Origin of the sequence: Variovorax sp. J31P179 (genome assembly GCF_030316985.1) — a bacterium.
GTDB classification, from domain to species: domain Bacteria; phylum Pseudomonadota; class Gammaproteobacteria; order Burkholderiales; family Burkholderiaceae_C; genus Variovorax; species Variovorax ginsengisoli_B.
The window spans coordinates 56,336-112,934 of the sequence record NZ_JASZYL010000017.1 but is presented as its reverse complement, the minus strand read 5'-3'; the positions used below and the strand labels follow the sequence as shown (position 1 = coordinate 112,934).

Annotated in this window: 52 protein-coding genes and 3 pseudogenes (1 of these 55 only partly in view); 25 read left to right on the top strand and 30 right to left on the bottom strand. The window is 66.5% G+C overall.

All coding sequences use genetic code 11. The features are described from left to right. Positions 1-686: 686 nt before the first annotated feature. From QTI17_RS30625 to QTI17_RS30585, 9 genes and pseudogenes are all read right to left on the bottom strand, one after another. Positions 687-1,562 carry a methyltransferase, TIGR04325 family gene (locus QTI17_RS30625; RefSeq protein WP_286537587.1) on the bottom strand — a complete coding sequence of 292 codons (876 nt, stop codon included), beginning with the start codon at positions 1,560-1,562 and terminating at the stop codon, positions 687-689. Positions 1,563-1,915: 353 nt separating this feature from the next. After that, complete coding sequence (locus QTI17_RS30620) at positions 1,916-2,608, bottom strand: Crp/Fnr family transcriptional regulator (protein ID WP_286537585.1); 693 nt, start codon at positions 2,606-2,608, stop codon at positions 1,916-1,918. Between the two features lie 119 nt (positions 2,609-2,727). Then, on the bottom strand, positions 2,728-3,447 hold the full coding sequence (locus QTI17_RS30615; RefSeq protein WP_286537583.1) for a Crp/Fnr family transcriptional regulator: 720 nt from the start codon (positions 3,445-3,447) through the stop codon (positions 2,728-2,730). A gap of 151 nt (positions 3,448-3,598) precedes the next feature. After that, positions 3,599-4,092: pseudogene (locus tag QTI17_RS30610) on the bottom strand (integrase core domain-containing protein); the annotation flags it as partial. 123 nt (positions 4,093-4,215) lie between these two features. After that, positions 4,216-4,500, bottom strand: a pseudogene (locus tag QTI17_RS30605) (transposase); the annotation flags it as partial. 498 nt (positions 4,501-4,998) lie between these two features. Beyond that, positions 4,999-6,007, bottom strand: a pseudogene (locus QTI17_RS30600) (phosphate acyltransferase); the annotation flags it as partial. Between the two features lie 143 nt (positions 6,008-6,150). Next, positions 6,151-7,500 carry a type II toxin-antitoxin system HipA family toxin gene (locus QTI17_RS30595; protein ID WP_286537582.1) on the bottom strand — a complete coding sequence of 450 codons (1,350 nt, stop codon included), beginning with the start codon at positions 7,498-7,500 and terminating at the stop codon, positions 6,151-6,153. A gap of 4 nt (positions 7,501-7,504) precedes the next feature. Further along, the gene (locus QTI17_RS30590; RefSeq protein ID WP_286537581.1) at positions 7,505-7,777 is read right to left on the bottom strand and encodes a helix-turn-helix domain-containing protein; all 273 of its coding nucleotides are present in this window, start codon (positions 7,775-7,777) and stop codon (positions 7,505-7,507) included. A 194-nt stretch (positions 7,778-7,971) separates the two neighbouring features. Then, positions 7,972-8,814, bottom strand: coding sequence for an MFS transporter (locus tag QTI17_RS30585; protein WP_286537580.1), 843 nt, complete (start codon positions 8,812-8,814; stop codon positions 7,972-7,974). A 774-nt stretch (positions 8,815-9,588) separates the two neighbouring features. Here QTI17_RS30585 and QTI17_RS30580 point away from each other — a divergent pair. Next, on the top strand, positions 9,589-9,987 hold the full coding sequence (locus tag QTI17_RS30580) for a hypothetical protein (protein ID WP_286537579.1): 399 nt from the start codon (positions 9,589-9,591) through the stop codon (positions 9,985-9,987). Positions 9,988-10,040: 53 nt separating this feature from the next. Here QTI17_RS30580 and QTI17_RS30575 read toward each other — a convergent pair whose 3' ends face one another. The 3 genes from QTI17_RS30575 to QTI17_RS30565 are packed head-to-tail and all read right to left on the bottom strand — an operon-like array spanning position 10,041 to position 10,692. After that, on the bottom strand, positions 10,041-10,220 hold the full coding sequence (locus QTI17_RS30575; protein ID WP_286537578.1) for a hypothetical protein: 180 nt from the start codon (positions 10,218-10,220) through the stop codon (positions 10,041-10,043). Further along, on the bottom strand, positions 10,217-10,429 hold the full coding sequence (locus tag QTI17_RS30570) for a hypothetical protein (RefSeq protein ID WP_286537577.1): 213 nt from the start codon (positions 10,427-10,429) through the stop codon (positions 10,217-10,219). The genes QTI17_RS30575 and QTI17_RS30570 overlap by 4 nt, the downstream gene beginning before the upstream one ends. Further along, the gene (locus tag QTI17_RS30565) at positions 10,396-10,692 is read right to left on the bottom strand and encodes a hypothetical protein (RefSeq protein ID WP_286537575.1); all 297 of its coding nucleotides are present in this window, start codon (positions 10,690-10,692) and stop codon (positions 10,396-10,398) included. Before QTI17_RS30565 ends, QTI17_RS30570 begins: the two co-directional genes overlap by 34 nt. Between QTI17_RS30565 and QTI17_RS30560 the strand changes: the two genes are divergently transcribed. The 7 genes from QTI17_RS30560 to QTI17_RS30530 all read left to right on the top strand — a co-directional run bounded on the left by QTI17_RS30560 (position 10,691) and on the right by QTI17_RS30530 (position 17,834). Further along, on the top strand, positions 10,691-10,921 hold the full coding sequence (locus QTI17_RS30560) for a hypothetical protein (RefSeq protein WP_286537573.1): 231 nt from the start codon (positions 10,691-10,693) through the stop codon (positions 10,919-10,921). The genes QTI17_RS30565 and QTI17_RS30560 overlap by 2 nt on opposite strands. Continuing rightward, positions 10,915-11,718, top strand: a complete 804-nt coding sequence (locus tag QTI17_RS30555) for a transporter substrate-binding domain-containing protein (RefSeq protein ID WP_286537571.1) — start codon at positions 10,915-10,917, stop codon at positions 11,716-11,718. Before QTI17_RS30560 ends, QTI17_RS30555 begins: the two co-directional genes overlap by 7 nt. A gap of 1,099 nt (positions 11,719-12,817) precedes the next feature. Next, positions 12,818-13,489, top strand: a complete 672-nt coding sequence (locus QTI17_RS30550) for a flavodoxin family protein (RefSeq protein ID WP_286537569.1) — start codon at positions 12,818-12,820, stop codon at positions 13,487-13,489. Between the two features lie 332 nt (positions 13,490-13,821). Continuing rightward, positions 13,822-14,559: a transporter gene (locus QTI17_RS30545; RefSeq protein WP_286537568.1), complete on the top strand. Its 738-nt coding sequence runs from the start codon at positions 13,822-13,824 to the stop codon at positions 14,557-14,559. 39 nt (positions 14,560-14,598) lie between these two features. Beyond that, positions 14,599-14,910: a hypothetical protein gene (locus QTI17_RS30540; protein ID WP_286537567.1), complete on the top strand. Its 312-nt coding sequence runs from the start codon at positions 14,599-14,601 to the stop codon at positions 14,908-14,910. A gap of 19 nt (positions 14,911-14,929) precedes the next feature. After that, positions 14,930-16,756, top strand: a complete 1,827-nt coding sequence (locus QTI17_RS30535; RefSeq protein ID WP_286537566.1) for an ABC transporter ATP-binding protein — start codon at positions 14,930-14,932, stop codon at positions 16,754-16,756. 16 nt (positions 16,757-16,772) lie between these two features. Continuing rightward, positions 16,773-17,834, top strand: a complete 1,062-nt coding sequence (locus tag QTI17_RS30530; RefSeq protein ID WP_286537565.1) for a phospholipase D-like domain-containing protein — start codon at positions 16,773-16,775, stop codon at positions 17,832-17,834. 62 nt (positions 17,835-17,896) lie between these two features. Here QTI17_RS30530 and QTI17_RS30525 read toward each other — a convergent pair whose 3' ends face one another. After that, positions 17,897-18,448 carry an OmpA/MotB family protein gene (locus QTI17_RS30525; protein WP_286537564.1) on the bottom strand — a complete coding sequence of 184 codons (552 nt, stop codon included), beginning with the start codon at positions 18,446-18,448 and terminating at the stop codon, positions 17,897-17,899. 264 nt (positions 18,449-18,712) lie between these two features. Here QTI17_RS30525 and QTI17_RS30520 point away from each other — a divergent pair, with 264 nt between their 5' ends. Further along, positions 18,713-19,291: a hypothetical protein gene (locus QTI17_RS30520; protein ID WP_286537563.1), complete on the top strand. Its 579-nt coding sequence runs from the start codon at positions 18,713-18,715 to the stop codon at positions 19,289-19,291. A 21-nt stretch (positions 19,292-19,312) separates the two neighbouring features. Here the strand turns inward: QTI17_RS30520 and QTI17_RS30515 are convergent, their stop codons facing one another. Both QTI17_RS30515 and QTI17_RS30510 read right to left on the bottom strand, forming a co-directional pair. Next, complete coding sequence (locus tag QTI17_RS30515; protein WP_286528635.1) at positions 19,313-19,708, bottom strand: hypothetical protein; 396 nt, start codon at positions 19,706-19,708, stop codon at positions 19,313-19,315. Between the two features lie 4 nt (positions 19,709-19,712). Further along, entirely contained in the window at positions 19,713-20,147 is a 435-nt protein-coding gene (locus QTI17_RS30510) for a YidH family protein (protein WP_286537562.1), read from the bottom strand. Positions 20,148-20,314: 167 nt separating this feature from the next. Here QTI17_RS30510 and QTI17_RS30505 point away from each other — a divergent pair, with 167 nt between their 5' ends. Then, positions 20,315-21,856 carry an arylsulfatase gene (locus tag QTI17_RS30505; protein WP_286537561.1) on the top strand — a complete coding sequence of 514 codons (1,542 nt, stop codon included), beginning with the start codon at positions 20,315-20,317 and terminating at the stop codon, positions 21,854-21,856. Between the two features lies 1 nt (position 21,857). Then, positions 21,858-22,427 carry a hypothetical protein gene (locus QTI17_RS30500; protein WP_286537558.1) on the top strand — a complete coding sequence of 190 codons (570 nt, stop codon included), beginning with the start codon at positions 21,858-21,860 and terminating at the stop codon, positions 22,425-22,427. 16 nt (positions 22,428-22,443) lie between these two features. On the opposite strand, the gene QTI17_RS30495 is transcribed toward QTI17_RS30500, so the two are convergent. From QTI17_RS30495 to QTI17_RS30440, 12 genes are all read right to left on the bottom strand, one after another. Next, positions 22,444-22,893: a hypothetical protein gene (locus QTI17_RS30495; protein ID WP_286537557.1), complete on the bottom strand. Its 450-nt coding sequence runs from the start codon at positions 22,891-22,893 to the stop codon at positions 22,444-22,446. A gap of 20 nt (positions 22,894-22,913) precedes the next feature. Continuing rightward, entirely contained in the window at positions 22,914-23,720 is an 807-nt protein-coding gene (locus tag QTI17_RS30490; RefSeq protein WP_286537556.1) for a DUF2092 domain-containing protein, read from the bottom strand. Between the two features lie 44 nt (positions 23,721-23,764). After that, positions 23,765-24,205: a hypothetical protein gene (locus QTI17_RS30485; RefSeq protein ID WP_286537555.1), complete on the bottom strand. Its 441-nt coding sequence runs from the start codon at positions 24,203-24,205 to the stop codon at positions 23,765-23,767. Next, positions 24,205-26,676 carry an arylsulfatase gene (locus QTI17_RS30480; protein ID WP_286537554.1) on the bottom strand — a complete coding sequence of 824 codons (2,472 nt, stop codon included), beginning with the start codon at positions 26,674-26,676 and terminating at the stop codon, positions 24,205-24,207. The genes QTI17_RS30485 and QTI17_RS30480 overlap by 1 nt, the downstream gene beginning before the upstream one ends. A gap of 71 nt (positions 26,677-26,747) precedes the next feature. Beyond that, complete coding sequence (locus QTI17_RS30475) at positions 26,748-27,134, bottom strand: response regulator transcription factor (RefSeq protein WP_286537553.1); 387 nt, start codon at positions 27,132-27,134, stop codon at positions 26,748-26,750. A 32-nt stretch (positions 27,135-27,166) separates the two neighbouring features. Beyond that, entirely contained in the window at positions 27,167-28,225 is a 1,059-nt protein-coding gene (locus tag QTI17_RS30470; RefSeq protein WP_286537552.1) for an HAD family hydrolase, read from the bottom strand. 125 nt (positions 28,226-28,350) lie between these two features. Continuing rightward, entirely contained in the window at positions 28,351-28,740 is a 390-nt protein-coding gene (locus QTI17_RS30465) for a hypothetical protein (protein WP_286537551.1), read from the bottom strand. Further along, the gene (locus QTI17_RS30460; protein ID WP_286537550.1) at positions 28,737-29,720 is read right to left on the bottom strand and encodes a formylglycine-generating enzyme family protein; all 984 of its coding nucleotides are present in this window, start codon (positions 29,718-29,720) and stop codon (positions 28,737-28,739) included. Before QTI17_RS30460 ends, QTI17_RS30465 begins: the two co-directional genes overlap by 4 nt. 8 nt (positions 29,721-29,728) lie before the next feature. Continuing rightward, a complete protein-coding gene (locus tag QTI17_RS30455) occupies positions 29,729-30,487 on the bottom strand; it encodes a YfaZ family protein (RefSeq protein WP_286537549.1) in 759 nt (252 codons plus the stop codon). Further along, positions 30,484-31,281 carry a DUF3313 domain-containing protein gene (locus tag QTI17_RS30450; protein ID WP_286537546.1) on the bottom strand — a complete coding sequence of 266 codons (798 nt, stop codon included), beginning with the start codon at positions 31,279-31,281 and terminating at the stop codon, positions 30,484-30,486. The genes QTI17_RS30455 and QTI17_RS30450 overlap by 4 nt, the downstream gene beginning before the upstream one ends. A gap of 29 nt (positions 31,282-31,310) precedes the next feature. After that, positions 31,311-31,907 carry a hypothetical protein gene (locus QTI17_RS30445; protein ID WP_286537544.1) on the bottom strand — a complete coding sequence of 199 codons (597 nt, stop codon included), beginning with the start codon at positions 31,905-31,907 and terminating at the stop codon, positions 31,311-31,313. A 5-nt stretch (positions 31,908-31,912) separates the two neighbouring features. Continuing rightward, positions 31,913-32,758 carry a DUF2092 domain-containing protein gene (locus QTI17_RS30440; protein ID WP_286537542.1) on the bottom strand — a complete coding sequence of 282 codons (846 nt, stop codon included), beginning with the start codon at positions 32,756-32,758 and terminating at the stop codon, positions 31,913-31,915. A 190-nt stretch (positions 32,759-32,948) separates the two neighbouring features. Here QTI17_RS30440 and QTI17_RS30435 point away from each other — a divergent pair, with 190 nt between their 5' ends. Beyond that, positions 32,949-34,412: a patatin-like phospholipase family protein gene (locus QTI17_RS30435; protein WP_286537541.1), complete on the top strand. Its 1,464-nt coding sequence runs from the start codon at positions 32,949-32,951 to the stop codon at positions 34,410-34,412. Here the strand turns inward: QTI17_RS30435 and QTI17_RS30430 are convergent. Together QTI17_RS30430 and QTI17_RS30425 are read right to left on the bottom strand one after the other, a co-directional pair. Continuing rightward, positions 34,409-35,029 (bottom strand): response regulator transcription factor, encoded by a 621-nt coding sequence (locus tag QTI17_RS30430; RefSeq protein ID WP_286537540.1) that lies wholly within the window; start codon positions 35,027-35,029, stop codon positions 34,409-34,411. The two genes, QTI17_RS30435 and QTI17_RS30430, sit on opposite strands and share 4 nt — an antisense overlap. Further along, positions 35,020-36,909: a sensor histidine kinase gene (locus tag QTI17_RS30425; RefSeq protein ID WP_286537539.1), complete on the bottom strand. Its 1,890-nt coding sequence runs from the start codon at positions 36,907-36,909 to the stop codon at positions 35,020-35,022. The genes QTI17_RS30430 and QTI17_RS30425 overlap by 10 nt, the downstream gene beginning before the upstream one ends. A gap of 225 nt (positions 36,910-37,134) precedes the next feature. Here QTI17_RS30425 and QTI17_RS30420 point away from each other — a divergent pair, with 225 nt between their 5' ends. The 5 genes from QTI17_RS30420 to QTI17_RS30400 all read left to right on the top strand — a co-directional run bounded on the left by QTI17_RS30420 (position 37,135) and on the right by QTI17_RS30400 (position 45,219). Continuing rightward, positions 37,135-38,154 carry an AraC family transcriptional regulator gene (locus tag QTI17_RS30420; protein WP_286537538.1) on the top strand — a complete coding sequence of 340 codons (1,020 nt, stop codon included), beginning with the start codon at positions 37,135-37,137 and terminating at the stop codon, positions 38,152-38,154. Between the two features lie 269 nt (positions 38,155-38,423). Beyond that, positions 38,424-40,259 carry a DUF1302 domain-containing protein gene (locus QTI17_RS30415; RefSeq protein WP_286537536.1) on the top strand — a complete coding sequence of 612 codons (1,836 nt, stop codon included), beginning with the start codon at positions 38,424-38,426 and terminating at the stop codon, positions 40,257-40,259. 34 nt (positions 40,260-40,293) lie between these two features. After that, positions 40,294-41,655: a DUF1329 domain-containing protein gene (locus QTI17_RS30410; protein WP_286537533.1), complete on the top strand. Its 1,362-nt coding sequence runs from the start codon at positions 40,294-40,296 to the stop codon at positions 41,653-41,655. A gap of 13 nt (positions 41,656-41,668) precedes the next feature. Next, entirely contained in the window at positions 41,669-42,736 is a 1,068-nt protein-coding gene (locus QTI17_RS30405; protein WP_286537532.1) for a WD40/YVTN/BNR-like repeat-containing protein, read from the top strand. Next, positions 42,736-45,219 (top strand): efflux RND transporter permease subunit, encoded by a 2,484-nt coding sequence (locus QTI17_RS30400; RefSeq protein ID WP_286537529.1) that lies wholly within the window; start codon positions 42,736-42,738, stop codon positions 45,217-45,219. The genes QTI17_RS30405 and QTI17_RS30400 overlap by 1 nt, the downstream gene beginning before the upstream one ends. On the opposite strand, the gene QTI17_RS30395 is transcribed toward QTI17_RS30400, so the two are convergent. Continuing rightward, the gene (locus tag QTI17_RS30395) at positions 45,155-46,198 is read right to left on the bottom strand and encodes an AraC family transcriptional regulator (RefSeq protein WP_286537528.1); all 1,044 of its coding nucleotides are present in this window, start codon (positions 46,196-46,198) and stop codon (positions 45,155-45,157) included. The genes QTI17_RS30400 and QTI17_RS30395 overlap by 65 nt on opposite strands. A gap of 149 nt (positions 46,199-46,347) precedes the next feature. Here QTI17_RS30395 and QTI17_RS30390 point away from each other — a divergent pair, with 149 nt between their 5' ends. The 8 genes from QTI17_RS30390 to QTI17_RS30355 form a co-directional block, all read left to right on the top strand. Beyond that, a complete protein-coding gene (locus QTI17_RS30390; RefSeq protein WP_286537527.1) occupies positions 46,348-48,654 on the top strand; it encodes an arylsulfatase in 2,307 nt (768 codons plus the stop codon). After that, positions 48,651-50,390 (top strand): GMC family oxidoreductase, encoded by a 1,740-nt coding sequence (locus QTI17_RS30385; protein ID WP_286537525.1) that lies wholly within the window; start codon positions 48,651-48,653, stop codon positions 50,388-50,390. The genes QTI17_RS30390 and QTI17_RS30385 overlap by 4 nt, the downstream gene beginning before the upstream one ends. Then, a complete protein-coding gene (locus QTI17_RS30380; protein WP_286537523.1) occupies positions 50,387-51,865 on the top strand; it encodes an aldehyde dehydrogenase family protein in 1,479 nt (492 codons plus the stop codon). The genes QTI17_RS30385 and QTI17_RS30380 overlap by 4 nt, the downstream gene beginning before the upstream one ends. Next, complete coding sequence (locus tag QTI17_RS30375) at positions 51,862-53,169, top strand: MFS transporter (protein WP_286537520.1); 1,308 nt, start codon at positions 51,862-51,864, stop codon at positions 53,167-53,169. The genes QTI17_RS30380 and QTI17_RS30375 overlap by 4 nt, the downstream gene beginning before the upstream one ends. A gap of 79 nt (positions 53,170-53,248) precedes the next feature. Continuing rightward, positions 53,249-54,034, top strand: coding sequence for an enoyl-CoA hydratase/isomerase family protein (locus QTI17_RS30370; protein WP_286537518.1), 786 nt, complete (start codon positions 53,249-53,251; stop codon positions 54,032-54,034). A gap of 29 nt (positions 54,035-54,063) precedes the next feature. Next, entirely contained in the window at positions 54,064-55,305 is a 1,242-nt protein-coding gene (locus QTI17_RS30365; protein WP_286537517.1) for a thiolase family protein, read from the top strand. Positions 55,306-55,325: 20 nt separating this feature from the next. Next, entirely contained in the window at positions 55,326-56,483 is a 1,158-nt protein-coding gene (locus tag QTI17_RS30360; RefSeq protein WP_286537516.1) for an acyl-CoA dehydrogenase family protein, read from the top strand. Between the two features lie 22 nt (positions 56,484-56,505). Beyond that, positions 56,506-56,599, top strand: the beginning of a protein-coding gene (locus tag QTI17_RS30355) for an SDR family NAD(P)-dependent oxidoreductase (protein ID WP_286537514.1). The gene runs 683 nt beyond the window's last position; the window shows 94 of its 777 coding nt (coding positions 1-94); the start codon lies at positions 56,506-56,508; the stop codon falls past the right edge of the window.

The following is a 56,599-nucleotide window of genomic DNA, read 5'->3' as shown; positions in this document are numbered from 1 at the left end:
TCGACGTGATCCAGGCGTTGTCCAAGGACGAAGGCCATCGCCAGCCCTCGGCCGGGGAGTGGCTCCGAGAGCAAGATACAGAACGCCTCTGCCCCGAGGCACCTCCGGAAAGTCCCGGTCGCGTCAACGCGCCGAGCGCGGACGAGACAGATCCATTCGCCCTCTTCCCGGGGACCGTGGTGGACGACGGGCTGCCGGAGGCTCCTGCGGAGCCAGTAAGTTGAACTGGACGGATGCGCTGCGCTCGCACTTCGCATCGGCGTGCTGTCGCACATCGGCCCGCTTCGGACACCGCCAGTGTGTCGTCATGTCAATGGGCGATACGACACCATGTCACTCTCAATCTTTGCTGCTGAAACACTCGTCAATGACTATTTGAATGGGCGGGTGCTCCCAGAAGCCGTGCACGGCGCGGTGGTGCTCACCACAGGCGAGAGGCTGATTCGCGGCCTTGTTCCGGTGCTGAACAAGGCCCTTTGCGCTGAGATCGAGAAACATGCGACTGCGACACCACCTTGGACTGCGGAGTCGGTTCTTCGTGCAGCCCATGAGCGGCAGGAGTACATGCGCGTCCCAGGCTGCATTGGAACAGGCCGAAGCCCCGCCCTTTGGCGATAGCGAGGCCGCTCAACGCGCCATGCCTGCACGGCGTGCTGCTGGACGGGTCGAACTTGGTTTCGATTCGCTCAGCGAGCTTCGGCGCTGGTCAACCGCGAGGCAATCGACAAGCGGTGACAGTCCACGAAATACAGCCCCGTGAAGCATGACAAGGAGCGCTCGGGATGGCCAGGCAGGTACAGGGAATGTTCGGGGACTAGCCACTTATCCCGCAACGAGTAGCCCAGCGCCTGGATTTCCTCGATCAATCGCCGCCGATTGAAGACGTGCAGAGGTGCGAACGAGCCTGAGCCGATATTCTGCGTCGTCACAAAATCGTCGCCTTCATACAGCGGCAGCTTGTTCAAGAGGAGATGCTTTGGCCGTTCGAAGCACCGCTTCAGGAGTTCCCGCGGTCGAGCGTCCTCCATATACTGCAGCGCGCCAGCCGCAAGCCAGATGTCACTGCTTACTGACATGACGGCGTGCGTCAACTCCTCCGCGAATGACAAGGCCGTCGCGGCACTGGTGGTCGCGAGATTCCTCCCGATAGCAGCCATCGTTGGAACCTCCACCACGCGCCACGTCAAGGCTGCGGGGAACTGGATGTGCCGGCGGTACGCATAGTAGTGCACTCCTACCGAGCCGCCGATGTCGAGCACGCTGGTCGCATCACCCTGAATGGCGCGCAGAAGCCAGAGCAGGACTGGGTAGTCATAGGTGGATATTCTTCGCGCGCGGGAGGCGAGGTACTCCGTGGCAAGAGCCGCGTTTTCAAACTCTTTGCTCGCAGGAAGCCAGGCCCTGGCCTGTTCGAAGGTCCCAAATACACCGTAGTGAAAACCTGCACCTTGGCCTGACAAGAAATGCTCGACCGTCCATTGCGGTAGTACTGGCCGGGCCAGAGGCCCGTCGAATAGTCCGCGAACAGCGCGAACAGCGCGAGCAGCGTTACGCAGTGGCATCTGGGCACCTTATGTCCCCGAGGTGGGGATATTTTGGACTGGGTGACGTCCACCGACGACTCTTGGAGCGCAGGGCAGCCGCTGCGGCCGCCTTGCAAGCGCGGTTCGAGCCCCGCAGACGCACTCATCCCTTGACCTCCATCAATTTCACCGCGTCATCCACGGGTTCGACAGGGCGAACAGCGTGATGATCTGCGCCGTTTTCTTCGCCAAGCCTTCGACGTGGTCATAGGCCTTCCCCGCGCGCAACCGGGAGCACAACCATATCGCGCACACTCCGGGCGCTCTGTGCGGCGGCGAACAAAGCGTTCAAAAAACTTGAAGCGATCGATCGCCGACGAATCGGCCTTGGTCTACTCGAGCAAGTCCGCGTAGGCTTTGCGGTCAGAAGCGTAGCAACCGCATGCTGCCGCTTCGAGGCCGATGCGATCAAGTACCGTGAGATCACCTCGCGTGTATTCGATCAAGCCACTCTTCTGGAGCACACCGGCCGCGGCAGTAATGCCGACGCGGCGCACACCCAGCATGTAGGCAAGGAATTCATGCGTCATGCGGAAGTTGTCGGAATGCGCCCGGTCGTGGCTCATCAGCAGCCAGCGCGCGAGCCGCGGCCCGATTTGATGGAAGCGAAGGCAGGTCGCCGATGTGGTCAGGTGGTTCATCAGGACGCACACGTAACGGTCCAGCACGCGCTGCAAGGCCTCGCTGGCTGCCACCTCTCTTTGGAAGGCTTGGCTGCTGATACGCCACGATGAGCCCGACCCTTGCACCACAGCGCGCAGTGGGGCTGTCATCACACCGAGGCCTACATGCGCGCCGACCATGCCCTCGCGGCCAACCATTCCGACTTCGAGGTAGGGACTGCCGTCAGTCGTCGCGACCAGCGAAATGAAGCCGTCAACGGGAAAGTAGACGTAGGGTGCCGCCTCGCCAGGCATACACAGTACATCCGCCAGGACGAGTTGCACTTCTTCGCAGCTTGAAAGGAATCTCGCGCGATCGCTGCGCGGCAGCAGCTTGATCAGGTGATTCTGGACCGTGGCCATATGGGCCTCCCATGTTGCTCGCGCCTCCGAACGACGGAGGCGAACAGGAGCAAAACGCTGGGGTCGAATACCGTTTGAGTGGATAGGGAGAGTATGCGCCCTGCGCGTCGATTTGCCGCCTATTCGACTGGATCGTCTGGAAGCAGGCGGTCGTACTCTTTCTTCACCACCGCATAGCATTCGCAAGAGCGTTTCTCCAGACCCTCGCGGTCAAGGACGGATATGCGCCCGCGGACGTAGCGAATGAGGCCTGCGGCTTGCAACTGCTGCGCTGCCTGGGTCACGCCTTCACGGCGAACCCCCAGCATGTTGGAAATCAGTTCCTGGGTCATCACAAGCTCATCACCCGTCAGACGATCAAGGCTCAATAGAAGCCAACGGCACAGCTGCTGGTCCAGGGAGTGGTGGCGATTGCAGACCGCCGTCTGCGACATCTGGGTGATCAGCGCCTGGGTATATCTGAGCAATAGGTGCAGCACGGGGCCGGCCCGATTGAACTCCACTTTCAGTGCGTCTGCGCTGAGCCGGAACCCTTTGCCGGCGCTTTGCACCACTGCACGGCTCGGGGTGGTTTCGCCTCCCATGAAAAGCGAGATCCCGACGATTCCTTCCTTGCCGACGATGGCGATCTCCGCCGAAGCGCCATTTTCCAGGACGTAGAGCAGCGAGACGATCGCCGTTGTCGGAAAGTACACGTGGCTGAGCGTCGCACCAGACTCGTACAGCACATGGCCGAGCGGCAGGTCCACACGTTCAAGTTGAGGCAGCCACCGCCGCAGTTCGGCATCGGGCAACGACGCGAGCAGACGATTTTCTCCGGCATCGGGGGCTGCGACCATCTCGGACTCCACCATTCGGCGCCGGGGATCACCAAAAAGATGCCACTACGACGACGCAACTAGTATAGATTTCGGACGCATCGTCTGTACGCTAGCGGACAGACAACCACAGTACGGATGATGTTGCCCCCGTGTTTCCGGCCCCGTCCTGTTCGCAATAAAGCGCCATGTCAGTCCCCGCGGCCTTTCTGCCGCCTGAACTCCCGAGGCGAGCGCATTTTCGACGACGAGTGCGGATGCACCTCGTTGAAGTGCTCGAAGGCCACCGGCAACTGCGCAAGCACAGTCCGCGCGTCACGCAGGTCCATGCGTGCCACGTAGTCGCGCTTGAAGGTATTCACGAAGCTCTCGGCCATGCCGTTGCTTTGCGGGCTGCGAACGGGCGTATGAGGGCCTCAGGCCCAACGAGCGTGCCACTCCAGTTCATGACCTGCAGGGACCGTATCCACCGCCCCGAAGCGGCGCTCCACGGCTTCGATGAGCATCTCGCGCACTGGCTCGCCCGGTCGCCCTTTGCCCTCCATATGCACGCCAGGCCATCACCTCCCGGTCGCAGCAGTCCTTGGTGAGGGTGGCCGTCACCGTCTGGCCCGAGTCGCACTTGATTTCCAGACCGTCGGAACACCAGCGCAGGTCGCTGCACGTTTCGGCGAACTTGCTGTCATCGATGGCCACGATGGCGTGCGTGAACAGCTTGAGTTCTCGGCACATGCCAATGAAGCGCTTGCAGACGTTGCGGAGGCCGGGACCGTTGTCGTGGCGGAAATCGGCGATGGTCTTGAAGTCCGGCGCCAGGCGGCCGGTGAGCCACATCATCTCGACGTTGCGCTGGGCCTCGCGCTCCAGGCGGCGGCTGGACTGGAGGCGGTTCAGGTAGCCGTAGATGTAGAGCTTGAGCAGCACCGCCGGTGGTACGAGGGGCGGCCCGTCGCCGCTGGCTCGACGCCTTCGAAGCCCAGTGCCTGCAGGTCCAATTCCTCGACGAAGACATCGACGACTCGCACCGGGTTGTTCCTCACCGATACAGTCGTCAAGGCATTCGGGCAGCAGCATCACCTGCTGGCGATCTTCGCCTTCGATGAATCTCTTCATGGGCCACCACCTCGTTCAGACGGGTTGGCTCAATATAGGCGACCATCAAGGGAGTTTCCACACAGCCTTATATGGACACCGCCCGGTTTGCCAAGCTGATTCTCATGTGACCGTCTCAACAGGTATCGGCTGCAGTCTTACTGGAATGGACGCCCCCTTTCCTCGGCGTCTGCCTGCTGTCAGATGGTTTGACGAACTGCGGTGCCATCATCTTCACGCGATGCCCGGACGCATCTTCATGAGCTGCCTCCGTCATGCAAGTGGGCAACATCGCATTCATGCCGGGCCTCCAGTCGGAAGTGAGGGGTGAAACCCCCACTCTGGCACGCCAGCCGTTCGGTGGCTATCCGTCGCCAAAAAGTGGGGTGTCCATGCCATCTCGGCCATCACCGGTCAGTCGCACTTCGAGCCGACGAGTCTGCTTCGAGTCTGTAAGCGGTCCTCGAGCGCGTCGAACTCTCAGGAAAGCAATTGCTCTCGAACCGGCGCGGATTCCTCTGAGCGCTCTGCATTCGCATCCGCGACCGTCAGCGCGGTCATGTTGACGATTCGCCGCACCGTTGCACTCGGCGTGAGGATGTGCACAGGCTTCGCCGCTCCGAGCAAGACCGGGCCGATCGATATGTTCCCGCCGGCAGCCGTCTTCAGGAGGTTGTAGGCGATGTTCGCGGCGTCGAAATTGGGGAACACGAGCAAGTTGGCGTCTCCAGCAAGCGAGCTGCGCGGCATCATCGCGGCGCGTTGCTTGCCATCAAGCGCCACGTCGCCGTGCATCTCGCCGTCCACCTCGAGCCAAGGTGCCTGCATCAGGAGCAACTGGAGGGTCCTGCGCATCTTGAGCGCCGTGGGCGAGTTGTTGCTGCCGAAGTTGGAATGCGACAGCAGAGCCACTTTGGGCTTCAGGCCGAACCGAAGCATCTCTCCGGCGGCCAGCGCGGTGATCTCCGTCAACTCCTCGGGCGTCAGGTCATAGTTGACGTGCGTGTCGACAAGAAACACTTGGCGGTCCGGCAGTACCAGCCCGTTCATGCAAGCGAAGATGGGGATGTCCTGCGCGGTGCTGTCCGCTCCCCCGGGGCGCTTGCCGATCACCTGGTCAATGTAGGGCAGGTGCACCTGTGTGGTTCCCCAGGTGCCACAAATCATGCCGTCGACATCGCCAGTGTGGAGCAGCATGGCGCCGATCAGCGTGAGGCGGCGACGCATTTCGATCTTGCCGGTCTGGACGGTCACGCCCCGGGCGCTCGCCCATGCGGTGATAGGTCTGCCAGAACTCCCGGTAACGACGATCCTGTTCGACGTTGACGATGTCGTAGTCGAGCTCCTCCTTCAGGCGCAGGCCGAACTTCTCGATGCGCTGCGCGATGATGGCCGGGCGGCCGATCAGCGTCGGCCGGGCGATCCCTTCATCGACCACGACCTGCGCCGCACGCAGTACGCGCTCTTCCTCTCCCTCACAGTACGCCAGCCAACGGTTGGACTCGGGTGGTCGTGACGATCACCGGCGAACCCGATCCGATCCGCATCGCCCGCGCCAGCCTGCCGTTGGAAGCCCAAGCTCTGGGCGGCGATCCACCGAAAGCGATCAGGCCCCGACCGAAGATGTGAGCGTCAGTTCGAGATCTTGCGGGAAGCTTCCTGAAGCCCGCTGAGGATTGGTTCGGCCAAGGATTCCGGAAAGTCTCTCGGCAACTGAGCTCGCACCTGCTGAATCACCTGCGGCGTGCGGTTCACCAGGTCGTCGATCACCGAACCCGAGCCGCGCCCGTCTGGGGTGGTCACCCCGTGCCGCTCACCTACAGCCAGCCAGTGTCGGCGCAGGATTTCCCGCATCTTCCAGTGCGCATTCTTGGAGCGGATCGCCATAGCCATCTTGGCCTTGAAAGGCGATAGCTTCCCCGGTCCATCGCCGAGGATGGGATAGGCCGACAAAACGTCGTACAGCGGCGTGAGCTGGTATCGGCCCCCGGGCCGCAGAAACAGGCTGAAGTTCTTAGCGTGCCCATCGGTCGCGCAGAGCATCCAGAAGAGCACTTGCGCCTGGAAAAAGGTCCGCTTGTCATCTTCGCGGGACATCGACCCATCCAGCACCTCCATGATGCTGTCAATCCCGGGGCCGCCGTCCGCTTCGTACTTTGCGTACGGCGACACGCCCTTGGCCTGGCACATATCCTCCTGAGGAAGTCGGATGAGCCGCATGTCGCCTGCGGCGCTTTTCCACCAGATGCGGTCGAAGCGCTCCACCGCCAGGACCTTCACGTCCTCGAACTCCAGCGACTCGCAAGCGGCCACCGGAACGCCGTAGGCCTTCAGGATCAAGGAACAGAGCCACTCGTTTTCGACTGAGCCGCTCATGTCGTACTTCATCCCGCCAACCAGGCCCAGTGGGAGCTTGAAGATGTGCGTTGTGGGCGTGTCCCCGTGGGGCATGCACCATCTGCCATCGAAACGCAGGAGTGCAGTTTTCTCCTGGGCGCCCGCGATCGAAATCCGGAACGTGTCGTCATCGTCGCCAAGACTTTGGAGCGCAGGCGACACGGTGTTGCGCAACACCTGCGCGACCATGCTCTCATCCAAAGGTGAGGCTTGCACTGGCCCCACGCCTGCCGGGACTTCGCCGTCCGGAAGAATCTGCAATGCGCCTACACAGTCGCGTCCAATCTCGGCGAGCAGCGGGAAGGCCTCGGTCGACCTGGTCTGGAACCGCCTCGCGATCCTGGCTCGAATGTCGTCGCTGTCGGGCAGCAAATTCTCGAAGTAGGTTCGAACCCGTTCGCCGCGATGCGGCGCACCACCCGGCATGAAGGGGAGGGACAGTGACAGGGGGCGGCCCTGCTTCGCAACGGCCCATTCTGCGTCGTACTCCAAGACGTCGCCTGTCTGAGGATGGATGCGCCAAGTACCTACGCGAGCCCCGTTCATCCAGAGGCCGAGCGCTTGGGTATGAGAACGTCGACCCATGGGCTCACCAGATCGGAGTGGAGTCGCCGGCGCCGACCGACTGGGGAGCTGCGGGTGCCTCGTCCTTGCGCAGCACCAACTCAACACCCAAGATGCTCAGCAGCTTCATCAGGCGGGCAGCGCTGACCTTCTCCGCGTTCCGCTCCAGTGCGGACATCGTCTGCTGCGTCACCCCCAGTCGAACGGCGGCCTCGGCCTGAGTCATGCCGCTCTGCTTGCGAAACGCCTGGAGGAGGCAAGGCAACTGCTCGGGCGTGCGAACGACGAAGTCAGGCATACAAGGTTTGAGCTGTTTTTTGCGTTTACAAACTATACAATGTTTTTTAGTAATACGCAATATGGTTTGTTTTTTGTGTTTACAACCTCTGCTTTGTACCGAGGCGCAAGGAGGCTCTTTCTCATTTGGAGGCCAACCTGGCGTCAGGCAGCTCCGCTTTTGCGAGGGGAAATGAGAAGACACGACATGAAACCCTAGGGATGGTCTGCAAAACTGGCCCGAGCCTTCCACGATTTGATGCCATGATTTCCAAACGCGTAGCTCCGTGCGCACTCAGGAATGACAATCGGTGGGCGGGAAGGAGGTCGGCGCCCCACGCGCCGACCTTCGCCAGCGGGCGGGGGTGCTGGCATCGGCGGCTTCGCAAGCCATGCCCCAATCGGCCGCTTCAGCGCTCTGCGATGTAGTGCTTGGGTCGTTACCGTCTCGCCTTCGCGCAAGAACACCCGTATGCGAGCTTCGGCTTCCTGATCGGCCAGCGTCGCTCGGGCGCGCTGATGAAGATACTCGGCCCACGAAGAAACGATGAAGCGCTCGATATAGCGCGACGGGTCACCGAGGTCGCGATAGACGCGCCAGAGCGTGGCGCCGTCGCGCCGCCGCGAGGCGCGCAGTTGAGTCACGGCGTTCAGGAACTCATCGGCCTCGCCTGCACGGATGCAGTAGCAGATTTCCACCGACACCGGGCCATCTCCCGGCAACGGCTGATTCTTGATCAGGAGATCGTTCCAGAGCGCGACGGGCGTGACCTCCTGCGAAGCGCCCATTCGCAACGGCAACCAGCGCGCGAGAACACACCGCCAGCCATGACGACTTGCCGCCATGCTCAGGGCGATCGCCAGCCCGGCGATGCCGGACACGGCACCCCAGAAGGCCGAGCCGATGGCAAAGGATCCCAGTGCACTGAGCGTGTGCAGCGCCACGGCGCGTGAACGGACCCAGGGCGGCGAGCTGGACTGCGTCGCGGAATTGAAAGTGGCCATCACCGCCATCCAGGCGGCGCCGCCGATGGCCAGCGCCACGAAGACGATGCACAAGTGGATCACGCCCTACCGTATCACGCCAGAGATGGTGAAGGACTATCGGAGGCCCTCGGGGATGGCGCTTGGCAAGTCTTAACGCGCGAAACCGACAACCGGCGGCGCCATCGCGTTCACGCCGGAAAGCAGTTGTTCAGTCTTCGAGGTGACCTGCGCATGCCGCGCATGAATGGGCTCGAGCTACGACAGCGCCTGCGCGTGATGGGGGGTCAGCCTACCAATCGTTTCTATCAGCGGCACCCTAGACATCTCAGCAGCCGTCCAGGCCATCAGAGACGGCGCCATGGACTTCTTGCAGAAGCCGGACCCCCAACAGCAGCTGATGGACGCCATTCACACGGCGCTGCGACGGGCGCACATCTGATGGCGGCGCCGCCATCGAGCGCCCGCATTCGGAGAAATCACATGCGCGAAAGACGGCTACTGGTCCGTTCTGAGTCACGGGCAGCAGGCGTAGCGCTCGTTCCTGACCCTACTTGCACGCGGATTTGCTGCCACGCAGCCCTCATGAAAAAGCCCGCCGAAGCGGGCAAAGACCTTCCTCTGAAAGGTCCATTGAGGAGCTCGCATCGTGAACCTCGTTCCTGACCAAAGTCTGACGCCCCAACCCGGCACCGGGAGGCTCCTCGATTCCGATGCCGGCGGTCGTCCGCGGAGCATTGCGCCGTTGACGTCGTTTGCGAAGTAATATCAACCGTGGGGCCACGAGCATTGTTGTGGTCTGACCATCTGTTGATGGTGCGGCGAATCGACCAACTCCCAAGGACATCAATGAGCAAACTTCTCGCAGTCATGATCACCGGCCTGTTCGCAGCAGGCGCCTATGCGCAAAATCCGGCAGGCGCATCGTCGGAGCAACAACCCGTGACCAACAGCAAGGCGCAAAATCGGGCCCAAGCCAAGGTGGAAAGTCGCCCGCAAGGCAACGTCAAGAAGCCGTCGGGCGACGAAGCCAGGAGTGCCGAACTCAATCCTGAGGCCAGCGGCGGCAAGGCTGCCGTGGCAGGCCAGAACAAGGCCAACTCCAAGTCCCAGGGCATGGTGAAGAAGCCGGTGGGCGACGAAGCCAAGACTGCCGAAATCAATCCTGAGGCCAGCGGCGGCAAGGCCGCGACTGCGGGGCAGGCCAGGGTCGAAGCGCGTGATGCCAAGGCGGCGGCCAAGAAGTAAGCCGCCACCCATTGACCCGATTTCGGCGTGCGCGGGGCTGATCTGAGCCTGCGTCAGATCTTCAGCCGCGCCTCGACCGCCCGCAACGGGCTGCGGGTCATCCCCGTGGTTAACATCCCTCGGTCGAAGGAGCTCGCCTTGGTCTGCCCGATCGCGCCCGCACGCACCTCGGGCGCGAGCCGCTCCAGCGCCTGTTGAATCGATTCCTTTCCGGCGCGATGGCCATCCCTCACTTCATCGCCAAGACGATCTCCACGAAGCTCAGCGTGTTCGAGTGCGCTGGCCAGCGCGTGCGATCGCGATCCGGATAGACCCCGGCACCCGCGCCGTGCAGGTGCAGGTTCTGCGGTTCTGCGGTTCTGCGTCGCCAGCAGATTACACAGATGTCCGGCGCTGCGTGGATCGGGCTCAGCAGGTAGCGCCAGCCCGCGAAGCCCGGCATGTCTCGCCCAACTTCTCGGTGGCCGCGGCCATTCGCGCGCCGAAGGCCTGCAGCGTCTGCTTCAACGCCTCATCGAGCGTGAGCATGCCCTGGCTTCTTCGTCCTTGACCACGTACTTGCCGCCGCGCATCGATGGGGCGCCGCCCCACTGTCGTGACGGCGCGTCCATCCTTGTTCTCGGGCTTGACGGGAACACCGAATCGGCTACCTTGCATCAGGACGAGCACTTCCTCCGGATTCGTCTGCTTCACCGGCACGAACATGTACGCGGAGTTGGATCCGAAAGGACAAGCCGGTGCCTTCCTGCGGTATCACAATTCGTTGCAACACATGAACCTGGATGTGAACACCATGACCCGAGATTCGGCACGCCTCGCGTCAATGTTGCTGACGTTGTTGTTCGCCGCACCTTCGTTCGCGGCCGAGGCAGCGGCGGCGCCCGCCGCTCCACTGCGCGTGGCCACCGTGTCGCCATCTCGGCCATCGTGCTGACACCGGAGCGCGAGAAGATCGTCGACTGCACGCAATCCTATTTCGACTCCGGCCTGCAGATCATGGTCCGCGCCGATGAGGAAAGTCCGGTCCTCGGGACGCTTCTGGCCATACCCTGGAATGCCATCGGGAAGCTGTTCGTTGCGGCACTCGTGCTGGTGTTCCTGTGGGCCAACGTGCTCTGGTTCATCGAGCGAAGGCGCGATCCGGAACTCGGAAGGGGCTACGCGGCGGGCGTCGGCAACGAGATTTGGAACACGACGCTGATCATGGCCACCGGCGAGCACGGCGAGCACGGCGAGCGAAGCGCTCCGGGCGCGCTCAGGCGGCTCGTGATCGCGTGCGTGTGGCTGATGGGGATTGTGCTGATCGCGCAACTGACCGCGACCGTCACCTCATCGCAGACGGTGCATCGGCTGCGATCCAGCATTGCAGGCCCGGGCGACCTGCCCGGGAAGACGATCGCGACCGTGCGCGGCACCATCGCGGCCGACTACCTCGCGCGATTGCACCTGCCAGTCGTGGAAATCACCAACACCGCTGCCGGCGTGGACCTGCTCATGCGCGGGAAGGTGCAGGCAGTCGTCTTCGATGCGCCGACACTGCAGTATTGGTCCGCCACTTGGGGCAAGGGCACGCTGCAGGTCGTCGGCCCTGTGTTCAGGCCCGACAAGTACGGCCTCGTCGTTGCGCTCAGCAGCCCGCTGCGCAAACGGATCAACGAGGCACTCATCGAGGTTGACCAGGACGGGACGTACGAGCAGTTCTACGACAAGTGGTTCGCGCCGCGCAAATAGGCGGCGTCAAGCCAGCGAACGTCGCTGATGGGCTGCGGATCTGCACCTGACGGAATTGACTGGCTCACAGCGGTCGTTGTCTGACTCGCTGAGCTAGGTGCATCTCTCCGCCGTCGTCGCTGCGATTGAACTGGAACTCGAACCGCTCGGCACGTACGTGCAAGAGACGACGGGCCGGCGCCGCTTACTTCGTTCGTGAATAGTCAGGTCAAGAGCAGGAAAAGGCGTCATGCAATGCGTGGCGCAAGCCCGGTCGCCGAGGGCTGTCAGGCGACCCCTCGAAGGAACTGCAGTGGCCCGGCTGCTACCGTTCGATCGCTAGGACGGGACCCGCCGGTGGCCACGTCTGCGAGCGGCACGGTCCGGCTGGGTAGCTAATCCCGACTAGAAAAGAAAGACCCGCCGAAAGCGCGTATCTCGATTCGGGAATGGCCCGGGGCTCAGGGCTCAGGGCTCAGGGCTCAGGGCTCAGGGCTTGGCAGCGTCTTTCTTGACTGCTTCATTCTGGGTCGTACCCGGAATCTTCTCGCCAATCTCGTTGCCGACCTTGCGCGTGCCTGATGCTGCGTCGGACCCCGCATTGTCGACCGCCTTGCCGTGGCCTTCTCGACCTTCTTGGTTTCAGTCTTGGTCGCGTCCCAGGCCTTCTCGGCGTCCTTTTCTAATTTCTTGGTTTCGCTTTGCGCAACGGCCGACACGCCAATGCACGCGGATGCCAGGGCCACTGCGGTCCCCAGCGTGCGAACGATGGACCCGATCATGTGGAAGCTCCTTGTTAAGGTGGGCTTGGCACTGTGACGCAACAATCGCCCAGCGTCAAAGATGTGTGCGGACCTTGCCAAGCCGACGTGCAAGCGGCCATGGCAGCCCGTCGCATCTTCCCATAGACCCGTCGCGACCCAGCATAGGGCTGAAGGGCAATCCAATTGCCTCAAAGGGCAAAAACCGGCCATGGACCGCCCGAGCCATAGACAGAGATTCGTGACTGTACGCATAGTAGGGGCATCACTCGGAACCCTCGAAAGCGAATCAATGATGCGCATTTTCTGCCTACCGGCGTTCGATTTTTTAGGCTTCGGGCCCACGTCGAAAGCCTGAGATGGCCGATTCGACACCCCCATCGGTCCTGATCGTCTACTACACGTACAGCCAGCAGACCTTGAGCGTGGCTGAATCCATGGCGAGTCGACTGCGCGAGCGAGGCTGCAAGGTGCAACTCGCCAAGATCGAGTTCACAGACCCGCGTTACGCCCCCCGGTTCTCGCAGTTTCCGCTGCGACATGCCTATCGCGACATTTTCGGGATGGTGCTTCCGCAGTTTCGCGGCGTGACAGGGCAGATCCGAATTCCGGACGAGGTAGGCGCAGGACCCTACGACCTGGTCTGCATCGCCTCGCCCACCTGGTGGCTGCACCCCTGCATGCCGATACGTTCGTTCCTGGAGTCGGAAGCGGGTCGCAAGCTCATCAGCGGCAAGCCTTGTGCCGCAGTCGCGGTCGCCCACCGCTATTGGCGCGACGACCTTCGGATTCTCAAGAAGCTCATCGTCAAGCAAGGCGGCGACTACATGGATGGCAGCCATTTCACCGCCGGTGGCGGCCCGGTGGACTCCATGCTGGCACTCTTGAGCTACTTGTCGACAGGGGTGACCAAGGAGCGTTACCTCGGCTTCAGGATTCCGCCAGCGACACTGCAGCCCAGCTATGTCGATCAGTCCCGGGCCTTTGCCGATCGACTCGCAGATCGTCTGGCACCCCCAAAAATTTGGTAGCGCAAAAGGGAGTGCCTGGGATGTCATGGCACGCCGGCCTATGCTTCTCTGTCGAGGGACCATCAGGGCATGCGCATGGGAAAGTTCAGCGGGTTTGGCTTGCCCTTTCGGGCAACGAAATTGCCCTTTGCCATGATTTACGAATGTCCTCGATACCGCGACCATCATCATCCAAGTCGTGCGGCGCGACTAAGTTTTTGCTCGTCCCAGCCGAGGGCGTCGGACCATTTTCAGGGCAAGCAACCATGCAATCGAGCTTTCATTCGCCAGCAGTTCGCGCCAGTGCAGCCCTTGTAGCTGCATTGTTTCTGGCGGCGCCATCGCGCGCCGAATTGAGCGCCGAGGAACTCGCCAAGCTGGCGCAGAACCCGGTCGGCAACCTGATCAGCGTGCCGTTCCAGAACAACACCAACCTCAACTACGGGCCCGAGAAGGGAACGCAGAACATCCTCAACATCCAGCCGGTGGTCCCGATCTCGGTCAACTCCGAGTGGAACGTCATCACGCGCACCATCCTGCCGGTGATCTCGATGCCTTCGCTGGGCCCGGGCATCGGCAGCCTCAGCGGGGTGGGCGACACGGTGTTCACCGCCTTCCTGTCGCCGGCCAACCCGGGCAAGTGGATCTGGGGTGCGGGCCCGGTGGTGCAGATCCCGACCAACAGCAACTCGGAGCTCGGCAACAAGAACTGGGGAATGGGGCCGGCCTTCGTCGTGCTGCACATGGACCATGGCGACCCGTGGGTCTACGGCGCACTGGTCAACAACATCTGGTCGGTCAGCAGCAGCAAGCAGGGCGGCTCGTACAACAACGGCACCTTGCAGCCCTTCGCCAACTACAACTTCCCGGGCGGCTTCTACCTGACGACGGCCCCGATCATCACGGTCGACTGGAACGCCGACAGCAGCCAGCGCTGGACCGTGCCGCTGGGCGGTGGCATCGGCAAGATCTTTCACCTGGGCAAGCTGCCGGTGAACACACAGCTCTCGGCCTACTACAACGTCGTCAAGCCCGACAACGGGCCCAACTGGCAGATCCGCCTGCAGGCGCAGTTCATGTTCCCCAAGTGATCGGCCGCTTGCCGGCCACCTTCTTCATCAGGAGTCCCCATGCTTTTCTTCCATCGCTCCCCCGTCGCAGTCCTGGCGCTGGCCGCCCTCGCCACCGGCTGCGCCAACTACCAGCCGCCGAAGCCGATCATCGGCGGGTTCCTGTCGCCACAGATCTCGCGCACCAGCTGCATCGACGCGGTCTCGCGCGAGCGCAAGGTGCCCAAGGAAGACGTGAAGCCGCTCTACGATTCGCAGACGATGGAGGAGGGCTTCTACGTCGTCACGCTCAGCATCGGCGCCGGCCAGCCGAACATCAACTGCACCGTGAACGAGAACGGCGTTGTCTCCGACGTCATCCGCGCGCGTTGAGCCGCCGCGACGCCCGCGCATGTCCACGCCGAAGCCCGCCGACACCGCTATGCGCGGCCTGGTCCTGAACCTGATCCGCCCCTACCACGCCTGGCTCGCGATCGTGCTGATCGCGATGGTGATCGAGGTGCTCATGAGCCTGGCCGCGCCCTGGCCGCTCAAGCTGGTGCTCGACGATGCGCTCGGCAATCACCATCTGCCCCGCTGGCTCGAATGGGCGCACCAGCTGGGCATCGGGCGCCACACGCTCGGCGTGGCGCTGTTCGCGGGTATCGCGACCGTAATGATCGCGGTCATCGGTGGCATCGCGACCTACATCGACAACTACTACACGACCAGCATCGGCCAGTGGGTCGCCAACGACCTCCGGCTGCGTATCTATGAGCATCTGCACCGGCTGTCGCTGGGCTTCTACGACACAGCGAAGACCGGCACGCTGATGTCGACCATCACGAGCGACGTCGCCACGGTGCAGAACTTCGCCTCGTCGTCGACGCTGGGCATCCTCGTGGACATCGTCACGATCGTCTTCATGCTGGGTCTCATGGTCTGGCTCGACTGGGACTTCACGCTGATCGCGGTTGCGGTAATGCCCTTCCTGCTGCTGTTCGTGTTCCGGTTCAAGAATGCGGTCAAGAACGTCACGCGCGACGTGCGCGCGCGCCAGAGCGAGATCGTCGCAGTGGTCCAGGAAGGCCTGGGCCAGGTCCGCGCCGTGAAGGCATTCGGCCGCCAGGATCTCGAGGTGGCGCACATGGAAGCCGCAAGCCACGCCAGCACCGAGGCCGCGCTGCGCGCGCGCAAGGTCAAGTCGCTGCTGTCGCCGGTCGTGGCGGTGGTGGTGGCGCTGTGCACCGGCATCGTGCTGTGGAAGGGCACGGCGCTGATCGTCGCCGGCACCATGACGGCCGGCGCGCTGACCGTCTACCTGGCCTACCTCAACAAGTTCTTCAAGCCCGTGAAGGACCTCGCGAGCATGGCCAGCACCATCGCGCAGACCACGGTGGCGCTCGAACGGATCCAGAAGATCCTCGGCGCCGACGACATCATCCGCGAGCGCCTGGATGCAATCGACCCGGGCCGCACCAAGGGCGAGATCAGCTTCGAGCACGTTGCCTTCGGCTACGGTGCCGACGAAGCCCCGGTGCTGCGCGACGTCTCGTTCAACATCAAGCCGGGCCAGGTGGTCGGCATCGTGGGCCCGACCGGCAGCGGCAAGTCGACCGTGGTCAGCCTGATGCCGCGCTTCTACGACCCGACCGCCGGCCGGGTCCTGATCGACGGCGTCGACATCGCCACCCACAAGCTCGCGGCCTTGCGCGCGCAGATCGGCTTCGTGCTGCAGGAGACGGTGCTGTTCCGCGGCACCATCGGCGAGAACATCGCCTACGGAAAGCCCGGCGCGACCCGCGAGGAGATCGTCGCCGCCGCCAAGCTCGCCAACGCCGACGAGTTCATCGCCCGCATGCCGCATGGCTACGATTCGCTGGTGGGCGAACGCGGCGACACGCTGTCGGGCGGCCAGCGCCAGCGCATCGGGATCGCGCGGGCGGTGATCCGCAACAGCCCGATCATGATCCTGGACGAACCCACGGCCGCCCTCGACACCGAGTCCGAGCGCCTGGTGATCGAGGGCCTGGAGCGACTGATGGAAGGCCGCACCGTGATCATGATCGCCCACCGTCTGAGCACCCTGCGCAACGCCGACAAGATCATCGTGCTGAAGGACGGCGTGGTGGTCGAGGAAGGCACCAACGAGGAACTGGTGGCGCTTGGCGGCGTCTATGCCGAGCTGCACCGCATCCAGTACGAGAACCCCGCCGTGGCTGCAGTCGCCACCGCATAACAATCCGAGGCCCGCCATGTCCCATCAACTGATCGTGCTGCCCGACGACACCGCTAAGCCCATACTCGACGCCATCAACGGCGCGAGGACGGCGCTCAACATCCGGATGTTCCTGTTCACCGACGAGACGCTGCTTGCCGCAGTAGTTGCGGCCAAGCAGCGCGGCGTCAAGGTGCGCGTGATGCTGAATCCGGCGCGCCGCAGCGGCGAGACCGAGAACGAAGCCTCGCGGCAGACCCTCGTTGCAGCCGGCATCGAGGTCCGCGACAGCAATCCGAAGTTCGACCTCACGCACCAGAAGTCGATGGTGGTCGACAATCGCGTCGGCTTCGTCGAATCGTTGAACTGGGAGCCCAAGGATCTGACGGAGACCCGCGACTACGCCGTGATCACGACGCATGCGCTCGAAACCGGCGAGATGGAAGCCTGCTTCGACGCCGACTGGGCGCACGCCGACTTTACGCCACACCCTGACTCGCGCCTGATCTGGTGCCCCGACAACGGCCGCCCCCGAGTGGCCGCCTTCATCGACGGCGCCAAGCATTCGCTGTGGGTGCAGAACGAGCGCTACCAGGACACCGTCATCATCGAACGCCTGGTGCGCGCCGCGACCCGCGGCGTCAAGATTCACATCCTCACCAAGCCGCCGCATTCGCTCAAGGCCGAGAAGCTGATCGAGGGCGTCGGCGGCCTGCGCATCCTGCAGGACGTGGGCGCCAAGGTGCACACGATGAAGCACCTCAAGCTGCACGCCAAGATGATGCTGGCCGACGGCCAGCGCGCCATCGTGGGCTCGATCAACCTGGCGCCCGGCAGCTTCGACGGGCGGCGCGAGCTGGCGATCGAGACCGACGATCCGGCCACCGTGCTGCGCCTTCGGGAAACCGCGGAGCGGGACTGGGCGTCCTCGCACAAGATCGACCTCAGCGATGCGGGCCTGCTGCACGACCTGCAGAAGCGCAACCTCGATCCGGCGCACCTCGTGCTCGACGGCAGCGCGGAGCAGGACGACACGCACAAGGAAGAGGCCAAGTCGAAGGACGAAGCCGGCGGCAAGCACAGTCACAAGAAGCACTGAGCCGCGCATCGAGGCGGTCGATCAGGCCGCTTCGATACGGTACGCCGCCACGCGGCACCGGATCAGGGCCGGTTTCCCGCCGAGATCACGATCTCGACACGACGGTTCTTGGCCTTGCCCTGCGGCGTGCTGTTGCTCGCCACCGGGCGCGCCTCGCCAAAGCCCTGCGCCGAGATGGTCGCCGCCGGCACGCCCTTGGACGTGAGATAGCGCACCACGTCGTCCGCGCGCGCCGACGACAGCTCGAGGTTGGACGGGAAGCGGCGGCGCAGCTCGGGCCCGATCGGTTCGTTGTCCGTGAAGCCCTGGACGATGATCTGCTGTCCCGGCAGGTTGGCGAGCGTCGGTGCGATCTTGCCGAGCGTCGCTTCGCCCTTGGGGCTCAAGGTGTAGCCGCCTTCTGGGAACAGGATCTCGTTGACGAGCGTGACCTTGAGCTCGTTCTGCAACTGCGTGATCTGCGCCTGGTCGGCGCTCAGTTCGCCCGACAGCTGGGTGTTGAGCGCGGCGTAGTTGTTTGCCTTCTGGACCTCGGTGTTGTAGGTGCCTTTGGTCACGCAGCCGGTCGCGAGGACGAGCGCGCAGAGCGCGAGGCTGAGCTTTCTGAGTTTCATGATGGACCCCTTGGCGTTGAGGAAAGACGCGTTGAAACCGGACGATATGTGTGCGCCCTCATCTTGAATCGCATGGGGCTCGAAGGGTATCGGGGAGAGGGGCAATCGGACTGCCCGAAAGTGCAAGGCCGTTGCCTCGAAGTGGAGGCGGACGGTCTGCTGGCCGGCGATGCATGGGCGAGCGCAGGCCGTGGGTGCAAAGTCGGCACTAAGCCATGGAAATCATCAAGTTCATCCGCTCGCTCGAAGACGCTCTAAGAGTTCATGACCTGGCTGCTGTTCTTTTCGCGCACGTTCTGGCGCGTGCTGGTGCATCCGCAGTCGGTGGCGGCGCGCGCGCTGGCCGACCTGGACGACCAGGCGGCGACGCGCTTCGCGGGCCTGGTGAGTCCGCCGCTGCTCCTGATGTTGACGATCCTGCTCGCGCACGGGGTCGAGATTGAGATCCACGACAACGTGCTCGCGCTGCTGGGTCAGTCGGGCTTGGTGCAGCGCGTGACCGCCAAGGAGACAAAACTGCTGATCTTTCGCGTGATCGGCAACAGCATCGTACCGCTAGTGATGGCCTACGGCTTCGTACGCCGGCAGGGGCTCGAGGTCGACGCGATCACCCCGCGCTCGCCGTTCTACCTGCAGTGCTTCTTTTCCGCGCCCCTGGTCGTGACCGGCCATCGCGACGACGCTGCATCGGGCGGGCAACGATGTCGCAGCCGGCGTCATGGCGGGAGTCGGCGGCGCAGTGGTACCTGGGCGTTCAGGGCGTCTGGTTCGGACGCCGGCTGGCGCTCGACCGATCGCGGGGCCTCGCCATCGCGCTCGGACTGTTCGCGGTGTCGCTGGTGATCATGGCGGTGGTCGGCGTGGTCATTTTCGGGTTGGGGCGTGGTGCAGGACCCGGTTGACGACGCTGCGGAATACCAGGTAGGGCAGTACCGCGAGCAGCAGCGCCACCAGCAGGGCCTCGAACGGATAGAACCAGTGCAGCACGATCACCTGGTAAATCGCGTCGGCCACGATGGCGACGCAGAACACCTTGCCGATGTGCGTCCAGCCCTCGCGCAGCAGGCCCGGTCGATGCACCGGATCGCGGATCAGTGCGCTGACATAGTAGGGCCGGCCCTCGCGTGCGTCCTGCCGGCCGGCGCGCCAGGCGAAGAAGATGGCGAGGCAGGGCTGCAGCACGAAGCGGAAGGCCAGCGGCACGTGGCGGCCGCTCGTGATGTCGGCCCAGGTGCGCACGAAGGGCTCGAAGATCTCCATGGCCTCAGACGAAGCGGCGCAGGATGCTGAAGAACATCAGCAGGCCCGCGGCCGACATGATCAGCGCGATCACGAGCGAGGGCTGGGCCAGGCGGAACTGCTGGCTCTGCTTGAGCGACTTGAGCCGCGCCCAGTATTCGATCGTGCCGACCACGATGCTGACCGTGCCCAGGCCGGTCAGGAAAAGCCCGACGTTGCGCGCGGCAGCATCGCTGCGCAGATGCCCGCCCTGCTGCTGGAAGGCCTCGAGCACCTTGTAGATCGTGAAGCCGAAGCTGATCATCGACAGCCCCGTGCGCACCCAGGCCATCAACGAGCGGTCGGAGGCCATCAGGGTGCGCTCGACGGCGAGGTCGGTGCGGATCTGCGCAAGCTCGTCCGAGGTCTTGGGACGCGGCGGGGCCGGGTCGGCGGGAGGGGGCGTAGGAGCGGTGTTCATGGGCGGCTTATGACTATGCATGCCGGGAGCCGCTTCGTCCATGCTTGCGGACGGCAACTCGCCTCACTTGCCCTTAAGGGCAAGCCCGTTGCCCCTTGGCCCTATTTGCAGTCCGCGCCACGCCTGTCAGGATGGGTGGTGAACAGTGGAACAAACTGGAGATACCTATGGCTGACAAGGCCCCCAACATCATCATGATCATGGCCGACGACGTCGGCATCTGGAACCTCAGCGCCTACCACCGGGGCATGATGGGCGGCACCACCCCGAACATCGACCGCCTGGCCAAGGAAGGCGCGCTGTTCACCGACTACTATGGCCAGCAGTCGTGCACCGCGGGGCGGGCCGCCTTCATCCTGGGCCAGACGCCGTTTCGCACCGGCCTGCTGAAGGTCGGCATGCCGGCTGCCAAGCAGGGGCTGCAGGACAAGGACCCGACGATTGCCGAACTGCTCAAGCCGCTCGGCTACGCGACGGCGCAGATCGGCAAGAACCACCTGGGCGATCGCAACGAATACCTGCCCACGGTGCATGGCTTCGACGAGTTCTACGGCATCCTCTACCACCTGAACGCGATGGAAGAGCCGTACGACGGCGAGTACCCGAGGATGGCGGGCTTCCACGAGCAGTTCGGCCCGCGCAACATCATCGAATCCTTCGCCACCGACGTCGACGACTCGACCGAGGAGCCGCGCTGGGGTCGCGTCGGCAGGCAGAAGATCAACGACTGCGGCCCGCTGCCGCCGCATCCGGGCATGGACCCGGCGGCCAAGTTCAGCATGGAGGACGTCGATGCCGAGCTGGTGCGCCGCTCGGTCGACTTCATCGACCGTTCGGTGAAGGCCGGCAAGCCATTCTTTCTTTGGCACAACTCCACGCGCTGCCATGTCTGGACCCACCTGTCGGACAAGTGGAAGGACAAGAGCGGCTTCGGCCTCTATGCGGACGCCATGATGGAACTCGACTGGATCGTCGGCGAACTGCTCAAGAAGCTCGACGACGAGGGCATCGCCGACAACACCATCGTGATGTTCACGAGCGACAACGGCGCCGAGATCTTCAGCTGGCCCGACGGCGGCAACCATCCGTTCCGGGGCGAGAAGGGGACTGTCTTCGAGGGCGGCTTCCGCGTGCCGATGCTGGCCAAGTGGCCGGGCGTGATCCAGCCCGGAACGATCGTCAACGACATCATGGCCGCCGAGGACTGGCTGCCGACCCTGGTCGCCGCCGCCGGCGAACCGCAGGTCAAGGAGAAGCTGCTGACCGGCTACAAGGCCGGCGAGAAGACCTTCAAGAACTACCTCGACGGCTACAACTTCATGCCCTTCTTCAAGGGCGAGGCGCCAGGGCCGCGCCAGGAGTTCTTCTACTTCAGCGACAACGCCGACCTGATGGCCGTGCGCTACAACGCCTGGAAGGTCAGCTTCAAGACCATCGAGGGCAACCTGTTCAACGGCAAGCCCGATTCGACCAACGTGCCGCTGGTGACCAACCTGCGCCAGGACCCGTGGGAGCGTTACCAGAGCGAGAGCCTCTTGTACGGCCGCTGGTGGGGCGAGAAGCTCTGGACCATGATTCCTGCGGTGGGCATCGTCGGGCGCTTCCTCGGCACCTTCAAGGACTATCCACCGAGCCAGGTTTCGGGCTCGCTCAGTGTCGAGAAAGCCTTGACGCTGCTGCAGGAAGGCAGCAAGGGCAGCGGCACCTGAGATGAAGCCCGCATCCAGCGCTGCCAAGGCGCCCTGGCAGCGGCGCGCGATCGACGAGGGGAAGGAAATCGCGGTGCTGACGGGCTACCTGTTCGTCGTCATCGCGGCTCTTAACTTCATGAAGGCCGCGGTGCTGCACGACCACGGCGTGCACGTGACTTACTGGGGCGTGGCGATCGTCAAGGCGGCGCTGCTCGCGAAGTTCATCCTGCTAGGCCGCGCGTTCAAAGTGGGCGAGCACAACCAGCGCGATCCGCTGATCTGGCCGACCCTGCACAAGGTCTTCGCCTTCCTGGTGTTCCTGATGGTGCTGACCGCGCTCGAAGAGCTGGTCGTGGGCCTGATCGAGCACCGCTCGATCGCCGAGGTCGTGGCGCGCTCCTCGGGCCACCGGCTCATGGAGATGCTGGCCAACGTTGTGCTGATGATGCTGGTGCTGATTCCGTACTTTGCGTTCCAGGTGCTGGCGGAGCACCTCGGCGAGGGGCGGCTGGTGCGGATGTTCCTCACCGACCGCCACGCTTTCGACCACCGTCGGGGCGGCGAGCCGCCGGTCGACGACGCCGCCTGAGCGGTTTTCCTTGGCGTCAGGGCGCCGGTACCACCTCGTAGTAGACGCCGCTGGAGCCGAAGTAGGGCTTGTACCAAGTCGGGCCCGACTGGTAGAAGGTGACGCCGTTCACGACCATGCTGCGTGCGCCTCCGGGCAGGGCGGCGATCTGGGTGCCGAGCGGCATGCCGCCCTGGACCACGTAGGCGGGCGGAGGCTGGACGATCACGGCCGGCTGCTGCACCACCACGGCGGGACGGCTGGCGTCCGCGATCGCGGCGCCCACCGCCATGCCCGCCACCGCACCGACCGCGGCGCCGCAGCCATAGCAGCCTGCGGGCCGGTAGTAGGGGTGGTAGCCGCCAACGGCAACCGCGCCGCCGCGCCAGCCGCCCGCGGCCGCAACCCAGGCGTTGGCGCCCGAGATCGGTAGAAGGGCACCGGCCATGATGGCGGCGCCGAGGACGAGGGTCTTGATCTGCTTCATCGCATGGCTCCTGTCGGTGTTCACTTGGCGGGACCCATCTGCTTGAACTCGAGCTTCGTAGCGCCGGGCGGGATGGCGGCGCTGAAGGTCCTGGGCGGAACCGGCGCATTGAGCTTCCAGTCCGACAACTCGACCGTGAAGGTCGGCTGGCGCTCGCCCGTGCGGTAGGAGACCACCATCAGGCGCGGCAGCTTGTCGGCCGAGCCGATCCATATCTCCCAGTCGAGCCCCGGCGCGGTGAAGGCCAGATGCTCGGTCAGGACGCCGCCGACTGTCGACTGTCCGACCCAGAAGGCGCTCGTGAAGTCCTTCGTGAGGAACGCGTAAGGATCGGCCACCAGCAGGTCGAAGAAAGGCGCGGTGGCGTCGGAGCCCGGCTGCACGGCCTGCATGAGCGTCTCGATCGCGCCGCCGTTGGCCTCTCGCTGCGAATAGAACCGCCGATCGGCGCCGATCACGGTCACGGTCTTGCCGTCGTAATAGCTGTCGCTCGGGAACAGGTCGCCGCGGGCTTCGACGAAGAGCTTGTCGGGCCGCTGCATGACCACGCGAGAGGAAGCAATCAGGCTCACGTACTGGCCGTTGGGCGCGGGCGTCGGCACGATGCCGCGGACTTTGAAGCTCAGCGTGCGGGCACCCGCGAGCGTGTCGCTCATGCGTTTGAGCAGGGCCAGCGCGCGATCGTCCTTGACGGGGGCGGCGGCCGCGGTGGCCGAGGGCCTGGCGACATCCTGCGCGAATGCCGCGCGGTCGGCGCCCAGCATCGCGGCCGCGGCGAGCAGCGCCGCGCCGGCTTGGCGGTTGAATCGAGGGAGAGGAAGTGTCATGGGAGTCGCTCCACAAAGGGAAAGCATGGGATGAGGGCGCGCGCTCAGCGCAGCTTTCCCTCGGTGCGCTGGCGCGAAAACGCCACCTCGAAGGTCTGCTTCGCCACCGCCTGGAAGTACTCGCCGACCAGCCGGTCGCTGGCCGGGTCGTAGCGCAGCGTGTAGGTCGAGCCGCCGTAGCCGCCGGCCTGCAGCTCGAAGGCGGCGCGCACGCTGCCGCCCTCCTGCGTGGCCTGGGCCTTCGCGAAGGGGAGCGGGTTCGGGTTGAAGTAGGAGGCGGTGAGCTCGCCCGTCCTGGCCACATCGCGGATCAGGATGATGTAGTTGCCGTCGCTGCGCTTCCACGCGCCCACGAGCGCCTCGAGGCCCGCCCTGGCCGGGCCCGCGCCGGGCGCCCGGCCCTGCGCGTAGCTCGGTGCTGCGAAGGCCAGCAGGCAGGCGAGCAGCAGGCCGGGACCCGCCGGCGTTCCGGGATGTCGCCGCATCAGTCGCGTGCCCTCGCCACCATTTGCTCGACCTTGCGCTGGTCGGCCGCGGTGAGCTGCGACTTGCCGAGCGTGACGACGAGCTTGTTGATCTTTCCGTTGAACGGGAAGGGCAACTGGTAGTCCTTGGCGTTGAGCTCCGTATAGAGGTCGGTGCCCACATCGAAGGTCTCGTCAGCCACTTGAAGGAACGCGATCGAATTCGGCTGCTTGCCGGTGGCCACCACCTTGCCGTCGACCTTGAGCACGCCGCTGCCGCCCTTGGCGATGCCGGGGCCGTCATAGGTGTAGTCGAACTCGATGGTGTGCTTGCCGGGCGCGAGCGCTTCCTGCCCGACCCAGCGGTAGTGCGCCAGGATCAGCATGTTGTAGTCGAAGATCGGCTTGCCATCGACAATGTACAGGCCCCATCCACCCCAGCGGCCACCCAGCGTGGCGAGCACGCCCTTGCCGCCACCCTGCGGGATGTCGACGTCGGCGGCGATGTTGTACGACTTGCCCAGGATGTTCGGCGCGTTGGCCACCGGAATGCCGGGATTGACACCGGTGTAGGTGAATACCGAGCGGCCAGCGGTCGTGCTCGGCCGCGGCTCGACGGCACGGGCAAACGAGCGGTTGTCCAGCGGCAGCACCTGGTACTTGGCTGCCTCCTGAACGAACAGCGCCTGCATCTCCTTGAGCTTCTCTGGCATCTTGGCCGCCAGGTCGTTGGCCTGCGAATAGTCTTCCTTGAGGTTGTAGAGCTCCCACTTGTAGTCGGCGATCGGGGGCAGGGGCGCGTTCAGGATCCACGGCCCGTGCGGGGGCGTCGTGTTGGCGTACCAGCCGTCGCTGTAGATCCCGCGGTTGGCGATCATCTCGAAGTACTGCGTCTTGCGCGTCGACGGCGCATTGGCGTTGGCCTTGTCGAAGGTGTAGGCCATGCTCGTGCCTTCGATCGGCTTCTGCCTGATGCCGTTGACCATCTCGGGCGCCTTGATGCCGGTGGCTTCGAGGATGGTCGGCACGATGTCAATCACGTGGTGGAACTGCGTGCGGATGCCGCCCGCATCCTTGATGCGGTTGGGCCAGGAGATCGCCAGGCCCTGGCGCGTGCCGCCGAAGTGTGAGCCGATCTGCTTGGTCCACTTGAAGGGCGTGTCGAAGGCCCACGACCACGCCACCGCCATGTGCGGATAGGTCGCGGCCGAGCCCCAGGCCTCGTAGAACTTCAGCTGCTCGGCCACCGGGAAGTCGAGGATGCCGTTGTACGAGGTCCACTGGTTCGGCGTGCCGCTCAGCGTGCCCTCGGGGCTGGTGCCGTTGTCGCCGACGATGTAGATGATCAGCGTGTTGTCGAGCTGGCCCATGTCCTCGACCTGCTGGATCACGCGCCCGATCTCGAAGTCGGTGTAGGCCGCGTAGCCCGCGTACACCTCGGCCTGGCGGGCGAAGAGCTTCTTCTGGTCGGCGCTGAGCGACTCCCACTTGGGCAGGCTGTCGGGCCAGTCGGTCAGCTTGGCATCTGCGGGAATCACACCCAGCCGCTTCTGGTTGGCGAAGATCTCTTCCCTCAGCGCGTTCCAGCCCTTGTCGAACTTGCCCTTGAAGGGCGCGACGAACTCCGGCTTGGGGTTGTGCGGCGAATGCGTGCCGCCCGGCGCGTAGTACACGAACCACGGCGACTCGGGTGCCGAGGCCTTCACACCCTGCATGTAGTTGATCGCCTCGTCCGCCATGTCGGTGATCAGGTTGTAGCCCTGCTTCCCGATCCACGGAAAGATCTGCCGGTTGTTCTGGAACAGGTAGGGCGTCCACTGGTCGGTCTCGCCGCCCTGGAAGCCGTAGAAGTAGTCGAAGCCCATGCCCGACGGCCACTGGTCGAAGGGGCCGGCCTTGCTGTACTGGAAGTCCGGCGTGTTGTGGTTCTTGCCGAACCACGAGGTGGCATAGCCGTTGCCTTTGAGCAGGGCGCCGATGGTCGCGTTGTCGGGGCCGATGATCGAGTCGTAGCCCGGGAAGCCGGTCGACAGCTCGGTGATGACGCCGAAGCCGACCGAATGGTGGTTGCGGCCGGTCAGCAGTGCGGCTCGCGTCGGCGAGCACAACGCGGTGGAGTTGAACTGGGTGTAGCGCAAGCCAGCCTTCGCGACGCGGTCCAGCGCGGGCGTGGGAACGACACCGCCGAAGGTGCCGCTGACGCCGTAGCCCTGATCGTCGGTCATGATCAGCAGCACGTTGGGAGCGCCCTTGGGAGGAACGACGCGCGGCGGCCACCAGACTTTGGAGCCGTCCAGCGTCTCCTTGATCACGCCGCCGAATGGCAACTGGGGCGCCGGAATCTGATTGCCCGGAAGCGTCACGGTGGCGCTCGGCGCGCCCAGGTCGCCGGTGATCACCTGGGCGGCGACGGGCACCGCGACCAGGGCGGCGGACAGCACGGCGGCAGCCGCCTGCACGCTGCCTACGAGGAACATTCGATCTCTTTTCATTCGACCTCCATCGATTGCGTTGAAGTTGACCAGGGGAGAAAGCGGTGATGTCTGTCGATTCGTGGGCCGGCTCATGGCATGGGCCGGCCTTGGACCGCGAGTTCGATCGCGTCCAGCAGATCCCTGCTGCGAAACGGTTTGGCCAGATAGCCCGATGCACCGCGGCGCATCGCCTCGTGGCGCAGCTCGGGCGAGTCGTGGGCGGTGACCAGGACGACCGGCGGCCAGTGCCCGCGCTTGCGCAGCGCCGCCAGCAGATCGAGTCCAGAGATGCCCGGCAGCTTGTAGTCGCTCACCACGCAGGCGGCGAAGGCCGCTCTGCCGTCGGCGAGCAGCGCCTCCGAGGAGGCATAGGCCTCGGTCTTGAAACCGGCCGCATTCAGGAGGCGCTGGATCGCCTGGCGCATGCTGTCGTCGTCTTCAACCACGAGGATCACACCGGTCAGGGACAGGGGCATGGCGGGCGATCGTGATGCGGCCGTGGTTTCGTTCATTCCCAGCTGAAGATCCGCTTCCAGTCGTTCTTCATGCTGATCACCAACCAGCCGCGCTTCTTCGCCTCGGCGCCCAGTGCATCGCTGAAGGTGCCGACCTTGGAGGTGGGGCCGTAGGCGTATTCGCGGTTCGCGTCGTCGTGATGCACCAGCACCATCAGCCGCGCGCCTTCGCCGGCCTGCACGTATTCGAGCATCTGCTGGTCGCCGACCGAGTTGCCGAAGGCCGCCACGGGTCGCCGGCCGATCATTTGATGAATCGCGATCGGCTTGCCGGTCTTGTCGTCCACGTAGAGCATCTTGTGCGTCTTCGTGAGCACGGCCTTGCCGTCCTTGGCGTATCCGAACGAGGTTTCGGCCGCCGACCCGATCACCTGCTCAGGCGGGATGCCGTACACCTTCTGGGCGTACTCGCGCACGAAGTCCTGGCCGCCGCCGGTGGCGAAGTAGGTCTTGTAGCCATTGGCGCGCATGTACTGCATCACTTCCAGCATCGGCTGAAACACGAGCTCGGTATAGGGCCGCTGGAAGCGCGGATGCTTGGCGCTCGCGAGCCAGTCGGCCACGATGGTGCGGAACTCGTCCACCGTCATGCCGCTGTGGGTGAGCGCCGCCGCCACCTTGAGCAGATCCTCGTTGGTGAGCCTGGCGATCGCGGCCTGGTTGCCGGACATGATGGTCTTGAATGGCTCCACGAGCTTGAGCCTCGGATGCTGCTCGAGCTCGATCGCGACCCGGTCGAACGCGAACATGGCCTCGGCGTAGTTCGGCTGCTCGACCCAGGTCGTGCCGTCCTGGTCGAAGGTCGCGATGCGCGCCTCGGGCTCGACGAACTTGGGGCTGGTCTTGTCCGTGGTGTCCTTGACGAAGGCCATGATCGCCTGCTTGGCGGCGCCGTCGTTCCACGAGGGCAGCGGGTCGGTCTGGGCCCGCGCGAGCGAGGGCAGCACCCACAGCGTGACCAGCGCCAGGCCGTGCATCCAGGCAACCACCCGGCGGCGCGTCGTCGCCGGCAGCGACCGTGCAGCAATGGAGGATGGACCGGAGGCTTTCATGGCTGCGCTTTCCTTTCCGATGGACGGTCGACGATCTCGGCCGATCATTGCCCGCGCGTGATTGCAATGAAATCGGGGCGAAGGGCAGATCGGTTGCCCGAAAGGGAAGCTGCAGCGCTCTGAGATCAGGGTTCGTGGCGGGCCGCGTGGACCAGCAAGGCTGCGAATGCCGCATGAAGCACCACGGCGGGCCACAACAGCCACCCAACCGGCGCGTGGGCGATGCCGAGCCAGGCCAGGTACACCGCGGCGGCCGCGTTGTAGGCCAGCATGGCCCGGGTCGGAGTGGATGCGGTGCGCGATGCGCGGCGGCTCGGCCAGCAAGCGCAGCCGAGCATCATCAATGCAATGCCGCACAGCCTGGCGATCGCGAGTGCCACGCCCTCGGATTCGGCGCCGAGCAGCAGTCGGACAACGATCGCAGGAATGAGCAGCAGCGCGACGCCGGTGGCGAATTCGACGATCGACGCGATCGCGAGGATCATGTCGAGCCGTGTACGCGGCGACTCGGTCACGCCTCGGGCTCCCGGCGCACGATGCAGCGAAAGCCCAGGTGCGAGGTCGAGGTATCGATCGGCTGCGGCATGCGCGCTGCGGGCCGGTAACGCCGGCAGTAGTTCGGCGCGCACAGGTGTGAGCCGCCCTTCATGACCTTGCGCGCAATCGGCAACTGTGGCATCTGGGGATCGAAGCTCTGTTCCTTCGCTGCGCCACGAGGGTTCACGGGGATGCAGCAGGCCTTGAGCTTCTCGTCCGGGTGGCGCGGCGCGTACCAAGTCTGGGTCCACTCCCAGACGTTGCCGATCATATCGAAGAGGCCGTAGGCGTTGGGCGCGAAGCTGCGCACCGGCGAGGTGCCGGCGAAGCCGTCCTCGGCCAGGTTCTGCCAGGGGAATTCGCCCTGGAAGGTGTTGGCCTGGTGCACGCCGCCCGGTACCAACTCGCTGCCCCAGGCATACTCGGCGCCCTCGAGCCCGCCGCGCGCGGCGAACTCCCATTCGGCCTCGGTCGCGATGTCCTTGCCGGCCCACTTCGCATAGGCCTCGACATCGCTCCAGGCCAGGTGAACCACCGGATGATCGTCCTTGTCGGCGATGCTGCTGCCGACGCCTTGCGGCTGGCGCCAGTTGGCGTCGGCCACGAACTGCCACCACTGGAAGTGGTCGCGCAGGCTCACCCGGCCGGGCGGTGGCACGAAGACCGACGAGGCGGCCTTGAGCATCTCAGGCAGCGCACCCGGGTAGTCCTTGGGATCAGGCGCGATCTCGCAGAACGTGACGTGGCCGGTGGCCTCGACAAAGGCCCTGAACTGCGCATTGGTGACCGGTGTCGCATCCATCCAGAAGCCGTCGACCGTCACGCGGTGCGCGGGCTTTTCCTCGGGGTAGTGGTGGTCCGAGCCCATGCGGAACGTGCCGCCGGGAATCCACAGCATGCCTGGATGCGGCGCAGCGGCAGCGGCCGGGATCGATGCGGGAAGGGTCTCGGTCGTCATGGGTGATCTCAGAACTTGAAGCCTGCCCCGAAGTAGAAGCCGCCCATCGCCACCTTGTCGAGCAGCGCGTCGTCGCGCCGGTAGTCGAGATAGCGGTAGCCGAACTTGAGCGAAGTGGTGGGTGAATACTGATAGCTCGCGCCCGCGATGGCCTGCCAGCTCGAGGTCGAGCCGCCTTCGCCGACGTCGAGCCAGCCCATCAGCGACCATTTGTCGCCGACCGGCACGATGGCGCGCACGCCGACGATGCCGTCGGTCGAGCCCGTGCTTTCCTCGAGTTGGCGGCCGAAGCCGCGCGGGCTCGGCGCGATGTCGACGTTGGTCTTCGCGTTCACGTAGCGCAGGCCACCGACCACGTCAACGGCGACCGGCCCCTCGACCACGCGATAGAAGCCGGCGAGGGTCGCGATGGTCTGCTCGAACTTGACGTTGTAGCCGCCCAGCAGCCCGCCCGCGAGCTGGTTGCCGACGCCGAGCTTGACGTACTGCACGTCGACCAATCCGCCCCAGGCTCCCTTGCGCGCTTCGAGCGTGCCCATGGCGCCGAAGTCCAGCGCCTCGAGGATGCCCTTGGAACTCACGTTCAGGGTGTCGCCGGGCAGTGGGCCGAGCTTGAGGTCCGACTTGATGCCCGCAAGCCAGAGGTAGGGAGCGAACTCGAACTGCCAGTCGTTGCTCGAGGCCAGGGTGGTCTGCGCCGCGGCGGGCAGGCCGGCCAGGGCGGCCGCGCAGGCGGACAGCGACTTCATGAAACGGCGTGCGCTCATTGCGTTGGCTGGGCCTTCAGTTCGGCCAGGCGACGCGCAAGGGCGGCCGACCATTTGTTGAAGGCGTCCTGGGCGTAGCTCCAGCTCGTGAAGGAGCTGACATAGCCGTTCATCCAGGCTTCGGCGGCGGTGGTGGCACCGGCATTGAGATCGGCCGCGTACTTGAGCCCGATCTGGGTGTCGGCGCATTCGGCCAGCACGTTGCCCGTGGCGCCATCGCGGAACTGCGCTTCGAGGCCGGTCTTGCCGAGGTACGGCGTCGAGCCCGGCGGCCGTCCGGTGGCCGCGCCTGAGCCCATCTCGGCCACGAAGCCGTAGGGCACCGCGGTGCCCGCCATGCTGGCCAGCGTGTTGGTCGGCACCAGCGAGGTCAGCGCCAGGCGCACGCGCAGCACGCCGGGGCCGCTCGTATCGACGATCTTCACGCTGGGAGAGAGGTTCTTGACCAGGGCGCTGTGGAAATAGTCGATCAGCGCCTTGAGGTCGCTCGGGTCGATCGGGCTCTGCTCGTTCGCGGGCGTCACATAGACCTTGATGCGTTCGATCATGACCTTGTCGTAGGTCCGCCAGTCGATGCCGGGCTGGCGCCAGCACAGGAAGCCGCCGTTGGCGGGCTGGGCCTTGAGCTTGGCCGGATCGGACAGGAAGCCGACGTTCGACACCTTGGCCACGTTGTTCTCGGAGGCCGTGATGCCGGCATTGCCCGAGCCTGGGGCGGCACAGCCGGTGGCGAGAAGCGCCATCGCCGCCGCGAGGCCGCCCAGCATCGAAGTGCGTTGGAAGCGGAAGCTCATCGAGTTCCTTGTCTGCAGGCGACGCCCGCTCATGGTGCGCCGACCACGGTGTAGTAGACGCCGTTGGCGCCGTAGAAAGGACGGAACCAGCTGTCGCCGACCTGGTAGTAGTCGACGCCATAGCGGTTGACCATCACGGCGCCGGCGGGCACGCGCGCATAGCTCACACCCATCGGGTAGACCGCGCCACGGTTCGCGGTCGCGACCGCCGCGCCGGCTGCGACGCCGACGACCGCGCCGGCCGCCACGGCCCCGGCGCAGTCGTAGCAGCCCGCGTGGTAGTAGGGCACGGCCACCGGCGCGTGATAGGGCGCGTAGCCCGCGGCGCCATAGGCGGGTGGCCGGTAGGCGCTGTAGCCGCCCGCGGTGGTGTGGACCGCGCCGTAGCCGGCCACGCCGGTGGTGGTGCCGCCCCGGGCGTTGGTGTGGGTGGTGGCGCCGTCCCAGCTGTGCGAGGTGCTGCCGCCCCAGGCGTTGGTGTGCTCGGCACCGCCCCAGCCACCCGACGAGTGGCCGCCGAAGCGGTTGGCACTGGCCCAGGCGCCGGCCTGTCCATGGAAGCCGGCGCACAGCAGCAGGCTGGCCAGCAGGGGCAGCAGGGTCCTGCGGGAAAGCGTGTCGGACATGGTGTTCACTCCTGCTTCGCCTTGGCGGCGGCTTTGCCGGACTTGCCGGTGGGCGCTGCGGGCTCGGGCGCGGCGAAGGCGATCTTCTTCGCGTTGGCCGCATTCACCGCCGCGAAGGCCTCGGCCGCGATCACCGGGTCGAGCTTCCAGTTCGACAGCTCGACCTGGTGGCGAAGCTGCAGCGGGTCGCCGCGGAACACCGCGCGCATCTTGCGCGGCAGCTTGTCGTCGGCGCCGATCCAGATTTGCATGAAGAACTGGTCGCTCGCGATCGCTACCATGTCGGTGGTGGTGCCGCCGACCACCTTCGATTGACCGATGTAGAAGGCCTTGCCGAGGCCGTCCGTCAGCGTCTGGAACGGGTCGCCGCCGACGATGTCGGCGAACGGGAAATAGATGGCCGCGTTGTCGAAGGCCTGCTTGAGCATGGCGTCGATGGTCGGTGGCGCCGGCGCCACGGCGACCAGGTTCTCGGCTGGCGCGAAGGCGGTGATGGTCTTACCGTCGTACGAGAACTCCGAGGCCGGACCGTCGCCGAGCGTCACCACCCGCAGCCGGTCGGGCCGCTGCAGCAGCACCTCGGAGGTGGTGCCGTAGGCGAGCGCGGGGCCGACGCTGCTCGGGCTCTCGTAGGTGGTGACGGCCGTGAAGGCCAGCGACTTGGCGCCCGTGAGGCTGGCGCTCATCGCCCGCAGCAGGTCCATGGCCCGGGCCTCGAGCTGCGGCGCCTGGGGCTGGGCCTTGGCGGTGCGCGCGGGCTTCGCAGTCGCCGCGGTCTGGGCGGCAGCGCCGTTCCCCAGCAAGGTGGCCACGACGAACATCAGCGCGGCAGTGAATCGGGACCGGATCATGAAAAGCTCCTTGGCGTCAGCAACGACGAGCCGGTGGCCCTGCGGGCGCCTTCGGCCAGCCATCATGGCCAGCGCGGCATGAATCGTGAATCGGGTGCAGGGGCAACTCGGTTGCCCGAAGGGGAAGCGCCGCAGCGGCACGGCGCGGTTAGAGTGGATCGCTCCCAGAAAGCGCTTTCCTGGATGGCTCATGACCGTGTCGACGAAGCTCCACCGTCGCTCGCGCCCCTTTTTGGGCGCCTGCCTTGCCTCCTGCCTGGGACTGCTGCTGGCCGGCCGTGCATCGCGGCCGGTCAACCCGCCTCTGGCGCAGGCCGACCCGAGCCGCGGCTATCGCTACGAGACCCGCCCGGCGCCGGAACGCGACAAGGAGAACCTTGTCATCCTCGCCTTTTCGGGCGGTGGCACGCGGGCCGCGGCCTTTTCCTATGGCGTTCTGGAGTTCCTGCGCCGCACCGAGGTGGTCGGACCGCGCGGCCGGAGCGGCCGGCTGATCGACCAGGTCGATGTCATCACTGGGGTGTCGGGCGGAAGCTTCACGGCGCTCGCCTACGGCCTCTACGGCGACCGGCTGTTCGACGACTACGTGCAGCGTTTCCTCAAGCGCGACGTGCAGGGCGACCTGATCGCGCGTGCGTTCAAGCCCGACTATTGGGTCGACCTCGGATCGACCGGCTGGGGACGCTCCGAACTGGCGGCCCAGCTCTACGACGAGATCCTGTTCAAGGGCGCCACCTTCGGCGACCTGGCGCGCGGCAAAGGCCCGCTGGTGCTGGCCTCGGCCACCGACCTCTCGACCGGCGCGCGGCTGGTCTTCCAGCAGAGCGTGTTCGACATCATGTGCTCGGACCTGAGCGCGGTGTCGCTGTCGCGCGCCGCGGCGGCCTCTTCCGCCGTACCGGTTGTGCTGTCGCCGGTGACGCTCGACAACTACGGCGGAACTTGCGGCTACCGACTGCCCCCCTGGGCCCGGACCTTCTATGGAGGAGTTGCGCCGCCACGCCCGGCCGCGCGCGCGATCCGCTCGATCGATGCGATGGCCGCGCTGGGCGACGGCGCTGACCGGCCCTACCTGCACCTGGTGGATGGCGGTGTCTCCGACAACGTGGGCATGCGCGGTGTGCTCGATGCGCTGGAACTGCTCGAGGCGCTGCACGAGGCCGGCATGCCGACGCCGCTCGACCATGTGCGGCGGGTGGTGGTCTTCATTGTCAACTCGCTGTCGACGCCGCCCACGGACTGGGACCGATCGGCAACGCCGCCCGGCACCATCGAGATCCTGCTGAAGGCGAGCGGCGTGCCGATCGACCACAACTCCTACGAGGCGGTCGAACTGCTGCGCGACACCGCGGCGCGCTGGCAGACGATGAGGCGCATCCGCGAGTCGCCCGCGATGGCGGCCAACAAGGACCCCGCGATCGCGCAGCTCATGCGCGTGCCCGATGCAGAGATCTATGCCATCGACGTCTCCTTCGACGCGTTGAAGGACCGCGGCGAGCGCGACTACCTCAACAGCCTGCCGACCAGCTTCTACCTGCAGGACGAGGCGGTCGACCGGCTGCGCGCCGCCGCTTCGACGCTGATCCTCGACTCGCCCGAGTTCGCGCGCCTGCTCAAGGATGCGGGCAGCACGCTGGTGCCGCACGCACCCTAGCCGGACACCGCCTGCCGGAGCCGCTCGTCGAGCCGTCCGAGTTCGGCCGCGGAGTCGGCACCGAGCTTCTGCATGAGCTGTGAGCGCTGCGTTTTCACCGTGCGTTCGCTGGTGTCGAGCTCGTCCGCGATCTGCTTGTTGAGCTTGCCCGCGACGATGCGGTCGAAGACCTCGCGCTCGCGCGGCGTGAGCGTCGCGAACAACGCCTCGAGTCGCTGCTGCTCCGCCCGCACGCTGCGCAGCGCGTCATCGCGCGCGAGCGCCCGGCCGATGGCGGCGAGCAGCGCTTCACCCTGCACCGGCTTCTGCAGGAAATCGACTGCGCCGCCCTTCATGGCCCGCACGCTCGACGGGATGTCGGAGCGGCCGCTCAGGAAGACCACCGGCAGCAGACAGCCGTGCTCCTGCAACACGTCCTGCAACTCGAGGCCCGAAGGGCCGGGCAGGTTGACGTCGAGCAGCAGGCAGCCCGGGCGATCGGGCACCGGATGCAGCAGGAACTCGCCGGTGTCGGCATAGCCGCAGCCGTCGAAGCCAGCCGCGTCGAGCAACCGCAGAAGCGCCAGGCGCAGCGAAGCGTCGTCGTCGACGACATGGATCAGGGGTTTCATGTCCATCGGTATTCCTTCGGTGCCGTGCCGTTGGGGCCGAGCAACGGCACATCCATGTGAAAGACGGTACCCTTGCCCGGCCAGCTGTCGACCCGAAGTCGACCGGCGTGCGCATCGACGATCGAGCGCGAGATCGACAGGCCCAGGCCCATGCCGCTGCGCTTGGTGCTGAAGAAGGAATCGAAGAGCCTCGGCAGGTGCGTCGCCTCGATCCCATGGCCGCGGTCGCTCACGCTGACGGTGACGTGGTCGGCGTGGCGCACTGTCGACACCACGATCTTGCGCCGGTCCTCGGGCAGGTCGCCCACCGCATCCATGGCGTTGAGCACCAGATTGATCAGCACCTGCTGGATCTGGATCGGATCGCCGAGGATTCGCAGCGGGCTTGGCCCGGCGCGGACCACGAGGTCGATCGAGCGCCGGTGCGCCTCGGCGTCGAGCATCGCGCACCCCTGCGCGACAGCCTCGTTGAGCTCGATCGGGTGGCGCGCGACCACCTGCCGGGCGAGCAGCGATCTCAGCCGCGCGATAACGTCGCTCGCGCGCAGGTCGTCGCGCCGGATGTCGGCGAGGATGTTGCCGATGTCGTCCGGCTTCTGCCGGCCGGACTTGATCATCAGTTCGGCGGCTTCGGTGTTGGCGAGGATGGCGGCCAGCGGCTGGTTGATCTCGTGCGCGATCGAGGCAGTCAACTCGCCCGCGATCGCGAGCCGCGAGGCGTGCGCGAGTTCGCTGCCTCTTTGCACCAGCGTCATCTCGGCCTTGAGGCGGCGGCGATGCTCGACCATCAGCGCCGCGATCAACCCGGCCTGCAGCAGGATCACCGTGCCGCCGACCACCGCGGTCCGGCGATAGGCCGCCCAGAAGGTGGGCTGGCGGAACTCGACGATGGCGTCTGAGGGGATGTCGGCATCGGCGATGCCCCAGCGGCGTGTCTGGCGCTGGTCGACGCTCAAGGTGTTGCGGGTGCGCTCGGGCAACTCGAGCGCGGCGGGCGAGGTGCCGTCGAGCAGCGCGTTGACGATGTCCCCGGCCTGTCGGCCCATGGCATCGAAGCGCGGCATCACGCCGCCGACCACGCCGGTGCCCAGGAAGGTGCTGAAAGTGCCGTACACGGGGACCGCCGATGCCTGCGCGATCAGTTCGGCCGCATCGCGGGGCGTGAAGCGCTGCTGGTCGCCGCTCTGGTAGAAGCCCGCCGTGAACACGAGCGAGTGCTTGTCGAGTTCGCCCAGGCGCTTGCTCAGTCCATCGATCGGCAGGCCAGCGAGGAACTCCGCTTTCACCTTGGGCCCGAGGTCGGTGGCCTTGGCGCGAAACAGCGCCTCCCAGCTCAGGTCACGCGGCGTGCTGCCGGTGACGAAGACCAGCCGCTCGGTCCCAGGATGCCAGCGCAGCGCCTGTTCGAGGCTGCCCGTGATCTCGTAGCCGACCGGAACCCCGACCACATCGAGGGGCAACGCAGGCAGCGGCGTCGGGAATGTGGCGAACACGGCGGCATGGACCACGGGAACGCCCGGAAAAAGGTCATCGCGATGACGCAGCACGAAATCCAGCGAGTCGCGCGCCACCGCGACCACGATCGCCGGCGGCCGATCGGCGTACTTGTCGCGCAGGTACCGGGTCACCGTGCGCTCGTAGCGATCGCCCACGAAATCGGGGTTGTCGAGGAATTCGTTGAAGAGATGGACCGGCCGCTCGGCGCTGCTCTCGATGGCGCTGCGCAGCCCGGCCTCGACCTCGACATTGCCGGGCACCAGGCGCCCGTTCGAATACAGCACCAGGACCGTGCGGCTTTCCACCGCCATGGCGCCGCCGCCAGACAGCGCCAGCAGGCACAACACGACAAGCGGGAAACAAACCCGGCGGGCGATCGGCGGCTTCAAGAACTCTCCGTCTTCGGCATGGCGCTTTCGTTTGTTGCGAGCGAACATTAATACAATACGGCTCAATGTCTCTTGACATTTTGGGCCACTGCATCGTGCGTTCGGCCTATTTCACAGGGGGGTGTCGTCTCGATGTTGCGTTCGGTTTCGAAGGCGCGCGGCCCCCATTTCGGGGATTCCCCGGCGACCGACCCCGGCAGCGTTCGCACCGCCTCGCTGGCGGGCGTGCCGGTCGTTCTGCGCCAGAAAGGCATCGAGCCCGCACGCGTGCTGGCCGAACTGGGCTTGGCGCCCGACACCTTCGATCATCCTGACGGCCGGCTCAGCTACCGTAAAGGCGGACAGCTTCTGCTGCATTGCGCCGAGCGCACGGGATGCCCGCATTTCGGCCTGCTCGCCGGCCAGCATGCCGATCCTTCGTCGCTCGGAATGCTCGGCGAACTGATTCAGCGGTCGCGCACGGTCGATGCGGCACTGAACAGTCTGATCGCGCACCTGCATCTGCAGACGCGCGGCGGGGTGCCCACGCACGCCGTCGAAGGCATGCACGCCAGTTTCGGCTATGCGATCTACCTGCGCGACATGCCCGGCACGGCGCAGGCCTACGACCTGGTCGCCGCCTTCGAGTTCAACATCCTGCGCGCGCTCTGCGGGCCGCGCTGGTCGCCCGTTGAGGTGAGCTTCGCTCACGGGCGGCCTGCGGACCTCGGCCCCTATCGGCACCTGTTCGGCTGCCGACTCGTCTTCGATGCCGACCGCACCGAGCTGCGCTTCGATCGCCATTGGCTCGCGCAGGCGCCGCTGGCCTCGGATGCCGAGCGCCATCGCCAACTGCAGCGCGAGGTCCTCGCGCAGGAAAGCGTGGCGCCCGAGGTGCTGGTGCACCACATCAGCGCCACGCTCCGGCGCATGGTGGCGAACGGACGCGCGAGCGAAAGCCTGCTGTGCGACTTGCTGTCGATACCGCGGCGCACGCTGCATCGCAAGCTTGCGGCGCAGGGCACCAGTGTGCGCGCGCTGCTCGAGGAAGTGCGCTACGAATATGCGCGCCAGCTGCTGCTCGACACCGACTTGTCGACCGCGCGGGTGGCGGCGGCGCTCGACTACGCGGATGCGAGCACCTTCAACCGCGCCTTCCGGCGCTGGACGGACACCACGCCCGCCGCATGGCGGGAGCGGGCCGTCGCTCGCTCCGCGAACGCAGAAGCTCCGCAACTCGCCGCGCGCCCCGAAGCGAGCGCCTGAGCCACGCAGCGGCAGCGCCGTCGATCGCCTCGGTCCGGCGAGCGTCGATGGCTGCGCCAGGCCAGCCCTTCGCCGGCCGGCGAGGTGGCAGCCGGCATGCCGGCCGCGCGCGCGACAAAGACCACCGAATTGGCCGAAAAGACCGGCGACGAAACCCCCGTCTCAACAGAATCGGCCGTCGGTGACCGGGCTGCGCACGGCCGTCGATCGACAAAAGAAAGCCGGGCCCTCCCGGCGTCACGAAGAAACACCTTTCGAGAGACACACCTGTGGTCCATACCGCTTCGCTTCGCCTTGCCGCGCGTCATCGCCGCTCGGCGGTTTCCATTGCCACGCTGGCGCTCCTCGCCCTGGCCGGGCCCGCCCACTCGATCGAGATCGACACCGGCAATCCCGACGTGGTGCTGCGTTGGGACAACACGCTGCGCTACAACCTGGGCCAGCGCGTGCAGGGCCAGGACAAGGCGATCCTCGGCAATCCGAACTTCGACGACGGCGACCGCAACTTCGGCAACCACTCGCTGATCGCCAACCGCCTCGACCTGCTGAGCGAGATGGACCTGGTGGTCGACAAAAAGTACGGCTTTCGCGTCAGCGGCGCCGCCTGGGGCGATGCGGCCTACGACCACCTCGACAACCACAACAACGCCACGGCCAACACGCTGGTCTACGGCGTGCCGACCGCGGGCGCGCTGTCGCCCTACACCTCGCGCTATGCCAAGGGCGTCTCGGGCGAGCTGCTCGATGCCTTCGTCTTCGGCAGCACCGACATCGGCGACACCAACGTCGGCCTGCGCCTGGGCAAGCACACGGTCTACTGGGGCGAGAGCCTGCTGGCGGGCGGCGCGGTGCACGGCATCTCGTACGGCCAGTATTCGCTCGACCTCTGGAAAGCGCTCGCCACGCCCGGCATCGAGGCCAAGGAGCTCTACCGGCCGCGCAACGCGATGACGCTGCAGGTGCAGCCCGCGCCCGAGCTCTCGTTCTCGGCCCAGACCTTCTTCGACTGGGAGAGCGCGCGCTATCCCGAGTCGGGCAGCTACCTGACGGTCAACGACGCGTTGCTGCATGGCGGCGAATCGCTGATCGCGGGTCCCGGGCAGCGGCTGCTGCAGGCCACCAGCACCGAGCCCAACAAGACGGGTGACTTCGGCCTCTCGGCGCGCTGGAGCCCTGAATGGCTCGACGGCACGGCGGGCCTCTATGGCCGCCGCACGGCCGACATCCAGCCGCAGCTCGCGCTGATGCCGGCCGTGGCAGCCGGCGTGCCTGCAGCCACCTGTGCCCGCGCGGGTTTGCGCCCCATCGGGCCCACCAACTGCTACATCAACCCGGGTGCAGCGACGCTGCCGCAGATCCAGGCCGGCTACGTGGGCCAGTACCAAGCCTTCTATGGCCGCGACATCGACATCTACGGTTTGAGCCTGGCGAAGAACGTCGCCGGCCTGAGCCTGGGTGCCGAGCTGAGCTACCGCCGCAACATGCCGCTGCAGAGCGTGCCGGTGCAGGTGCTGCCCGCGCCGCTGGCGAATCCGGCCACGGGAGCGATCTCGCTGGCCCAGTTCGCGGCGCTTGGCGGCGACGCGCCCGGCGCACGCGGCGACACCATGCACGGGGTGCTGAACCTGCTCGGCACCGTGTCCAAGACCGCGCTGTTCGACAGCGCGAGCTGGAACGCCGAGCTGATCTGGAACCGCTGGCTCAGCGTGTCGCAGAACTCCGGCGCCTTCAAGGGCAGCGCCGCCTACCGTGCCAATCCGGCCAACGTCGATGCGGTCAGCAAGGACTATTTCGGACTCGGACTCAACTTCACGCCGACCTGGTACCAGGTCTTTGCGGGCGTCGACCTCTCGATGCCGTTGAGTTGGTCGGGCGGCCTCTCGGGCAACTCGGCGGTGCTGACAGGCGGCAACAAGAACGCCGGCACCTACGGCATCGGCGTGGCGGCCGATGTGCGCTCCAAATACAACATCGCGCTGCGCTATGTCGGCTTCTATGGCGACTACAGCACGCTGCCCAACGGCGCGATGAACGTGGCCAACGGTACCTACGCGAGCCTGTCCGACCGAGGGCACGTGCTGCTGACTTTCAAGGCGACCTTCTGAGTCGTCCCATTCCCCCCAACCACGGAGACAAGCCATGAACACACGTCCACTCTGGGCCGGCGCACTGATCGCGCTGGCCGCCCACGCCGCGCTGGCCGCGGTCGGCGCCGACGAAGCCAGCAAGCTCGGCACCACGCTGACCCCCACCGGCGCCGAGCGCGCCGGCAGTGCCGACAAGTCGATCCCCGAATACACGGGCGGACTGACCACGCCGCCGCCCGGCTACGAGAAGGGCTCGGGCCTGCGCCCCGATCCCTTCGCGGCCGACAAGCCGCTGTTCGCGATCACAGCGCAGAACCTGCCGCAGTACGACGCCAAGCTCACCGAAGGCACCAAGGAGCTGCTGAAGAAGTACCCGACGATGCGCGTCGACGTCTATCCCTCGCACCGCTCGATGGCCTTCCCCAAGTACGTGATCGAGAACACGGCGAGGAACGCGACGGCGGTGAAGACCACCGACGACGGCCTGGGCCTCGAAGGCACCTACGCCGGCATTCCGTTCCCGATCCCCAAGACCGGCCACGAGGTGATGTGGAACCACCTGCTGCGCTACACGGGCCAGAGCTACTACACGCAGTACGACTCCATCAACGTCGACTCGTCGGGCAAGGCGGTGCTCGCCACCACGGGCCAGATCCAGATGGACTACCCCTACTACGACCCCAAGCGCACGGGCGTCTCGGCGGACAACGACATCTATTTCCGCACCAGGATCGCCTACACCGCGCCGGCGCGCCGCGCCGGTGAGGCGCTGCTGGCGCAGGACTACATCAACCCGATGAAGAACGGCCGCCGTGCCTGGCAGTACCTGCCGGGCCAGCGCCGCGTCAAGCTGGCGCCCGACATCGCCTACGACACGCCGAACCCGGGCGCGGCCGGTGCATCGACCTACGACGACGCCTGGGTGTTCAACGGCGCCATGGACCGCTACGACTTCAAGCTGGTCGGCAAGAAGGAGATGCTGATTCCCTACAACACCTTCAAGCTGGTCTATGCCAAGGATCCCTATGCGGTCGCCACGCCGAACCACCTGAACCCCGACTTCGTGCGCTGGGAGGCACATCGCGTGTGGGTGGTGGAAGCGACGCTCAAGGCCGACAAGCGCCACATCTACGCCAAGCGCACCTTCTACGTCGATGAGGACAGCTGGATCGCGGTGGCTTCCGACGAATACGACGCACGCGGCCAGCTCTATCGGGCGGGCTTCGTCTACACCAACCCCTCGTACGAGGTGCCGGCGCCCGCGAGCATGGGCCAGTCCTTCCATGACTTCACGACCAACGGCTACAACATCACGGGCCTGATGGGCGCCTACACCGTGGGCCTCAAGTACACCGACCCGCTGTCGGCCACGGCCTGGAGCCCCGATGCGCTGGCCGGTTCCGGCGTGCGCTGAGCGGGAGCCCTCGATGCATCGCCGAGGCCTGCTGCTCGCCACCCTGGGAACGCTCGCCGGCGGGGCCGCCGTGGCGGCCGCCGAAGCGCCCGAACGCCGCGCGCAAGCCAGCGCGCTGGCCGGCCAGCGCCTCATCACCGGCATCGCGCGCGCCGGCGACCGGCTGGTGGCGGTGGGGCAGCGCGGCCACGTGCTGCACTCCGGCGACGGCGCCCGCAGCTGGGTGCAGGCCGCGGTGCCTGCGAACGCCGACCTCACGGCCGTGGCTTTTGCGGATGCCGACACGGGTTACGCGACCGGGCATGACGGCACCGTGCTCGGCACGCGCGACGGTGGCCGGCGCTGGGAACGGCTGCTCGACGGCCGCCAGGCCAACGCGCTGGTGCTCGACCACATGCAACGCCGGGTGGCGGCGCCCGATGCCGAGGCCCAGGACCACAAGCTGCTCGACGAGGCGCGCCGCAATGCCGAGGCCGGCCCCGACAAGCCCTTCCTTGACCTTTGCTTCACCGATGCGGCCAACGGCTTCGTGGTCGGCGCTTACGGCCTCGTGATGCAGACGCGCGACGGCGGAAAGCGCTGGGAGCCGTGGTTCGACCGCATCGACAACCCGGGCCTGCTCAATCTCTACGCAATCTGCGCCAGCCGCGGCGCGCTGTACGCCGCGGGGGAGGGCGGCCTGCTGCTCAAGCGCGAGCCCGAGGGCGATCGCTTCCACGCGCTGGGCTCGCCCTACACGGGCAGTTTTTTCGGCATCGTCGCGACCAGCGCCGGCGTGCTGGCCTTCGGCATGCGCGGCCATGCCTATTTGAGCGCCGACGATGGCCGCAGCTGGCAGGCGGTCGCCACCGGCCTGCCCGCGAGCATCGTGAGCGGCGCGGTCGCGGGCGACGGCACCGTGGCGCTGGTCGACCAGGCGGGCAACATCGTGCGCAGCGCCGACGGCGGACTTCACTTCACGACTTCAGGGCTGAATCCCTCGATGCCGCTCGCCGCCGTTGCCTTCGCCGACGACAAGACCCTCGTGCTGGGCGGGCCGCGCGGCCTTCGCAGCGTCGAATTCAAGACCAAGGACAGCTGATGTCACATCCCTCCGGCCTCGACCGCATGCCGGTCGTGCGCGACCTGAAGAACTTCCCGCGCGACTCGGGCGGCTGGCTCGAACGCGCGGTCTTCAACCACCGCCTGTGGGTTTGCCTGGCCTGCATCGCCGCGACGCTGGTGCTGGGCTTCTTCGCCACGCGGATTGCGCTCAACGCCAGCTTCGAGAAGATGATCCCCGTCGGTCATCCCTACATCCAGAACTACCTCGCCAACCGCAGCGACCTGCGCGGCATGGGCAACACGCTGCGGGTGGTGGTCGAGAACGAGCGCGGCGACATCTTCGACGCCCGCTACCTCGATGCGCTCAAGCACATCAACGACGACCTGTTCCTCATGAAGGGCGTCGACCGCGCCTGGGTCAAGTCGCTGTGGACGCCCGCGACGCGCTGGACCGAGGTCACGGAGGAGGGCTTCCAGGGCGGCCCCGTGATGCCCGACAACTTCGACGGCGCGCCACCCAGCGTCGAGAAACTGCGCCTCAACGTCGCCCGCGCAGGGCTGGCGGGCAGCATCGTCGCCAACGACTTCAGATCGAGCGCGATCGTGGTCCCGCTGCTCGACGGCGGCGGCAAGGCGCAGCGGCTCGACTACCGGGGCCTCTCGCGCGACCTCGAGACGCGCATCCGCGACAAGTACGAGCAGGGCCTGGCGCCCGACGGCAAGCCCTGGGGCGTGAAGGTGCACGTGATCGGCTTCGCGAAGATCGTCGGCGACCTGCTTGACGGGCTGCTGCAGGTCATGAGCTACTTCGGCATCGCGACGCTGATCGCAGGGCTGCTGCTCTACGGCTACACGCGCTGCCTGCGCAGCACCGCGCTGGTGCTGGCCTGCTCGCTGGTGGCGGTGATGTGGCAGGTCGGGATCGTGAAGCTGGCAGGCCTCGAGCTCGACCCGTATTCGATGCTCGTGCCCTTCCTCGTGTTCGCGATCGGCGTGAGCCACGGCGCGCAGAAGATGAACGGCATCATGCAGGACATCGGTCGCGGCACCCACCGGCTGGTGGCCGCGCGCTACACCTTCCGGCGCCTGTTTCTGGCGGGTGTCACGGCGCTGCTGGCCGACGCGGTGGGCTTCGGCGTGCTGATGCTGATACCGATCCCTGTCATTCGCGAACTCGCGCTGACCGCGAGCATCGGCGTCGCGGTGCTGATCTTCACGAACCTGCTGCTGCTCCCGGTGCTGCTGTCCTATGTGGGTGTGAGCGAGCAGGCGGCTGCGCGCAGCCTGCGCCTCGAGCAGGCGCAGGCCGAGGGGCGCGGCGGGCGAATCTGGCTGTGGCTGGCCCGCTTCGCCGCCCGGCGCAGCTGGGCGCTGGCCGCGGTGCTCGCATCCGCCGTGCTGGCGGCTGGCGGCTTTGCGCTGAGCCTCGGGCTGCAGGTCGGCGACCTCGACCCCGGTGCACCCGAGCTGCGCCCCGATTCGCGCTACAACCGCGATAACGCTTTCGTGACGAAGAACTATGCGCTGTCGAGCGACGTCTTCGCGATCATCGTCAAGACGCCCAAGGAGGGCTGCCTCAAGTACGAGACCTTGGTGCAGGCCGATCGCCTGGCCTGGGAACTGCAGCAGTTGCCGCAGGTGCGCGCGACGCTCGGGCTTCAGGACGTGGTGCGACAGATCACGGCCGGATCGTTCGAAGGCAATCCCAAGTGGCTCACGATCAGCCGCAACCAGGACGTGCTGAACTATGGCGCCCAGCAAGCCAGCGTGAACAACCCCGAGCTCTTCAACACCGAATGCTCGGTGATGCCGCTGGTCGCTTACCTGAGCGACCACAAGGCGGCGACGCTCGACACAGTGCTGGCTGCCGTCGAGCGCTTCAATGCCCGGAACCCGACCGATCCGGCGTTGCTGCAACTGCTGCCGGCCGCGGGCTCGGCCGGCATCGAGGCGGCGACCAACATCGTGGTGCGGGATGCCAACCGGACGATGTTGCTGTACGTCTACGCGGCCGTGGTGCTGCTGTGCCTGGTCACCTTCCGCTCATGGCGCGCGGTGCTGGTGGCGGTGATCCCGCTCGCCCTGACCTCGATCTTGTGCGAGGCGCTGATGGTGCTCCTGGGCATCGGGGTGAAGGTCGCGACCCTGCCCGTCATTGCGCTCGGCGTGGGCATCGGGGTCGACTACGCGCTCTACCTGCTGAGCGTGCAGCTCGCGGCGCAGCGCCGCGGTCTCACGCTGGGCGAGGCCTATGCCGAGGCGCTGATGTTCACGGGCCGGGTGGTCGCGCTCGTTGGCGTGACCCTGGCCGCGGGTGTCGTCACCTGGGTGTTCTCGCCGATCAAGTTTCAGGCCGACATGGGCATCCTGCTGACCTTCATGTTCGTCTGGAACATGGTCGGTGCGCTGGTGCTGATCCCGGCGCTGTCCCACTTCCTGCTGGCAGACAGCCACTTCAGGCCAGCGTCGGCTTCGCGCTCTCTCGGAAGGCCGTGGGCGAAACGCCCTGCCAGCGCTTGAAGGCGCGCGTGAAGTTGCTGGTGTCGCTGAAGCCGAGCAAGAAGGTGATCTCGGTGATCGACAGCGACGACTGACGCACGTAGCCGGTCGAGAGCTCCTTGCGCGTGGCGTCCATCAAGTCGTGGAAGCTGGTCTCGCGCTCGGCCAGCTTGAACTGCAGCGTGGTCGGGCTCATGGCGAGCGCGTCGGCCACCATGTCGCGCGTGCAGCTGCCGTTGGGCAGGAACTCGATGATTTTCTGCCGCACGCGGGTGACGACGTCGTCCTTCTCGAGCCGGGCCAGGTAAGTGTTCGAGAGGTTGTCGTTGAGTTGTGCCAGTTCGGCGCAGGCACCGATCAGCGGGCTGTCCAGGTCGGCGCGCGGCAGGACCAGCATCGGCCGGGGCTGGCCGAAGTCCACCGGGGCGCGGAACAGCGCCTCGTAGGGCGCGGCACCCTCGCGCGGCTCGGGATGCGACAACGAGACCCGCAGTGGGTTGAAGTCGGGCTTGTAGAGGTGTCGCATGGCCAGCACCAGGAAGCCCAGAAATGCGTCCTCGGTCTCCGACGAGAGATCGACCAGCGGCCGGATGCGCAGTTGCAGCTCGTCCGGCGTCTCGACGATCTCGACCTCGCTGGTCTGCGAGGCCAGCCGGAAGTAGCGCTCCAGGCGTTGGCAGAACTCTCGCAGATCGGCGCTGGCCGCAAGCGCATAGCCCAGCGCATGCAGATTGGAGATATGGATAAACCGGGCCACCGTGAGCCCGAAGTAGGGGCTGCCCGTGACGTCGGCACAGGCCCGGAACAGCCGCGTGAGCGTGCTGACCGGCAACCGGCTCATCGGGTCGTTGGTCATGTTGAGCGGCACGCCGACCGCCTTCAACACGCGCGTGCTGTCGACGCCGCTGGCTTGCAGGGCCTTGGAGATCGCGAGCACGTAGCCGCCGATCGTGGTCGGCTCCCGCGCCGGGGCGCCCGCAGAGGGCAGGGGAGGGTTCATGCCCGCGATGGTGGCGGCAAGCGGGGCTTTTGACAATCTGGTTTGCCCGGTCCGGCGGGACCATCGAATTGGCCGCAAAGACCGGTGCGGCGCGGCTTGCCTTCCTAGACTGGGCCTCCCCTCAGAGCCAAAGAACCGGAGACAGACGGATGACCCAGGAACCCCGCGACGGCGAACTTCCCTTCGCCCGTACGCCCAGCGCCAGCGTGGCCGGCCGCACCCTTGCCGAATCGACCCATCAGTGGCGCAGCCGCGGCACGGCGCCGCGCGCCGACGCTCCCAACGTGCTCGTGATCATGCTCGACGACGTCGGCTTCGCTCACGCCGACACGGTCGGCGGCGCCATCCACACCCCCACGCTGAGCCGCATCGCCGACACCGGCCTGCGCTACAACGCCTTCCACACCACGGCGATCTGCTCGGCCACGCGCGCCTCGCTCTTGACCGGGCGCAATCATCACCGGGTCGAATCTGGCACCATCACCGAGTTCGCGAGCGACTTCGATGGCTACACGGGCGAAATCCCGAAGAGTGCCGCCACCATCCCCGAGGTCCTCAAGCACCACGGCTACAGCACGGCCGCCTTCGGCAAGTGGCACAACACGCCGGCGCTGCAGACCTCGGCCGCCGGGCCCTTCGACCGCTGGCCCACCGGCTGCGGCTTCGACCACTTCTACGGCTTCATCGCGGCCGAGACCTCGCAATACCAGCCTAGCCTCTACCGCAACACCACGCCGATCGAGCCGCCGAACGACCCGGCCTATCACCTGAGCGAGGACCTGGCTGCGCAAGCGACCAGCTGGCTGCGCGAGCAGCATGCGCTGGCGCCCGAGAAGCCCTTCTTCATGTACTGGGCGCCCGGTGCAGTGCATGGGCCGCACCAGGTCTTCGCCGAATGGTCGGACAAGTACAAGGGCCGCTTCGACGGCGGCTGGGACGTCTATCGCGAGCAGGCCTTCGAGCGGCAGAAGGCGCTGGGCTGGATTCCGCCCGACAGCCAGCTCACGCCGCGGCCCGACACACTGGCCGCCTGGGAGAGCCTGCCGCTCGAAGAGCGCAAGTACCAGGCGCGCCTCATGGAGGTCTACGCCGGCTTTCTGGAGCATGCCGACGTGCAGGCCGGCAAGGTCGTCGACGAGCTCGAGCGGCTCGGCCTGCGCGACAACACGCTGATCTTCTACGTGCTCTCCGACAACGGTGCCTCGGCCGAAGGCGCGGGCGGCACCATCAACGAGATCCTGTCGATCAGCGGCGTGCCGATTCCGTTCGCGCAGCAGATGAAGATCCTCGATGAACAATACGGTGGCCTGGCTGCGCTGGGCGGCCCCTTGATCGCGAACATGTACCACGCGGGCTGGGCCTGGGCCGGCGAGAGCCCGTTCCAGGGCACCAAGCTGGTCGCGGGCTACTTCGGCGGCACGCGGGTGCCGATGGCGGTCTCCTGGCCCAAGGGCATCGCGGCCGATCCGGTGGTGCGCGGCCAGTTCCATCACGTGAACGACATCGCACCCACCCTCTACGAGCTGATCGGCATCGTGCCGCCGACCGCGGTCAATGGCGTTGCGCAAGACCCGCTCGACGGCCTCAGCCTGGCCTACAGCTTCGCCGACGCGGCGGCGCCGACACGCAAGTCGCAGCAGTACTTCGAGATCTTCGGCAGCCGCGGCATCTACGCCGACGGCTGGATGGCCTCGGTGTTCGGACCGCGCCTGCCCTGGCTGTCGGCCACTGCGGCGGCCTACGCGAACTGGAATCCGGACGAGGACGTCTGGTCGCTCTATCGGCTGGGCAGCGACTATTCCCAGTCAACCGACGTGGCGCGGCAGTTTCCCGAAAAGCTGGCCGAGCTGCAGGCACTGTTCGACCAGGAGGCGCATGCCAACCACGTCTATCCGATCGGTGCCGGGCTCGGGCCGCTCTTGAACCCCGCGGCGCGCATCGGCACCACGCAGACCGAATGGCACTTCAATGCCGATGTCACGCGCCTGCCCGAGTTCTGCGCGCCCAACCTGCGCGCGCGCAACAACAAGGTGACGGTCGAGCTGACCACGCCGGAGAGGGGCGAGGGTGTGCTGTATGCGATCGGTGGCATGGCGGGCGGGCTGGTGCTCTACATGGATGCCGGCTATCTGCACTTCGAATACAACTGCCTCACGGTGATGCGCACGCGGATGCGCAGTGCCGAGCCCATCGAGCCGGGCGTGCGACGCATCGAGCTGCTGACCTCGATGGCCGGCCCCACGCCGGGCGCGCCCGCGACCTTCTTGATGCGGGTCGACGGCACGGAAGTGGCGCGCGGCGGCGCGCCCTTCACGGCGCCGCTGTGCTTTACCGCCAGCGAGACCTTCGACGTCGGCATCAACCTCGGGTCGCCGGTCTCGCTGGCCTACGCCGAGCGCGCGCCGTTCCGCTTCAACGGCCGCATCGCGGACGTGCACATCGTCTACACCCCATGACGACTCCAGTATCCAACTTGTCTACGCCGGTCCAGATCGATCCGCGCACGGCCGACTACATCGTGATCGGCGGCGGCTCGGCCGGCTGCGTTCTGGCGGCCCGGCTGAGCGAAGACCCCGAGGTGCAGGTCTGCCTGCTGGAGGCGGGCGGCCCCGACCACAGCCCGCTGATCCAGTGCCCGGCCGGCCTGCCGATCGTGATGCCCTATCCGATCTTCAACTGGGCCTTCAAGACGCAGCCCAACAAGGGCATGAACAACCGCATCGGCTACCAGCCGCGCGGCAAGGCGCTGGGGGGCTCGAGCTCCATCAACGGGATGATGTACATCCGTGGCGACCGCAGCGACTACGACCGCTGGGCCGCGGCCGGCAACGCGGGCTGGAGCTACGCAGAGGTGCTTCCCTACTTCCGCAAGGCCGAGAACAACGAGTTCTGGGGCGAGACCGAGCACCATGGTGCCGGCGGCCCGCTGAACGTCGCCGACGTGCAGGAGCCCAGCGTTTACGCGCGCGCCTTCGTCGCAGCCGCGGTGCAGGCCGGGCATCGGCCCAACCCGGACTTCAACGGCGCGTTCCTCGAAGGCGTGGGTCTCACGCAAGTGACGCAGAAGAACGGCGAGCGGTGCAGCACCGCCAAGGCCTACCTGACGCCGAATCTCGCGCGGCCCAACCTGCGCGTGGTCACGCGCGCACGCACTACGCGCATCGTGATGGAGAGCGGCCGGGCCGTGGCGGTCGACTACCGCGATGCGCGGGGCGTCGCCCGGCGCGTGGCGGCGCGGCGCGAAGTGCTGCTTTCGGCCGGTGCCCTGCAGTCGCCACAGGTGTTGATGCTCTCGGGCATCGGCCCTGCCGCGGTCCTGGAGAAGCACGGCATCCCGGTGGTACTCGACGCACCGGGCGTGGGCAAGAACCTCCAGGACCACATCGATCTGGTCCACACCTACGAGGCGGGCGCCTCGCGCGGCCTCCTCGGGCTGTCGTTGTCGAGCGCGTGGTCCGTGCTCAAGGGCCTCGTGCATTGGGCGCGGCACCGCCGCGGCGCGCTGACGACGAATTTCGCCGAAGGCAACGGCTTCCTGCGGACACGGCCCGAAGAGACCGTGCCCGATCTGCAGATCGTGTTCGTGGTCGCGAAGATCATGGACCACGGCCGCAAGATCCTGTGGGGCAACGGCTACTCGGTGCATGCCGGCATGCTGCGCCCGAAGTCGCGCGGCAGCGTGTCGATCGCGAGCGCCGACCCGATGGCGCCGCCGCTGATCGACACCAACTTCCTGTCGGAGCAGAGCGACGTCGACTGCCTGGTGCGCGGCTTCAAGCGGGTGCGCCAGATCATGCGGCAGCCCGCGCTGGCGCGCTTCGGCGGCCGCGAATCGAAAAGCTCGGCCTGGGCGCAGACCGATGCCGAGATCGAGCAACTGATACGGGCCAATGCCGATTGCGCCTATCACCCGGTCGGCACCTGCCGCATGGGCAATGGTGCCGACGATGTCGTCGACGCGCAATTGCGCGTGAAGGGCGTCGCCGGGCTGCGGGTGGTCGACGCCTCGGTGATGCCAGACATCGTCTCGGGCAACACCAACGCACCGACCGTGATGATCGCCGAGAAGGCGGCCGACATGATCAAGGCCGCGGCCGCGCTGCCTGCGCGCGTGCCGGGCTCGGCCGCATCCATCGACGGATCGCAGGCCGCGAAGGCCCAGCCGGCAGAACCCGCGGCGGTCCTCGCATGACCCGCGCCCCTGACGCGGCCATCGACGGCCTGCAGCGCACGCTGGCCCTGCAGCGCAAGGCCTTCCTGGCGGCGCCGTATCCCACGCTCGCCGAGCGCCGACGCGACCTTTTGGCGCTGCGGCGCGCGCTGCAGCGCTGGCAGGACCCGCTGGCGCGCGCGATGAGCGAGGACTTCGGCCGCCGCTCGGAATCCGAATGCAAGATGCTCGACGTGCTCGGGCCCGCGCTGCAGATCGACCATGCGCTCGGGCACCTGCGGCAATGGATGAAGAGCGAGCGGCGCGGCGTCGACTGGATGTTCCTCGGCAACCGCGCCCGCGTGGTCTACCAGCCCAAGGGCGTGGTCGGCGTGATCGCGGCCTGGAACTTCCCGGTCGTGGAATCGGTCGGCCCGCTGGTCGCGGCGCTCGCGGCCGGCAACCGCGTGATGGTCAAGATGTCGGAGTTCTCGCCACGCTGCACCGAGGTGCTGCGTCGCATGCTGGCCGATGTCTTCCCGGAGGAGCGGGTCGCGGTGTTCGGCGGCGGGGTCGAGGTCGGCCAGGCCTTCGCGGGCCTGCCGCTCGACCATGTCGTGTTCACGGGGTCCCCCGCGATCGGCCGCGAGATCATGCGCGCCGCCGCGGCGAACCTGACGCCGGTCACGCTCGAACTGGGTGGCAAGTCGCCAGCGATCGTCGGACGCTCGGCCTCGATCGGCACGGTGGCGCGCTCGATCGCCCACGGCAAGCTTTTCAACAGCGGGCAGGCCTGTGTCGCGCCCGACTACGCGCTGGTGCCGCCCGAACGCATCGACGAGTTCGTCGCCGCTGCGGTGCGCGAGTTCCAGCGCATGGTGCCCGACCCGGTGACCGACGCCCACTACACCAGCATGGCCTCCGATCGCCATGCGGACCGGGTGCGTGAGCTGCTCGCCGATGCGGTGGCCAAGGGCGCCACCGTGACCTCCAGCGGCGCAGGCGACGGCGGCCGCATCGTCACGCTGCAGATCGTGACCGGCGTAACGCCGCAGATGCGGATCATGCAGGAGGAGCTCTTCAACCCGATCCTGCCCGTGCTGGCCTGCGAGTCGATTGATGACGCGATCGCCTTCGTGACGGCTCGCCCGCGACCGCTCGCGCTCTACTACTACGGCAGCGACACCCGCGAGGCCAGGCGCCTCGCGCGCGACGTGCATGCGGGCGGCATGACGATCAACGACTGGGCCTGGCACGTGTTCCAGTGCGACCTGCCCTTCGGCGGAAGCGGCAATTCGGGCATGGGCAGCTGGCGCGGGCCGGAGGGTTTCCGCGCGCTGTCGCACGCCAAGTCGGTGTTCACGGTGCGGCGGTGGTTTCCCATCCACCTGTTCCGGCCGCCCTACGGCTCGCGCGTCCAGCAGCTGGTCATGAAGCTCTTCCTCGGCCGCGGCCCGGGCAGCGATGCCCAGGCGCCGGTCGCGACCCCGTCGCGCGCCCGAGGCACCCCGCCATGAGCGCGACCGGCGACCGGCTCGCGGCGCCGATGGCGGCCTCGACGCCCGCGGCCGGCGGCTACGCCTGGGCCGTGTTCGCGCTGACCTTCGGCCTGATGCTGTCGGACTACCTGTCGCGCCAGGTGATCGGCGCGGTGTTCCCGTTCCTCAAGTCCGACTGGGGCGTCTCCGATGCGCAACTGGGCGCACTGGTCAGCATCGTCTCGGTGGTGGTGGGCGTGCTCACGCTGCCCCTGTCGCTGCTCGCGGATCGATGGGGCCGCGTCAGGAGCATCACGCTGATGGCCTTCGTCTGGTGCCTCGCGACCGTCGCCTGCGGCCTGGCTTCCAACTACACGCAACTGCTGCTCGCGCGTGCGGTGGTGGGTGTCGGCGAGGCCGCCTATGCCGCCGCGGGCGCCGCGCTGCTGGCCCATGTGTTCCCGGTGGGCCGGCGTGCCGCGATCCAGGGCGCCTTCCAGTCGGCGGGGCTGTTCGGCTCGGTGCTCGGGGTGGTGATCGGCGGCGCGGTCGCGGCGCGCTACGGCTGGCGCAGCGCCTTCTTCGTGGTGGGCGCACCGGGCCTGCTGCTGGCGCTGGCCTATCCCTTCGTGGTGCGCGACTACGTGACGCCGGCGCTCGGGGCGAAAGGCCGCGCCCGGCTGCCGCTCGCCCATCTCGTGCGGCAGGTGTTCGTCGCCCGATCGGGCAACCTGAGCTTCCTGGCCTTCGGGCTGCAGATGGCGATCCCGTCGATCCTGATCGCATGGATGCCGACCTTCCTGCATCGCTGTTACGACTTTGAACCGCGCAAGGCAGCGCTGATGGCCGCGGTGGCGGTGCTGGCTGCAGGCCTCGGCGTGCTGTTCGGCGGCGGCCTGTCGGACCGATTGAGCCGCGGGCGGCGACGGCTGCGTGCGGTCGTGCCGGCCGCCTATGCGGCGATCTGCGGCCTGCTGCTGATGGCCGGGTTCGGGCTGCCGCCGGGCGGCCTTGCGCTGGGGCTGGTGTTCGCAGGCGCGGTCTTCGCGGTCGCTCACGGCGGCTGCGCGGTGGCGATCGTGATGGACGTCACCCATCCGGCGGTGCGCGCCACGGTGACGGCCACCGCGGTGCTGGGCGCCAGCCTGCTCGGCCTGGCGCCCGGGCCCTTCCTGGTCGGGCTGCTGTCGGACCTGATCGACCTCAGAACCGCGCTGACCCTGGCGCCGCTGGTGTCCTTCGTGGCCGCGGCACTTTTCCTGCTGGCCGCGCGCAGCTACGAGCGCGATGCGGCGCGCTTCGCGCCCGCCGGATCCTCCGGACCGGTGAATTCGTTGCAATGACCTGTGACGAAGGGATGCGACTTCTAGCATCCCCCCATGCACTGCGAAGCCATCGGAAGACCCTGAAGAGAGACAAGACATGAACGACGACATCCTGATCTGCGAAGCCTTCGGCGCCGTGGCACGCCTCACGCTGAACCGGCCGCGCGCCATGAACGCGCTGAACCTCGCCACGCTCGAACAGCTCGAGCGGCGGCTGGCCGAGATCGCGGCCAACGACGAGATCCGTGTGCTGGTGCTGACCGGCAACGGCCCGGCCTTCTGCGCCGGCGCCGACCTCAAGGAGGTGCTGGCCAGCGCCAGCCTGCCGCCTGGTGAGGCCGACTTCCTGGACCGCGCCAACGCCGTGTTCGGCCAGTTGCGCAGCTTTCCGAAACCGGTCATCGCCGCGCTCAACGGCGTGACCATGGCCGGCGGCCTGGAACTCGCCATGTGCGCCGACATCGTGGTCGCCGCCGAGAGCGCCACCGTCGCCGATGCGCATGCCAACTTCGGCGTCTACCCGGGCGCGGGCGGTGCCGCCATCCTGCCGCGGCTGATCCCGCTCAACATGGCGATGTACCTGCTGCTGACCGGCAAGTCGCTCTCGGCCGCCGAAATGAAGGCCCGCGGCCTGGTCTGCGAAGTGCATGCCGACGCCGCCCTGGCCGACGCCACGATGGCGCTGGCGCACCACATCGGCAGCAAGAGCCCGATCGCGCTTCGACGCATGAAGCAGGTGGCACGCGCCACGGCCGACAAGACCGCTGCCGACGCGCTGCTGCACGAGCAGGTGATGCTGCGCCAGCACATGCGCACGGCCGACTTCCAGGAAGGCCTCACGGCGTTCGCCGGGAAGCGTGCGCCGAACTTCACGGGCCGCTGAAACGCCCAACTCCCAGAGGACAACCTGCAATGAACGACATCTACGTGGCCGGCGTCGGCATGACGCCCTTCGGTCGCATGCTCGACCGGACGGTCTACGACATGGTGGAAGAGGCCGTGCTGCTCGCCGTGAGCGACGCCGGCTGCGGCATCGGCGACATCGGCTCGGCCTTCTACTCGACCCTCACCAACGGCCAGTTCCAGGGCCAGACCGCGATCCCGGGCCCGATCGCGATGCGCCGGCTTGGCATCGAGGGCATTCCGGTGTTCAGCGTCGAGAACGCCTGCGCCTCGGGCTCCTCGGCCTTCAATCTGGCGACCATGGCGTTGCGCGCCGGCAGCTGCGACATCGCGCTCGCGATCGGCGCCGAGAAAATGAACATCCCCGACAAGGCGAAGATGTTCAGCGCCTTCGACGGCGGCTGGGACGTCGCCACGGTGGCGCAGAACCGGGCCGCGCTGATGTCGATGGGGCAGGGCATCGTGCCGCCGCCCGGCACCATGTCCGAGAAGCCCTACAGCGTCTTCATGGACGTCTACGCGGCCTTCTGCCGCCAACACATGCAGACCTACGGCACGACCCAGCGGCAAATTGCCGCGGTGGCGGCCAAGAACCACCAGCATTCGGTGCACAACCCGCTGTCGCAATACCGCGAACCGTGCAGCATCGAACAGGTGCTGGCCGCGCCGCCGATCGCCTATCCGCTGACCCTGCCGATGTGCTCGCCGATCAGCGACGGGGCCGCCGCGGTCGTGCTGTGCAACGCCGAAGGCCTGAAGCGCATGCAGGGCCATGCCCATCGCGCGGTGCGCGTGCTGGCCAGCGTGGTGCAGACCGGCAGCACCCGCGGCATCGACGAGCCGCACAAGATCGGGGCGCACCTGGGCGCGAGGAAGGCCTATGAACAGGCCGGCGTGTCGCCCTCGGACGTCGATGTCGCCGAGGTGCACGACGCCACCGCCATGGGCGAGATCCTCAATGCCGAGTCGCTGATGCTGGTGCCCTTCGGCGAAGGTGGCCCGGCGGCCGAACGCGGCGACTTCACGGTCGGCGGCCGGATCCCGATCAACCCTTCCGGCGGCCTCGAATCCAAGGGCCATCCGATCGGCGCCACCGGCCTGGGCCAGTTGCACGAACTGGTCACGCAACTGCGCGGCGAGGCCGGCAAGCGCCAGGTCGAGGGCGCGCGCATCGCCATCCAGGAAAACGGCGGCGGCCTCTACGGCATCGAGGAAGCCGTGGTCGCGATCACGATCCTCGCCAAACCATAACCCGCACACGGAGACACACCATGGGACACGTCATCAGAACCGAAGAGCAGCAAGCCGCCGTCGACGGCCTCCAGCGCTTTCTCGCCGCCGAGATCGAGCCGATCTTCAGCAAGGAATACCGTGACAAATTCGTGCCGAAGGCGCAGATGGGCGCGATCATGCGCGAGCTGTCGCGGTTCGGCCTGATCTCGGGCACGGTCGACGAGGCGCACGGCGGCATGGGCCTCGACTGGCTCACGATGATCATGCTGTTCGAGGAGGTCGCGACCTGCTCGGCCGACCTCTCGGTGCCGGTGCTGATCAATTCCTTCGGCGCCTACATGCTGCAGCAGCTGGCGCCGCAGCACCTGCGCGAGCGCTACCTGCCGGGCCTGGTGAGCGGCGAGCTGTTCTGCAGCATCGGCATCTCGGAGCCGGACGTCGGCTCCAACGTGCTCGAGATCAAGACCCGCGCGCGCCGCGACGGCGACCACTTCGTGCTCAACGGCGAGAAGACCTGGATCAGCAACGGCTCCTACTCCGATTTCCTGATCTGCACCTGCCGCACCGGCGACGATCCGCGCCGCGGGCTCACGCACTTTCTGCTCGACCGCAAGGAGCATCCGTACGAGGTGCGCGACATCCACAAGATCGCCTGGAACAGCCAGTCGACCGCCCAGATCTTCCTGAACGACGTGCGCGTGCCGGCCAGCCACATGATCGGCAACGAGGGCGAGGCGCTCAAGAACACGCTGTCGATGTTCGAGCGCTCCCGCGTCTTCGTCGCTGCGCAGGGGCTGGGCATCGGGCGCCGCGCGCTGGAAGAGGCGGTGCGCTATTCGACCGAGCGCAAGCAGCACGGCAAGCTCATCGCGGGTCATCAGCTGATCGCCGCGATGCTGGCCGAGATGGCGACCCAGGTCGATGCCTCGCGCCTCATGGTCTACCGCGCCGCCGAGATGATCCAGGCTGGCGTGCCGGCCGAGATGGAGGCCGCGATGGCCAAATACTTCGCCTGCGAAGCCGCCGTGACGGTCGCGCGCCAGGCGGTGCAGATCCACGGCGGCAACGGCGTGACCCGCGACTTCCTGGTCGAGAAACTGGCCCGCGAAGCCATCGTGGCGCCGATTCCCGAAGGCACCACCCAGATCCAGCAACTGCTCATCGCGCGCGCCCTGACCGGCGTGAACGCCTTCTGATCCCCTCACGGAACCATTCATCATGCGCATCAAGGACAAGACCATCGTGATCACGGGCGGCGCCTCGGGCCTGGGCCTGGCGACCGCCGGCTACCTGGTCAAGGAGAAGGGCGCCC

Bases quoted from the DNA above. Each gene is read 5' to 3' on its own strand.
- QTI17_RS30480 (WP_286537554.1), bottom strand. From the start codon at position 26,676: ATGAAAAGAGATCGAATGTTCCTCGTAGGCAGCGTGCAGGCGGCTGCC.
- QTI17_RS30380 (WP_286537523.1), top strand. From the start codon at position 50,387: ATGACCCGCGCCCCTGACGCGGCCATCGACGGCCTGCAGCGCACGCTG.
- QTI17_RS30485 (WP_286537555.1), bottom strand. From the start codon at position 24,205: ATGCGGCGACATCCCGGAACGCCGGCGGGTCCCGGCCTGCTGCTCGCC.
- QTI17_RS30620 (WP_286537585.1), bottom strand. From the start codon at position 2,608: ATGGCCACGGTCCAGAATCACCTGATCAAGCTGCTGCCGCGCAGCGAT.
- QTI17_RS30460 (WP_286537550.1), bottom strand. From the start codon at position 29,720: ATGACGACCGAGACCCTTCCCGCATCGATCCCGGCCGCTGCCGCTGCG.
- QTI17_RS30360 (WP_286537516.1), top strand. From the start codon at position 55,326: ATGGGACACGTCATCAGAACCGAAGAGCAGCAAGCCGCCGTCGACGGC.
- QTI17_RS30505 (WP_286537561.1), top strand. From the start codon at position 20,315: ATGGCTGACAAGGCCCCCAACATCATCATGATCATGGCCGACGACGTC.
- QTI17_RS30595 (WP_286537582.1), bottom strand. From the start codon at position 7,500: ATGGGTCGACGTTCTCATACCCAAGCGCTCGGCCTCTGGATGAACGGG.
- QTI17_RS30475 (WP_286537553.1), bottom strand. From the start codon at position 27,134: ATGCCCCTGTCCCTGACCGGTGTGATCCTCGTGGTTGAAGACGACGAC.
- QTI17_RS30450 (WP_286537546.1), bottom strand. From the start codon at position 31,281: ATGAGCTTCCGCTTCCAACGCACTTCGATGCTGGGCGGCCTCGCGGCG.
- QTI17_RS30530 (WP_286537565.1), top strand. From the start codon at position 16,773: ATGTCCCATCAACTGATCGTGCTGCCCGACGACACCGCTAAGCCCATA.
- QTI17_RS30400 (WP_286537529.1), top strand. From the start codon at position 42,736: ATGTCACATCCCTCCGGCCTCGACCGCATGCCGGTCGTGCGCGACCTG.
- QTI17_RS30515 (WP_286528635.1), bottom strand. From the start codon at position 19,708: ATGGAGATCTTCGAGCCCTTCGTGCGCACCTGGGCCGACATCACGAGC.
- QTI17_RS30435 (WP_286537541.1), top strand. From the start codon at position 32,949: ATGACCGTGTCGACGAAGCTCCACCGTCGCTCGCGCCCCTTTTTGGGC.
- QTI17_RS30370 (WP_286537518.1), top strand. From the start codon at position 53,249: ATGAACGACGACATCCTGATCTGCGAAGCCTTCGGCGCCGTGGCACGC.
- QTI17_RS30495 (WP_286537557.1), bottom strand. From the start codon at position 22,893: ATGAAGCAGATCAAGACCCTCGTCCTCGGCGCCGCCATCATGGCCGGT.
- QTI17_RS30455 (WP_286537549.1), bottom strand. From the start codon at position 30,487: ATGAGCGCACGCCGTTTCATGAAGTCGCTGTCCGCCTGCGCGGCCGCC.
- QTI17_RS30430 (WP_286537540.1), bottom strand. From the start codon at position 35,029: ATGGACATGAAACCCCTGATCCATGTCGTCGACGACGACGCTTCGCTG.
- QTI17_RS30440 (WP_286537542.1), bottom strand. From the start codon at position 32,758: ATGATCCGGTCCCGATTCACTGCCGCGCTGATGTTCGTCGTGGCCACC.
- QTI17_RS30375 (WP_286537520.1), top strand. From the start codon at position 51,862: ATGAGCGCGACCGGCGACCGGCTCGCGGCGCCGATGGCGGCCTCGACG.
- QTI17_RS30580 (WP_286537579.1), top strand. From the start codon at position 9,589: ATGAGCAAACTTCTCGCAGTCATGATCACCGGCCTGTTCGCAGCAGGC.
- QTI17_RS30540 (WP_286537567.1), top strand. From the start codon at position 14,599: ATGCTTTTCTTCCATCGCTCCCCCGTCGCAGTCCTGGCGCTGGCCGCC.
- QTI17_RS30525 (WP_286537564.1), bottom strand. From the start codon at position 18,448: ATGAAACTCAGAAAGCTCAGCCTCGCGCTCTGCGCGCTCGTCCTCGCG.
- QTI17_RS30365 (WP_286537517.1), top strand. From the start codon at position 54,064: ATGAACGACATCTACGTGGCCGGCGTCGGCATGACGCCCTTCGGTCGC.
- QTI17_RS30510 (WP_286537562.1), bottom strand. From the start codon at position 20,147: ATGAACACCGCTCCTACGCCCCCTCCCGCCGACCCGGCCCCGCCGCGT.
- QTI17_RS30445 (WP_286537544.1), bottom strand. From the start codon at position 31,907: ATGTCCGACACGCTTTCCCGCAGGACCCTGCTGCCCCTGCTGGCCAGC.
- QTI17_RS30535 (WP_286537566.1), top strand. From the start codon at position 14,930: ATGTCCACGCCGAAGCCCGCCGACACCGCTATGCGCGGCCTGGTCCTG.
- QTI17_RS30615 (WP_286537583.1), bottom strand. From the start codon at position 3,447: ATGGTCGCAGCCCCCGATGCCGGAGAAAATCGTCTGCTCGCGTCGTTG.
- QTI17_RS30625 (WP_286537587.1), bottom strand. From the start codon at position 1,562: ATGCCACTGCGTAACGCTGCTCGCGCTGTTCGCGCTGTTCGCGGACTA.
- QTI17_RS30410 (WP_286537533.1), top strand. From the start codon at position 40,294: ATGAACACACGTCCACTCTGGGCCGGCGCACTGATCGCGCTGGCCGCC.
- QTI17_RS30560 (WP_286537573.1), top strand. From the start codon at position 10,691: ATGTACGCGGAGTTGGATCCGAAAGGACAAGCCGGTGCCTTCCTGCGG.
- QTI17_RS30590 (WP_286537581.1), bottom strand. From the start codon at position 7,777: ATGCCTGACTTCGTCGTTCGCACGCCCGAGCAGTTGCCTTGCCTCCTC.
- QTI17_RS30385 (WP_286537525.1), top strand. From the start codon at position 48,651: ATGACGACTCCAGTATCCAACTTGTCTACGCCGGTCCAGATCGATCCG.
- QTI17_RS30565 (WP_286537575.1), bottom strand. From the start codon at position 10,692: ATGTTCGTGCCGGTGAAGCAGACGAATCCGGAGGAAGTGCTCGTCCTG.
- QTI17_RS30520 (WP_286537563.1), top strand. From the start codon at position 18,713: ATGACCTGGCTGCTGTTCTTTTCGCGCACGTTCTGGCGCGTGCTGGTG.
- QTI17_RS30500 (WP_286537558.1), top strand. From the start codon at position 21,858: ATGAAGCCCGCATCCAGCGCTGCCAAGGCGCCCTGGCAGCGGCGCGCG.
- QTI17_RS30490 (WP_286537556.1), bottom strand. From the start codon at position 23,720: ATGACACTTCCTCTCCCTCGATTCAACCGCCAAGCCGGCGCGGCGCTG.
- QTI17_RS30390 (WP_286537527.1), top strand. From the start codon at position 46,348: ATGACCCAGGAACCCCGCGACGGCGAACTTCCCTTCGCCCGTACGCCC.
- QTI17_RS30570 (WP_286537577.1), bottom strand. From the start codon at position 10,429: ATGCCGGGCTTCGCGGGCTGGCGCTACCTGCTGAGCCCGATCCACGCA.
- QTI17_RS30405 (WP_286537532.1), top strand. From the start codon at position 41,669: ATGCATCGCCGAGGCCTGCTGCTCGCCACCCTGGGAACGCTCGCCGGC.
- QTI17_RS30550 (WP_286537569.1), top strand. From the start codon at position 12,818: ATGGCCGATTCGACACCCCCATCGGTCCTGATCGTCTACTACACGTAC.
- QTI17_RS30395 (WP_286537528.1), bottom strand. From the start codon at position 46,198: ATGAACCCTCCCCTGCCCTCTGCGGGCGCCCCGGCGCGGGAGCCGACC.
- QTI17_RS30470 (WP_286537552.1), bottom strand. From the start codon at position 28,225: ATGAAAGCCTCCGGTCCATCCTCCATTGCTGCACGGTCGCTGCCGGCG.